A 56815-nucleotide genomic window follows, 5' to 3' on the forward strand; every position below is an offset into this window, starting at 1 on the left:
CATTGTCCTTATTCTATTAAGTCTCCAATCGAATCGATATCAATGTATTACGGAACAACTTGACCAAATTTTGACACCTTCCTACTTACGCCAAGTTCTTCAAATTTACCAACGGATTTCCAGGATATGCATTGAACGTTTATGCTATCCAAGCTTCGAGTGGTGCCTCTGGACCAAAGTCAGCACCCCCTGTTGTGAATGGAGATTTTATTTTACCACTTTCGCTTTCAATTCAATTTCAACATTTCCTTTTATCGCCCGGCTAATCATACAGGATGTTTCTGCCTTTTCCGCAAGTTTATAAGCAAGTGCTTCATCCTTTTCAGTCGCATCCAGTTTCAAAACGATTTGGGGTTTATGTATAATTTTTTTGTATGTAATGACACCGTTTGTTACATCGACAATTCCCACAGACTCCATTGTCAACGCTTCCTTTTCAAGCTTGCTGCGTTCCATCATCGCAGCGAGCGTAATAATATAGCATGTGGCGGCTGCTCCTAATAACATTTCATCAGGGTTTGTACCTACTCCTGGCCCATCCATTTCAGGAGGTATTGACACTGTTGTCTTCAAATTCCCAGCATCAATCGTTCCGATATCATTTCGTAAACCTGGCCAATCCGCTTTCAAATAAAAGTGATGTTCTGCCATCGTGTATGCCCCCCTTATATTTTGTTGCTGTAATCATCTGTACAATTCTATTTTACACTTCAGTCTCAATTCGTAGTATTAAATTGATTGGCATTTTCCAATAGCTTATCTGAAAGTAAGGATAGCTCTGCTCCCGTTTTCTCAACTTCTTGCATCGCTTCGACTTGCTCCTGAAACGCCTGTATCATTAGCACTGCATTACTCTTATTTTTCTTTGAAACATTTCCCACTTGTTGCGTAGATTGTTCCAACAAGGGTAGGCCGCTTTCCAATAAGTCTAATTGTTCTTTCATAATGAACAACTTTTGATCCAATAGTCGAATATGATTTGTAGCTTCTTTAAAATTCTTACTATTTTCATAAGTCATGCTCTCAAAAGCCGTCGCTTTCTGTTTCATTTTTTCTATGTAAGCAGTAGAATTACCAACAGATTGTTCCATTTCAGAAATCGTTCCTTTTATTTCTTCTGTTGCATTGGCAGATTGCTCCGCTAAACGTTGTACCTCGTTCGCTACTACTATGAAACCCGCTCCTGCATTTCCAGCTCTTGATGCTTCAATTTTCGCATTTAATGCAAGCATGCGTGTTTGGTTCGTAATTTTGTCAATTGTCGTAACAACTTGTGATACAGACAAGAACTTTTTTTGTAAAGCATCAATCGTTTGAATGACGCTTTTCATACTATCAAAGAAGGTATGCATACTATTAGCAGCTTCGATTGTCGAATCCTCTCCAGCTTTTACGACTTGCTCCGTAACTGTTGCCACTTGAAATACTTCGTCCATTTTATTGAACATAACACCCATTTGCATTTTCATATGCTGAAAAGCTTGTTGCTGAGATACTGAAACTGAAACTGTCTCCGATGCAATCTTCTCTAACTCAGAAACTTGAACTTTTAAATAATCGTTTTTCGTTAGAAGTGTATTTGAATTCTCATTTAAGTGACTTCCGGTCTGCGCTAATTGTGTACTGGTGTTTTTAATTTCCACTAGCATCTGAGACATATTGTTGATCATCTTCTGGAAACTTTTTATAAGGGAATGAAATTCGGGTGTAGTTGATTGAATCGATAGGTTGACACTTAAGTCTCCCTCCCTGACCATTTGCATTTTTTGTTGTAATACAGTTATTGGTTTCGTCATTCGGTGAATCGTTGGTGTAATGACTAGTAATGCAATGATTAATGCAAGTAGGATTGACACATAAATTACCTTACTCATTTCTCTCGTATCAGATAAGTAATCGCTGTCTGGAACGACAATAACATATTCTCCGCCTAATTCTTGAATACGGAAAAAGCTAATGGTATATGGATTCCCCTGAATCGTTTCATGTAAAATACCTTTTCCTTCTTTACTAATTTTTTCTGCGATTTGATTAGACAACTTCAGAGTTGAATTTCCATTAACAGCAAAAGGGATCAGTTGATCATCCTTACCGTAAAATATAGTTGGATTATAACCATCTTGCGTTAGTGAAACATGTTGCCTTTTTATGACTCCCTCAAGCTCTTTCATAAAGTTTTCTTGATTACCTACATGCACTAACATCAATGTCTTCGCCATATCGTTGACAATTGTCACTTCTCGTTCCAAGTGTGAAGATACAAGATTTATCGTGCTGGTTTTCATTTTTTCATATGCTGTCAACCCTATCGTAATGGTAGATACTAGTAAGATAGCTAAAATTACACCTAGAAGTCGCAATTTAAATGAGATGGTTGTTAGCCTTAATGAAAAGACTTTCCTTTTCACTTTTTTAAAAAGGGACGAGCCCATTTTTAAAAATTTAATCCTTTTACTCCAAACAGCCTTTTCTTGTACCATTCGCCTCATCTCAACAAGCACCTCACAGGAATTTATACTCAATTTTCTCACAAGCATGTAAAAACCCTGTAAAAGTTGTGTAAAGTTTCTGTAATTTTTGTAGGATTTATGTTAGTGATGATAAAAAGGTCACTGAAAGATTTACGTATTGAAGATTTATCTGTTGATTACTTGCATGGAACATCTGGGCTTTAAAACCACCTTTTTTACTGGACTATTTTCGGCCCGCTTACGGCGAATTATAACGACACTTTTACTGAGGGGTGAGTGTGGCATCCTGTTGTGACTAATTGCCTGCCGCGTTCCTTGGGAGAGCGACGGATGAACAAACTTCATAAGATTACCGGAAAAGTAAGTAGGGGATGCGAATTTGTCGCATCCCCTACTTACTTAGACCTCTCGATAAGCATATAAAACTTGTTCAATTCAAAGCGAACCAAAAGCACAGATACAAGTAGTACCTAGTGTGTGATCAAGTTATTTACTGGTTTTCATTAGTTCATCGTCAGATGCGTATTTTTACATATTAAAAAAACCCTTTATTCAGCGAACACTTGACGCCACTCATCTTTTTTCTTAAGCATTTCTTTCGCCAATCCTTTTGCCCCTTCCAGGCTATGGCTTGCAGCCCAACCACACTGCACTTCATTGCAAGCTGGAACCTCTGTTGCTGTGAGTACATCTTCCAATGTCTTTTCTAACACAATTAAAATGTCATCAAAATCATCATGATTGATAACGGATAAGTAAAAACCTGTTTGGCAACCCATAGGACTTAGGTCGACAACATTATCCGAATGGTTTCGAATATTTTCAGCCATTATATGTTCAATAGAATGAAGGGCATCCATTTTCATATGCTCTTTGTTCGGTTGTTTGAAACGAATATCGTATTTATACACTTCATCACCATGGGTCCCTTGCTTAACGCCTGCTAATCGCACGTACGGTGCCGCAACTTTTGTATGATCTAAGTTAAAACTTTCAACATTCATTTTCATTTTTATCTTCCTCTCATTATCTATTGAATTCCTATCTGTTTACCACATAATATAAATGTTATTACTATTTATATCATAAAAAGGATTTATTAGCTATCAGAATAGTTGAAATAACACAATACTTCTTGGGGGAAATAAATTATGCAAAGTCATTTCCCCCTTAATTAATTTGCAAATAAAAACAAGCCCCCTTAACATCGTCAGGGAGGCCTACTCTTACTTATTACATAACTTCAATTGAATGTTCTTCGTGCTCATGTAATTCATTATCGTCTTCTACATGAATTTGTATTTTATGTGAGCCTGATTCTGTGAATTTGTAAGTTATTGAATACTCGCCGGCAACTTTTTCTTCCGCATCTATCCAATCATGTTTGTCGGGATTAGCGTCATCCCAGATTTCAAAACGTACACGCGCTTTTTCAAATGGCTCTCCATCAAATTGCAAGTTCACGATGAATTCATTATCCTCGCCCGACTTTATATTTTCACGTTCCATAAAGTCCATCGAAAATCCGTCTGCGTGGTGATTTTCAACTTCTCCTTCAGCTGCCTTTTCATAATGCCCGCCGTCACCAACTGTAACTTCTTTCACGGGCATTGTGTGCAAGCCTCTCGCTGTTACATGGACTTGAATATGGAACAGTCCATCATGATTAAATGTTTTTTCAGCTGAGTATATTCCATTCTCGTCGTTTGTTGATTCAACTTTTTCACTAGCGTCTTTTTTACCTTCTTCCCAGATTTCGAATACAACTTCATCTGCATCATCTATTTTGTCTTCCCCCTGTGTAACAACAGCGGACATTTCTACAGTTCCATTCACTTCAACCTCTTCTGTAACTGTAAGGTCTACTTTAAGTGGTAGTGCTATTCCTGCTGCGTCTTTTTTCACAGCATCCTCTTTACCGCATGCTGCCATTGTTAGTAACACAAGTACAGCCAATACCACTGCAATTTTTCTCTTCATTGAAATCCCCCCGTTGTCTTTTTACTTAACGCAGTTCGCTATGTTAGTAAATGATAAGTTAGAACTTATTGTGAGATAATACGTTTCACAGGTTTTTCATATCTATTGGAAATAATGATTATATTGAAATAAGTTCCTATCTTGAATTCGCCCACCATTATGATTATAGCGATGAACAGCAAATGAGGGAACTGATTCGCATGTTTATAGAAAAGAAGATGAATGGGGTAAATTTCAAGGACTTAAATTTGGCAGAGCAACTCTATCGCAAAGCACTTCTTACCTGGTGATCTTTTCGCACGGGTCCAAACTTTTTTTGTGAAATTGAATTTCCAAAACACCTCCTGAAATTACAATCAGGAGGTGTTTCGTTGTTAGTATTTTTTTCGAGAGCGACTCTTTACAATACTAATAATAGCAGGCAAAACTGATATAAAAATAATTAATAATATAACAGTAGAAAAGTTTTCTTTAATAATGGGTATATTACCGAAGAAGTAGCCTGCCATTGTACATATCCCTACCCATAACGCTGCGCCTATAATATTGTAAATTAAGAAATAACGGTAGTTCATCCTGCTAGCACCTGCTACAAAAGGAACGAACGTACGAACAAAAGGCATAAAACGTGCGATTACAATTGTTTTTCCACCGTGCCTATTAAAGAAATTCTCAGCTTTATTCATCTTATCCTGATTAATTAATTTCCCCATAAAACTGCCCGGCTTAATTGTCATTCCAACTTTCATACCTATGTGATAATTCACCGTGTCGCCAATGACTGCCGCTATAAAGAAGCCACTGAGTAGAACGACGATATTGAATGCGTCCATCGCTGCAAGCGCACCGCTTGCAAACAATAATGAATCACCTGGCAAAAAAGGAAAAATCACAAGACCTGTTTCAACAAACACGATTAAAAATACAATTGCATAAGACCAAATACCGAAGTTCTGAATAATTTCAACCAAGTGCTGATCTATATGCAATATGAAGTTGATTAGATTTTGAATTATAGTCATTCACAAACTCGCTTTCAAATTTATTTATCAGATAAACTGATGGGCACAACCTCATTCATCATACTTCTTTCAACTGAAATTGTCACTAAGTGTAATAGAATTAGATGTTATGGTACAAGCTAATTTAAACAATAACCCAATTTACTTTTATCATCATTTGAATACAATTCTGTTACAATATGCTTAGATATTACATATTATGTTCAAACTAAAGCTTGGAGGTATCACAATGAATGACAAAGACACACAAAGCGTTTCAACTCTTACATATATTATAGTCGAACGTATTATGGGTTGGTACGACCAAAAAACAAGTCGTACTGTTCACCAAATCCATTTATATAATGATACGATTTCAACAGCACAACACACTTTTAAATTAGACCATGTACATGACATGTCATACAAACCCTTTTCCAGTGGAAACGGTTTTTTCTATTTACACACAACACAAGGTGTCTTTTCCTATGAAGTCGATACAAATCCGACTCACTTCATTCTGACGTATAAAAATTTACGGAGGTAATCATTCCCTTTTTAAAAATTTTGTTTAGTTTCCCCCTGTTGAAGGTATATAAAGATAGAGATAAAAAAATGGAGGGATTTTATAATGACTATTAAAAAAACTGTTGAAAACGCCATTCAGGCAAAGAAAGAAATCGATGAGTTGGTTACACAAGGATATACACATGATGATATTTATATTTTCGCACATGACAAAAAAAGAAGCGACCACATTACTGATGCACTCGATACAGAAACCGTCGGTATGAAAGAACAAGGTTTCTTGGATAGCATGAAGAATATGTTCTCTTCCCGTGGTGATGAACTTCGCAGCAAAATGGAAGGTGCAGGTCTAACAAAAGAACAAGCTGCTTCTGCCGAAGAAGAACTTGATCAAGGTAAACTAATCCTTATTGCAAAGAAATAATTAAAGAAATATCCAATCTCAATTCCCTTCGTTGGGGATTGAGATTTTTTCATAGCTTAGAAAATGATTAAGCCTTACAATGCTTTTATTGGCATTTGAGCCCCATTATTCGATATGATGTATAATGAAAGCGGGTGCGGTTTATGTTGAATAAGTTGTGGAAGATTGGTTTTTTTACTGGACTTACGAGTTTTGTCCTTCTTATATTAGGTGTACGTACTATCCTAGGCCAAACACTTCTCTTTACGAACTACTTAACGTTCGGTATTTTTGGGTTAATCATTGGTACATTTTCTTTTTTACTATTATTTTACCATTTGAAGATAGCTTTTAGGATATTTATGGTTGCTGTTGTAATCGGTTTTGTAGAGTTTTTCCGTAGTTTACTAATAAACCCCAATAATATGGGCGACGCACTTGGAATGCTGTCCTTATTCATCATTTCTTCCTTCGGTTTGGGACTAGCCTTTATCGTGCAGTTCATCGTGATTTTAATGCGGAAAAATAAATAATCAATTTCATAAATACGAGATTCATCGAATTTTCCATTTCGGAATCAAAAAGACACATCCAATTTAATGGATGTGTCTTTTTTTACCTATATTAGACAGTTTTTTCTTTCTTAATCTGCTTACTTCTTAACTGACCACATGCCGCATCAATGTCTGTACCCTGTTCAAGACGGACACCGCAATTTATACCTTTTCTCTTAAGCGTTTCATAAAATGCTTTTATCGCCTCTGGTGTGCTACGGCGATACTGGTCATGTTCGTCAACCGGGTTGTAGGGAATCAAGTTAACATATGACAGGTGACGTTTATCTTCAAGCAGTTTTGCTAATTGTTGTGCTTCCGCAATGTGATCATTCACGTCTGATAACATAATATATTCAAACGTAATTCTGCGGTTTGTTGTTTCCAAATAATAATCAACAGAATCCATCAATTTTTCAAGCGGGAACGCTTTGTTAATTTTCATAACACGTGTTCGAAGTTCATTGTTTGGTGCGTGCAGTGAAACTGCTAAGTTAATCTGAATATTTTCATTCGCAAATTCTCTGATTTTTTGAGGATTTCCACTTGTTGAAACGGTAATATGACGCGCACCAATTGAAAGACCTTTTTGGTCGTTGACAACACGTAGGAAATCCATCAGATTTGAGTAATTATCAAATGGTTCGCCGATTCCCATTACAACAATATGACTTACACGCTCCTCTTCAGCTTTGGCATCGAGGTGATGCTGCACTTCCATGATTTGCTCAACAATTTCCCCTGCACTTAAATCACGGCTCTTTTTCAGCAATCCGCTTGCACAGAAGCTACAACCGATATTACAGCCGACTTGTGTCGTTACACAAACCGACTGGCCGTAAGGGAATTTCATCAAAACAGTTTCAATCAAGTTGCCATCTTGCATTTTGAATAGAAATTTGATTGTCCCATCTTCTGATTCCTGCTTAACAGTCTGTTCCAATGATTGGATGTAGTAATTTGCTTCAAGCAGTTCGATACATTCTGTATTAATATTTTTCATGTCTGCAAAATTTGTTACTCGTTTTTTATATAACCAGTCCCAAATTTGTGCGGCACGGAATTTTTTCTGTCCTTGTTCCAGTAACCATTCTGTTAGTTGATCAATCGTAAGACCATATATCGAGTTTTTCATTAATTATCCTCATTTCAAAAAATGCAATCTTAACATTATACTACATGAAATTAGAAATTGGAACAACTAATTTAATTTACTGAGTTTTTTAGTAATAAAAAAACCGCCTGTTTTCCGCATTTATCTAGCGGCAAATTTAAGCGGTTTGTTTACTTTCAAGCTATGCGTTTATCGATATTCATAAGGACGTTGAAACCAAAACAGAATATACCAATCAGTGTAGCAGCTCCGCCTGCTGTCGCAATCGGGAAAAATACATTACCAACTCCTAGAATCGCCAAAGCAATCGCAATCATCATAACTGGAAGTCCGATGTTATGAAGCCAAAAATGTGCTTTAGCTAAACCTGTTTTCTCCAGATTCGGATATAGATGATAAAATATCCCAATGAGAGCTAATGACATCCACCCCAATAAATTGATGTGAACATGTACAGACGTCAATGTAAAGACGTGTGTGAGAGACATGTAGAGCCCAAATGAAATTCCAATCATGAAATAGACAACAGAAATCTTAAGGAACTTTTTACTCAAATTCCCCTTCCCTTCCTTCTTTTTTATATAGCTAACACTACTAGCCTATTCTATGAAGCTTTGAATTCAAATAGTCTATGATTCATCATTTTTCACTATACTTTCCGCCACGCTTTGGTGTGATTGCGTCCAGATTTTGAATTGAGCTTGATCCCAGAGGACGCGAGGCCAATGAAAAACTCTCGTTACATAATACTTAACCAGAAATCCTGCTAATACCACTTCTGCGCTTTGTGGATGGTCTCTGGAAGCACATTTCGTTATCAGGGACAAGACCTGTAGCCTGTAGTGCTTCTTTCTTCAATGATATTAGTATCAAATAGTAATCACATTATAATCTCAGTCCATAAATCTCAAAATCAATTTCAATAATGGGAAACTCCAGCGCAGGCGCGGCAAAGGGGTCACCGAAGCCCTGAGACTGGATGCGAAGCGTTAATCCAGGCTCAGGGCCAGAGGCATCCCCAAAGCGACAAGCGTTCTTCAATCCACTTTCTGAATTACAACTCTCCCGATAATGTACACACCAGCGCAGGCGCGGCAAAGGGGTAGCCGAAGCCCTGAGACTGGATGCGAAGCGCCAATCCAGGCTCAGGGCGAGAGGCATCCCCAAAGCGACAAACGGTCTAGAAATCTACACTCCTAAATGATGCCTATTATATAAAGTTAAAAAGACTAGCCCCTCCATATTCCTTGGAGGGAGACTAGTCTATCTTCGTTGCTTATTTCCTATTCATCGAACATCTTTATTTGTTTCTTTTTCTTTATTGATTTTCAAAACAAGTGTTAAAATGTTCAATAGCGCAAGAACCGTGAAAAAAATGCCGAAGCCGGTTTGTCCACTTGAAAATCGCGTAAATGCAAAATAACCCATAAATGCGATAAGTGCAATATCAATGTATTTAGATCCCATATAAGACACTCCTTTGTTAACACAACTATATCAGTTTCAATACACACTACACCAAATTATTTTGTTTTCGCATCAAGTAGTTCAATATGAGTTGATAATTTTGACCAATTTATCAACTAATTGTTCCATCTGCTCATCTGTACCAATTGTAATGCGTAAATAATTATCAATTCCAGGTTTATTAAAATACCTGACTAGCACATTTTCTTTTTTCAATTCGTAATAAAGAATTTCTGCAGGAACTGTTCTATGAGTTGTGAAAACAAAGTTCGCTTGTGAAGGTAAGCTCTTAAAGTTAAGCTGATTCAATAGCGCTATCGTTTTTTCACGCGTAGCAACTATTTTTTTCACTGTTTCAGTAAAATAAGGTATATCCTCAAATGCTGCCTTTGCTCCAACTAATGCTAACCGATCCAGAGTATAAGAATTGAATGAGTCTTTAATTCGTATCAATGCCTCGATCAAAGAAGGAGAACCCATCGCAAAACCGACTCGTAACCCAGCAAGTGAACGCGATTTCGAAGTTGTTTGAATGACGAGTACATTATCATATTTCCGAATCAACTCGGTTGCTGATGTTGAAGCAAAATCAATATACGCTTCATCAATGATAACTACTTGATTCGGGTTTTTTCGGATAATTTCTTCAATCACTTCAAGCTCAGCATAAATACTGGTAGGTGCATTCGGGTTCGGTAAAATGACGCCGCCCTCCGAGTCAAAATAATCTTTTGCAGACAATGTAAAATCTTTATTCAATGGAATTTCTTCATAGGGAATATCAAATAACTTTGCATACACAGGATAAAAACTATAGGTTACGTCAGGAAAGCGAATCAGCTTACCTAGTTCGAAAAATGCCATAAAAGAGAATGCTAATACTTCGTCAGAGCCATTGCCTACAAATATTTCATCAGTAGAAAGATTATAGTGCTGTCCTATCGTTTCACAGAGTTCCGTCGCTGTAGGTGATGGATACAATTGAAGGTTGCGCGCCATCTCCTCCTGGATAGCAATCGATACATTTGGACTTGGAGGATACGGATTTTCATTTGTATTCAATTTGACGATATTGGGTTGTTCAACCTGCTCACCGGGAATATAGGGTTCTGTTCTTTTCGCCATTGTGCTCCAAAACTTACTCATCCCGAAGTACTTCACTTTTAGGTCTTCTATTTGTCAATACTTTTTTGACGTCTTCAACAGTTACGCCTAACTCTTCCATGAGCACAAGTGAGTGGTACGTCAAATCAGCAAGTTCACTCGTCACTTCAGCTTTATCACGGTTTTTTGCACCAATGACAACTTCAGTTGTTTCTTCCCCGACTTTCTTCAAAATCTTATCTAATCCTTCGCGGAATAGGTACGTTGTGTATGAACCTTCTACGGGATTGGCATGGCGATCTTTTATTTCATCTATTATTTCATGAACAATGGATCGGTTCGATAATTTCTCTTCGAATACAGGTTTATGGAAACAAGTAACTTCCCCCGTATGACAAGCCGGACCCATAGGTGCAACTTGAACCAATATGGAATCACTATCACAATCCAATGCGAGACTTTTCACTAGTTGACGATTGCCGGAAGTAGCCCCTTTGTTCCAAAGCTCTTTTCTAGACCTGCTGTAAAACCAAGTCTCCTTCGTTTCAATCGTCTTTTGTAACGCTTCCTTATTCATATATGCGAGCATTAGTACATTACCGGTGCGATCATCTTGAACAATGGCAGGAATCAATCCATTTTCGTCAAACGCAACCGTGTCGATTTGTATTGTCATAGTTACTCATTCCCAACGGAGGTATTTTTGTTTGCTAAATATGTTTTTAGTTCGCCAATATTAATGTCTTCGAAATGAAATACAGATGCGGCTAGTGCAGCGTTGGCTTTTCCTTCTGTTAAGACAGTGTGGAAGTGTTCAGGCGTTCCCGCTCCACCGCTTGCAATGACAGGGATACTAACTGCTTCAGCAATTGTTCTTGTCAATTCGAGATTATATCCGTCTTTCACGCCGTCTTCACCGATACTATTAACTACCAGTTCACCTGCGCCCCACTTTTCAGCTTGCTTTGCCCATTCAATAGCATCTATACCTGTGTCTTTCATGCCACCATTTGAGAAGACAGACCATTTAGAAGGTCCCACTTCATTCACATCCATCGATAAAATAATTCGTTCAGAACCGAATCTTTTTGCTGCCTCTTCTATTAAAGTTGAATCAATTAGCGCTGCACTATTGATGGATACTTTATCCCCACCTGCATCAAATACCTTCTGGATATCTTCAATTGTCCTGATGCCGCCTCCTACAATAAATGGCACTGGTACTTCTTTTGCAATTTGTGCAATTAGGTCTAGGAACATTGGACGGTTTTTTGTTGAAGCGGCTATGTCATAAAATACAAGTTCATCGGCGCCATCAGCCACATATTTCTTCGCTAATGTTAGTGGATCCGCAACTTCTTGAACTTCTAAAAACTTTTTACCCTTAACAACTTTACCGTTATCAAAATCGAGGCATGGTATAATTCGATTGTTTGTCATCCTCTACTTCCCCCTAATACTTTTTCTAAAGAGATTTTACCTTCATATAACGCTTTACCAATAATTGCACCATATAAATCGAGGTCCTCTAACTGAGCGATGTCAGTCTCTGTAGAAACGCCGCCTGACGCGACAATATTAATGGAAGATGCTTTGTCCATTAATTCTAGTTCTTGAAAGTTAGGGCCTTGCATCATGCCATCTTTCATAATATCTGTGTAAATGACTGTTTTAATGCCAATTAGCTCCAATTCATGTAACAAGTCAACAGCCGACACATCACTCGTTTCCGTCCAACCGTCAGTTGCTACCATTCCTAATCTAGCATCGATGGAAACTGCAATTTTGTCTCCATACTTTTCTACAGCTTGCTTTAAAAATGGTTTGTCCTGAATTGCAGCAGTTCCAATTATTACTCGACTTACGCCTGCCGCAATATGTGCGTCAATGATTTCCATGTTCCGTATACCGCCACCTACTTGAACTGGTATCGCTACACTTTTAGCAATCGCCTGGATTGCTTCCAGATTTAAAGAATTTCCTGTTTTAGCTCCATCTAAATCTACAACGTGTATGTACTCGGCACCTTGTCTTTCCCATTCCTTTGCCATCTCTGTAGGTGAATCATTATAGATAATCTCCTGATCATAATCGCCTTGAATTAACCGAACACACTTACCATTACGAATATCAATTGCAGGAAATAAAATCATGCCTTCTCCTCCTATTTGTAGTAGATATGTCTATATGAAGTACGGTACTGTTTTTACAGCATTCCCTTTGTTGATGGAACTCCTTTTACATCCGGGTTGATCGTACTCGCTACACGCAAAGCACGTCCAAATCCTTTAAATATGGATTCGATAATATGGTGACTGTTTTTCCCGTACTGTAAATTAATATGCAATGTCACTTTGGCATGACTTGTAAATGCATGGAAAAACTCTTCTACAAGCTCCGTATCGAATTCTCCCACTTTGTCTTTCAATCCTTCTACGTTATACACGAAAAACGGACGACCACTAATATCAATGGATACCGTGGACAACGCTTCGTCCATCGGGGTTGACACCGTTGCATAGCGTTCGATGCCTTCCTTCGATCCGATACTCTCGTAAAATGCCTGTCCCAAAACGATACCAATATCTTCGACCGAGTGATGCTGGTCAACTTCAATGTCACCATCACAATCAACTGTCAAATCAAATCGTCCATGATTCGTAAACAGTGTCAGCATATGATCGAAAAAGCCAACCCCTGTATTAATGTTCCCTTTACCAGTTCCATCAATCGCAAAATCCAAATTAATCTTGGTTTCAGCAGTCTGTCTTGAAATCAATTTTCTACGCATTCTTATCCGCCTTCCTAACTTGAATTGAATTTGCATGGGCTGTTAAACCTTCTGCATTTGCAAGTGCTATAATGTCATCTGAAACATCTTGTAGTGCCTGCTTTGTATAATGAATGATACTTGATTTCTTCATAAAGTCATAGACACCTAATGGAGAAGAAAATGCGGATGTCCCACTTGTCGGTAATGTATGATTTGGACCAGCCATATAATCGCCCAAAGCCTCAGGGGAATAGTTTCCTAAAAAGATTGCCCCTGCATTGTGTATGAAGGGTAATTGCTCTAACGGATTTTCAACCATTAACTGCAGATGTTCCGGGGCGATCTCGTTTACAAAATCAAAAGCTTCTTCTATTGATTCAACCAAAATAATTCTTCCATTTCTCTTAATAGAAACGTCGATGATTCTCTTGCGTTCTGCGATTTCGGTTTGTCGTAAAACTTCTTTTTGAAGTGCCTCAGCAAATCCCCTGCTCGTTGTCACACATAGCGCTGTTGCATTTTCATCATGCTCCGCTTGTGATAGCAAATCGGCTGCGACAAATTCCGGTATTGCACTATCATCTGCCACGACACAAATTTCACTCGGACCTGCAATCATGTCGATGGCGACGTCTCCGAACACCCATTTTTTAGCCCGTGCTACGTATGCATTTCCTGGCCCCGTAATTTTTACGACTTTTTCTACCGTTTCCGTTCCATACGCTAGTGCTGCAATCGCCTGTGCCCCACCGACTTTATAAACTACATCAACTCCAGCTTCTTGTGCTGCTACGAGTACATGTGGATTTACTTTGCCATCTGCCTGAGGCGGTGTGACCATTGAAATCTTTCCGACCCCAGCAATTTTTGCCGGTATGGCATTCATCAGAACAGTAGATGGATAAGCTGCTTTCCCTCCAGGTACATATATTCCTACACTTTTTAAAGGCGTCACTTTCTGGCCTAACATAATCCCTTGTTCTTGATTGATAAACCATGATTGTTCTTTTTGTATTTCATGGAATGCGGTAATATTTTGTTTTGCTTTTTTGAGTGCACTCATGAACGACTCTTTAACCAATGTCTGCGCTTCTGCGAACTCTTCAGCTGTCACAATCAGGTTATCCAGTTGGACACCGTCAAACTGAGCCGTATAACTTAATAAGGCTTGATCTCCCTCTTTGCGAACCGCTTCGATAATTCCTAACACAGTTCGATCAAATTCAAGGTCAAATGCTAGTCCTGTTGTGTGTAGCGCTTTCTCTTCTATATATTGCTTCAATGATACAATCTTCATGAATTATCACTCCAATACGGCTTTTAAGTCCGAAATGAATTGCTGGATTTGACTCGTTTTTGTAGCGTAACTTGCTTTATTAACAATTAATCGTGCACTGATATCTGCAATTTCTTCTAATACGACCAATCCATTTTCTTTAAGCGTCTTACCTGATTCAACAATATCAACAATGACATCTGCCATACCAATGAGAGGGGCCAATTCAATCGAACCATTCAACTTGATTGTTTCAATGCGAATGCCTTTGCTGTCAAAATATGCTTTTGTTACGGCCGGATACTTTGAAGCAACAGTCAATAGTGAACTACTCTCCAGTTGTTTATCTGGGAATCCAGCAACCGCCAACTGACATTTTCCTATTCCCAAATCAAGCAATTCATAGACATCAACCGGATCCTCCATTATAGTATCTTTTCCGACAATTCCAATGTCTGCTGCACCTTTTTCAACATAAGTCGGTACATCCACCGCTTTCACAAAAATGAGTTTAACTGTATTTTTGTCATCGTAGATTACGAGTTTCCTACTTTTTTCATGAAAGTCTGAAAAATGAATTCCCGCTTTTTCAAAAAATAGTAATGCTTTGTCAGCAGTTCGTCCCTTTGCCAACGCAATCGTCAAATGGTTCATTTCAATTCAATCCTCCTGCAAGTAAATCCAGTAACTCATTCAAATCTGAAAATGTCGTTGTTTTATCTTTATATAAAAGTGAATTGAGACCTTGCCCCAAACGAATCAAGTATTCGCTTTGCCGTAAATCTGCCAGCTCTTTCTGTTCAGAAAATGATAGAACGCTATACTTACGTTCCCTTAAGTCATTTGCAATAACTATGGCCTGCTCCAATTCGTTATCTTCGTAGATGATTTTAATATCAATCGGATAAGGGGATACAGCTTCCCTGCTATCAGTCGCTTTAACCAATGACTCAATTTCGCAAGCAAATCCGATCGCCGGGAGGGAAGCGCCAAACTCGTTTCCTAATTCATCGTAACGTCCGCCCATTAATACAGGCTTGCCAAATTTCTCGACATAACCTTGGAATATAACGCCTGTATAATAGCCCATATGATTAATTAAGCCTAAATCCATGACGATATACTGTTCCAGTCCATACATTTCCAATATACTATAGACATCCATTAAATAATCGAGCGTTTCCTGCATTTTATCCGTCAAGGCAATTCCTTTAGTACGTTCGCTTACATCCTTAGGATTTCCATATAAAAATGGGATACGTTCGATTAATTCTCTCACATCGTCATCGATTTCCATTTTTTTGAGAAAGGGTCCAATTTCCACAACGTTTTTCGCTTGTATCAATGACTTTAATTGATTAATTTGCGGTGTAGATAGCGGAAGACTCTGAATAATTTCGTTAAAAAAACCCGCGTGACCTAGTTCAATTTTAATATCGTTGAAACCTAAATCTTTCATTAAGTGACACGCAAGTGCGATTACTTCTGCATCTGCTTCGGGAGAGCTTTCACAAAAGTATTCAATACCCGCCTGTGTCCGTTCTATGCTTTCATTATTATCTAATGGCTGGCGAAATACTTCTTGAACATAGAAATAGCGAAGCTCACTCGAAATTCCCGGGAAGTTTTGTACAAGTTCTTTTGTTATCGGAATCGTAACATCGGGTCTCAATACTAAGACTTGTCCAGTATGATCGATTACTTTTATCATTTCATTTTGATTGATTGAACTCTTCACTTTTGAATACAAGTCATATTGCTCAAATGCAGATGTCTTAAGGCGTTTATAGCCGTATGTTGTAAAACGCTTATTTATCGTTTTAATGATTCTTTCAAATCTCTCGTTCTCACTAAGCATCCTGTCCGGATACACTTCATTTCTAACCAAATTTAGCACCCCTTACTTTATTGCTTTACTAGACTAAAGTTATTTAGTACTATAAAGGTATAACTACGATTTGTCAACAGGAGGAATGATTATTAATGTTTGATTATCACATGCACAGCTCGTTCTCAGGAGACTGCTCAATTCCAATGGAAGATATGATTGATGGAGCCATTCAAAAAGGATTGAAAGAGATTTGTTTTACTGAGCATATCGACTATCAATACCCCGATGATTCAATCGTCTTTGATTTTGATAAATTGGATTACACAAATAAATTATTAGAAATGCAGAAAAAATATAAGGGACTTATTGAAATTAAGAAAGGCGTCGAAATTGGTGTACAACCCCATTTATTAAACAAATATGAAGATTTAATGGATAACGAAACGTTCGATTTTGTCATCTGTTCTATGCATACGGTCGAGAGAAAGGGAATGCATTACGGAGAGTTTTTTGAGAATAAAACGATAGAGGAAGCATATGGCATTTATTACGCTGAGTTGCTGGACTGTGTAAAAAACTTTAAACGTTTTAACATTCTTGGTCATATTGACCTCGTAAAAAGATATACACAAGAGTCCTGCGATAATCCATTCCATGATGAAATAACCGAGATTTTCAATATAATCATTCCTGAAGGTAAAGGTATTGAGCTAAATACATCTGGTGTACGCTATGGATTAGCGAATGGCATGCCAAGTGATGATATATTAAAGCTTTATAAAAAATGTGGAGGCGAAATAATTACGCTTGGTTCAGATGCACATAAGCCCGAAGATATTGCATTTCAATTCAGTGAATCACTCGAATTGCTACAGGCCACTGGATTCAAGTATATCACTACGTTTACCGATCAAAAACCAACCTTCCATTCCATTAGCAATTTGATATAAAATCACAAAACGGTCCGTCACATCCTGACTTCTAAAGATGTGACGGACTATTTTTCTGTTCTATTGCTGTACAGGCTTTAATATAGTTGTGAAATTCACAACTATTTTTGCAGCTTGTGCACGTGTAGTGGAACTGCTAGGCATGAATTTCCCCTGAAATCCTGTTGCAATGTTTAATTCATGGAGCATGGAAATGGCATTAACTGTTTCCGCATTATAATTTCCTAAATCAGTATAAGGAGCTTTTTTAGTAGCTGTATATGCCTTACCTGTCACAACTTTAGATGCACGTTCAATCATTAATGCAAGTTGAGCTCGCGTTACTTCTGCACTCGGTTTAAAGTTTCCTTTGTCACCTTTAATAATTCCATATTTATATGCAGCATTAATTTCCGCCTTGGTTTGTGCAGCATAACCGTTAATATCACCAAATGGAGCAGCTTCGTTTGTTTCTAATTTAAGTGCACGTACAAGGATTGCAGCTGCTTGTACTCTAGTCAAATTCTGATTGGGTTTAAATGTACCATCTGGATAACCGCCAATAATTCCAGTCTCTGCTGCCTGTTCAATGTACATTTTCAATCCATTGTTTTCTATATCTGTGAATATCAACTGTGCTGTATCCTTAGTCGTTACTGTTACTACCGGATTATAGATACTTTTATTTCCGGCTTGATCGACAGCTACAACAGAAAAAAAATACGCTGTATTTTTAGCTAAATTTTCTATTTTATAAGCCGTAACATCTCCATTTACTGTGACAATATGTTTTGTCCCATTATAAACTTCATAACTCGTCACTGCTAGATTATCAGTAGCAGGCTGCCAATTTAAGTTAACTGAATCAATTTCACTCGATTCAGCGACCAGACTGTTAGCTGGTATCCATGGATTCGCAATAAGCATCTGTGTCCAAAATTGATCTTGCACCTTTTGATAACCAAGTTCACTTAAGTGGATATTGTTAGGGTTTGGAACGTGAGCCAAGTGATCAGTAGCAATTACTTCGCCGGTTGGTACAAATTTTGCTGTCGATCCCGTGAGCCCCAGTTCAATGCCTTTATTCAATGAGTTAAGAAGTTGATCAAGAAATGGTTGTATTTCAGCGGACATATACGGATAAGGATTGTAATAGCCCATTACATAAACTTGTGCATCTGGGTTGAGGTTACTAATTTGCTTCAAAATCAGTTTATAGTTTAGTGCTACTTGTTGGATTGCTGTTGCCATCGCTTGCTGATCGACAGTTGCAACACCAGTGGCTGAGTCTATTTTAACAAGTGGTAATACATCATTAGCCCCAGCACTAATTGTAATCACTTCTGCGTCTGCTATTGACTGGTGAAGTTGAACCTTCTCCACATTATAGCCAATACCAAAAACATCTTTAGTCACATCCTCCTGAAGGTCTTTCACTATATCTCCTGTTGTATACCCTGGAAATGAGAAACCTTTATTAAAGGACTTTAATGCACCAATCGAATGCATTGATTGTGCAAGGTAATCCGTATAGCCTTCCCCTAATTCATTGTTTGGAGTTACTCCTGCCGCCAAAGAATCACCGAGTGCCACATAATCGACTGGTACTACCCAAGACGGTGCATTTGTATCAAGTGCGCTCGCTTCTTCAGCAGAGAAATGTAATGGACCTGCAACCATCTGGAACATAAGTGCAACTACGAAAAGTAAAGGTAGTTTAAACCTATTTTTAATCATGTACTTCCCCCCAATCTAATTTTGTTCAGCTACTTTCCTTGTTAGTACAATTATACTGTCCAACCTCTTTATTTAAATTACTAACACTTTTAATTAATTCGTCAAATAGAATCTAATCCCTTCAATTTCACTCAGACAAATGAAGAGCGTGCATTAGCTAAAGACATCGGTAAATACCCATTTACTTGTAGTACAAATCCTTTACATATAATTCTTTTAGTGGGAACTTTATACAATATTAAGTCAAAAAAACCTTCTACTATCCTTAGTAGAAGGTTCTAAATATGAAGTAATTTAATTTTTCACTGCTTGTTTGTTATTTACCATGCTATGAACTTCCGTCGGTAAGCCCCATAGTTTTATGAAACCAACAGCCGCAGACTGGTCAAATGAGTCATCAGAAGTATATGTTGCCAAGTTCATATCATAAAGCGAATTTGCTGACTTCCTACCTTCAACAATTGCATGTCCTTTGAAGAGTTTCACTCGGACTGTACCATTGACATATTGCTGTGTTTCTTTAATGAATGCATGCAACGCCTCTTTAAGCGGCGAAAACCAGAGACCATTATAAATCAATTCACTCAGTTTTTGTGAAATAATTGGTTTAAAATGAGCCAGTTCCTTGACGAGTGTTAAATCCTCTAGTTCCTTGTGTGCTTTCAATAATGTAATAGCACCCGGGCACTCGTACACTTCACGTGATTTGATACCGACCAGACGATTTTCCACATGGTCAATTCTCCCCACACCATGTTTCCCGCCGATATCATTTAACTTTAGGATTAATTCACTAAGCGGATATTGTTGACCATCAATACTTACCGGTACACCTTTTACAAACTCAATTTCAATGACGTCCGGCGTATCCGGTGCATTTTCAATTGAAACCGTTAGTCCAAAAGCGTCTTCAGGTGGTGCTGCCCATGGATCTTCCAAAACTCCACATTCATTAGCACGTCCCCATAAGTTTTGATCAACTGAATACGGACTACCAAGGTCGATTGGTATCGGTATATTTTTCTCTTTCGCATAAGCGATTTCTTCTTCTCGTGACCAGCTCCATTCACGAACAGGAGCAATTACTTCAAGTGAGGGATCAAGTGCTTTAATAGCAACTTCAAAACGAACTTGGTCGTTACCTTTTCCGGTGCAGCCATGTGCAACAGCCGTAGCGTTTTCTTTATGCGCAACTTCTACAAGTTTTTTTGAGATGAGTGGACGTGAAAGAGCTGAAACAAGTGGATATTTGTTTTCATAATATGTTTGAGCTTGAAGAGATAGTAATGCATACTCTTGAGCAAATTCCTCTTTCGCATCAATTACATAACTGTTAACTGCTCCAACTTGCAATGCTTTCGCTTGGATGAAGTCCAAATCCTTTCCCTCTCCAACATCCAAACAAACTGCAACAACTTCGTACCCCTGTTCTGTTAGCCACTGAACTGCTACAGAAGTATCCAATCCACCGGAATATGCCAATACTACTTTTTTCTTAATCATAATAAATTTCCCTCCCATTCATCCACTTGTATCTTTATGCATCATTTTGTATTTTTATAATAACACATTCTAAAATTAATACAATAGGTCTGAATAAATTTTTCATAAAAAAAAAGAGTACACAAATGCTATTTTGTGTACTCTTTTTAGGGGACTGTCATAACCTTAACTAAGACCATGGGCTACCATTGCATCTGCTACTTTTAAAAATCCTGCAATGTTGGCTCCAACTACCAGATTTCCCGGATGGCCATATGTCTCTGCAGCATCTAAACAGCTCGCATATATATTTTTCATAACGTTTTGAAGTCTTTCGTCAACTTCTTCAACCGTCCAAGATAAACGCATGCTATTTTGTGACATTTCCATTGCCGATACTGCAACACCACCTGCATTTGCCGCTTTAGCTGGAGCAAATAATACATTGTTTTCATGGAAAACGGACATTGCTTCCAACGTACAAGGCATATTCGCACCTTCCCCAATCGCTTTTACACCATTTGCAATCAGTATACGTGCAGCTATCTCATCGATTTCATTTTGAGTTGCACAAGGTAGCGCAATATCACATGGAATTGTCCAGATATTGGAACAATCATCATGATACACCGCATGTGGATGTTCTTTAATATATTCAGAAATCCGTTTGTTCTCAACTTCTTTTAAACGCTTGATGGTCTCTAGATTAATGCCATTTTCATCGTAAATATAACCGCTTGAATCACTACAAGCCAGAACCGTCGCTCCTAATTGAATCGCTTTTTCAATTGCATATGTCGACACATTTCCTGACCCAGAAACAATAACTTTTTGTCCTTCAAAACTTAAACCTGCTTCTTTCAACATCTCTTCAACAAAATAGACAGTTCCATATCCAGTCGCTTCTTTACGCCCAAGACTGCCGCCGTGTTTCGGATCTTTCCCGGTGAATACACCTGCTTCATATCCACCTTTCAAGCGATTATACTGTCCGAACATATAACCGATTTCTCTTTTCCCAACGCCAATATCGCCAGCTGGTACGTCTGTATCGGGACCGATATACTTACTTAACTCTGTAATGAAACTTTGGGTGAAACGCATAACTTCACGATCCGACTTTCCTTTTGGATCAAAATCAGATCCACCTTTTCCCGCGCCAATCGGCTGACCTGTTAAGGCATTTTTAAAAATCTGTTCGAATGCGAGGAATTTCATGATACTACTATTTACGGAAGGATGAAATCGGATTCCGCCTTTGTAAGGGCCGAGATCACTGTTGAATTGAACGCGGAAACCACGATTTACATGGACTTTCCCTTTGTCATCTTCCCATGCAACTCGAAAAATGATGATTCTTTCTGGTTCTGTAATACGCTCTAAAATACCATTTGTAATATAGTCGGGGTGCATGGAAAAGACAGGTCGAAGCGAATCGAAAATCTCTCTTGTCGCCTGTAAGAATTCCTTTTCATCTGGATTTCTCTTTTTAATCAGCTCATAGACTTCATGAACATAATCATTTGCTCTTTTTTTATTTTCTGCGTGCGATTCATTCAACTTCGTCATGGGTCACTCATCCCTTTCTTATATAATTAACTGCGGGAACTGCTGAATCCCCACTCTCAAAGACAAATAACATTTCAGAATTAAACGGTTAGTTTTAATAGTATCTCTGAAATCATGATATTATTCAACATTTTTTTGATTCTGAATAAGTAATTATACATCATTTTGTTATTTTTATGTATACGAAAAAAAGACATTTACATATTTCTGAAAATGGTGTATTATCTAATTATTCTAGTATCAATTGACTTTGCATATATTAAACCGTATTGCTGTTAAATGCTATTAGAAAATGACAATCAGGAGAAAGAGGGAGAACGATTATGAAAATCAAAAAAATGATACGTGCATTTGTAGGAGCTAATATAATGTTGATTATGACTTTCGTTTTCCTACCTGCATTAATTTTTAATCCAGATTTAGAATTATTGTCAGCTTTTAACAACTATCTTAATAGAGACTAACCTATTTATCCAAAATATTATAGTGTAGATGATGAAAAAATGAACCGCGAGTGCTTAAAGCACCGCGGTTCTATTTATTTATTCTATTTTGCGTATAGTAAAGTTATCCTCCAAAAGCAACCAATTTTGTGGGAACGCCAACCCTAACTTCCAATACATAATTCCTCGTAAATTAAACTGTTTAATTAAGTCAAATTTTGCTTGAATGCTACGAGCATCTTCAAACCATACTTCATGTTGAACACCTGTGTCGTCTGTGTAGTTGAAATGAGGCGCCTGCGCTACATAATCGTACTGAATGTCAACCTCTTCCTCTACCGCAAGTGCTATTGCCTGTTGTGGGCTAAGCGCCACAGCAGCAGACCCGCCTTGACTAGGGTAAGGAGACGACCAGTCATAGCCATAAAGATTTTGGCCCAAGAATATTTTTTCACTCGGGATTTGAGTGACAGCATACTCAACTACATTCCGTACAGGGCCGATTGGACTAACTGCTTGCGGATCGCTGTACGTATAGCCCCATTCATATGTCATTAGGGAAACGAAATCCGCAATTTCCCCGTGGGTACGATAGTCATGGGCGCCGTAAATCCCTGTCCGGACGTCGCTTGTCATAGGCGCAAGCGCAGTGGAAATTGTGAACCCGGCTTGATGGATGCGATCTCTCGCTTTTCGAAGGAAACTATTGTACAGTTCGCGATCCTCCGGATGTAATAGCTCAAAATCAAAATGGATGTCCTTATATCCGACATCATTGGCAACCTGAATGAGATTTCCGAACAGGCGGTTTTGAGCCGCTTCGTCTGTAAATAATACATGTGCAAGATCCGGATTGAATGCGAACTCTTCCAAGTTCGTTACGACTAGCGCATTTGCCGCACCCGCAGATTGGGCGATATTCGGAATATCATCCAGCGGAGGCGCTTTTAATGAACCGTCCCGCTGTGCTTCATAGCTGAACATAGCGAGATACGTCAGTGCACCGGCCCGATTTCTCACTTCATCAATCATCGTTTGAGTGACCGGGGTCCGTGGTTCAACGTAAAGTAATGATTCAGCCGACTTTTTCGGTTTTGGCGGGATGTATAGTCGCTGGCCGATTTGAAGAGTTTGTGTTGGTGAAATCCCGTTGATTGTTGCTAGCTCATTGACTGTCATACCATACAATCCGGCAATGACATACAGTGATTGACCTGGCTGAACCCAGTGGAAGCTACCAGTTGTCGGAATGACTAAGGCTTGACCAACAACGAGCCGTGATGGGTCCGGCAATTCATTAGCTTGTGCAATTTCCGTGTAATTAATTCCATAAGCCTGAGCAATCCCATACAAACTTTGCCCTTTTTGAACCACATGAATCTGCATACTCATCATCTGCCTTTCATAGACAAAATTGTCCTCTACCTTAGACTATTTTTGTGAGGAAGAAGTTATGCATCATTTTTTTAATTGAAGATCTTTGCGTATAACTATTACATGACAAACCATACTACTGTTGATGAAAAACTTTATTATTAGGAGGAATTATTTAAGTGACGCAAAATCCATTCAGTCAATCTCAAAATCAAACTCATGAGAACATGCATACGGGTACTGTTCCTCAACAAATGAACCACGGCGGTCATGAATTATTCGATGTTCATGAGGCACTATCCGGTACGGTGGCAGCCCTGAATCAAGCAATGCTGCTTCGTCCACACGTTCAGGATCCTGAGTTGCTTGATATTTTAGATCGCCAATACCGCTTCACATTAGACGAATATAATATTACTGTTGAAACCTTCAAAACGGGACAGGATCCTTCACATCCGACCGGAAGCTACAAAATGAAACAAGGAAATGATTTTGTTTATGGCATGAAACCCTCGCAACCAAAGAAGCCTATGCAATCTGTTTCAGAAATTTCGGACGAGATCATTTCAGGTTTTCTACTAGGGTCAGCCAAAGCGGCATCATCGATGAAAACGATGGTAGCTACGGAAACCTGTAACCCTGTTCTCCGCCGTGTGTTAGCCGACTCCGTTCCAAACTGTATCGAAATGGCTTATGAACTGTCAATTTATCAAAATAAGCATCATTATTACCAAATTCCACAATTGGCAGAGCAAGATATGCAGCAACTACTAAATGCATTTGCATCATCGACTGGTCAACCGGGTATGCCGAATAACAAACTTCAGTAAAATAACTTTAAACAAAAATCAGGTGCCTACTCAATTTAAAGTGGGCACCTGATTTTTGTTTAATGACTAGGTCTTCATGTGTATTCCAACCAATTATTTTGATTTGGCAACAAGAGATGATGGTACGTCTGCCGTAAAGCGGACAAGTTCTCCAGTCCGAGGATGTATAATTGCTAACGCAGTTGCATGAAGTCCAATACGTTTGATTGGATTTACAGAAGATCCATACTTTTTATCGCCGACTATCGGATGACCGATATCTTCCATGTGCACGCGAATTTGGTTTTTACGACCTGTCTCAAGTTGAACTTCAAGTAACGTGTAATTTGCATTTGACTGCAGTGTTTTATAATGGGTAATAGCATGTTGTCCACCGTTGTCAGTAGGATTAGAATACATTTTATATGTTTTACTTTCTTTTAACCATGATGAAATTGTACCCTCTTTCTTTCTAACTTTACCTTCAACAAGTGCAGTGTACGTACGTTCCTTCACGACCTCATTCCAAGCAGCTTGTAAACCGTTCTTCACTTCTTCGTTCTTTGCAAATAACATCACACCCGAAGTATCCCTGTCAAGGCGGTGAACAATATAAACACGGTTTCTGGAATTGGATTCTTTTACATAGTCCATTAACTGTCTGATAGCCGTCATATCTTCCGGGTTTTTCGATGCGACAGATAGAAGTCCAGCCTCTTTATTAATAACAATAATATCGTCATCCTCATGTAAAATCGTAACACCAACCAGCGTTTCCTCTTTCAATGCTGCTTGATTTTTAAGGATTTCAACACGCTGTCCCGGTCTGAGGGGATGATTATGTTGCGTGATTCCCTTTCCATCAACTGTAACCTGCCCGCGCGTCAGTATCGATTTCACTGAATTCCTACTGCTCTTAGACATCGACTCGAGTAAAAAAGGTAATAGTTCTGTAGGTTCTTTAACCAGATAAATTGCTGTGTCGTCTTTTCTGCTAGAAGAATTCTTATGATTTTTTTTCATAATATAATACGCCTCACTCTCATCTCTTATTATCCTCAAATTGCTACAACAATACAAACGCTGTATGATTAAACATAAGAATTAATTACAAATAGCAAGAAAAAGGGGATTTTTATGCGAGTTGCAATATTCGATTTTGATGGAACACTGTATTCGGATGAGACTTTCCAACTGCTCATGAACCATTTAAGATACCACCCCGTTTACAAATCAAATTATAAGCGTTTTTACCGTGCTATCTTACCTCCATTTATCGGTCATAAGTTAAAGTTGGTTCCAGAGGCTAAGATGAAAGAACGATCCATGCAAGTCTATTTAAACGCACTCCAAATTGCATCCATTGCGGAGATGAATACCTATTTTGGTGAACTAACTGAGAAAGTACGTGAAGGTTTTAATCCTGAAGTCATTGCACGGCTAAAGAAGCATGCGAATGACAATGTACATATAATGCTTGTTTCGGGAGCGTATACTTCTCTTTTAACATCGGTAACCAAAGAATTGCAATTTGACACAATTATCGGCACCGAGATTCCTCTGAATGGAGAAATCATCGATTATAAAACACCTATTTATCATATACAAGGACTACGTAAAAACGAAAAAATCAAGGAAGTTTTAGATGGCTATGATATCGATTGGCAAAATAGTTTTGCATACGGTGACAGCCTGTCCGATTTATCCGTCTTGGAACTCGTTGGTAACCCCGTGGCTGTTAGACCTGAACCAAGGTTACATGCAATTGCTACTGAACGGAAATGGGAAATAGTTTAAACGAAAAATATATTGAAATTAGCCAGTATGACAGATTTTAAGCGTACCCTACGTCCAAACTACAAAAACCAACATCCACTCAAAAGGATGTTGGTTTTTTGTTTATTTCTGTCATACAAATTCGGTTTCTAAATTTCGTTACTGGCGGATAGATGATATGAATAAGTGGTCCAATAGCAAAGGTAACAATGATTGTTCCAATGCCAATAGGTCCTCCAATAAAAAATGCCAAAACTAGGATAAATACTTCCATCACTGTTTTTGTTACAGCCAAACTTTTTCCTGAAAGTGATTGTAAGGCCATCATCAAGTTATCCACAGGATTTCTAGCAAAACTTGATTGAAGTTTAAAGCAAATACCTATTCCAATAATAACAATTCCTGCTGTTAATAAGAAGATTCGCATAGCCATTCCGGTTACCGAGTACGTAGAAAATACGATTAGCAACCAAAAATCGATAAAAGAACCAATGATTAATATTGTTATAATCGCTGAGAAATCCGGTACTTTTTTTAGTAGGACACTATTTATAATGATCAATAGCACGCCAACAATAAAGACCCAACTTCCTACCGTGAATCCAATAATATCTGAAAGCCCCACATACAAAGCATCCCAAGGTCCCGCACCCAAATCAGAAAGAATCATTAAACAAATCCCTAAAGACAATAATGCAAGTCCTATTAAATAAAACAAACCAATAATTACTATATTTCTCATAAAGTCAGCATCTACTTTCACATTTCTAATCTTAGTTGCCTGCCCCTTTTAATGTACCATATTTTTTTCTTGAAGATTCATTATTTCCGATAATTTTATTAAATGAGCTTTTTTTCGAATTTTTTTTGATTTTAAGCAAACACTGATATAAAAGCAATGTAAGCGCTCCATTCGCTAAATTTTCTAATTGTGCAGAATTTTCACTCTTGCATTATTATCTGCTTCATGTTAATAATTTATAACAACAGATAAAAACACTACAATGGAATGGGGTATGTTAAATGACGAGTTCTTACCGGTCATCTTTAGAAATGCATCAAATTCACAAGGGCAAAATGGAAGTTATTTCAAAGGTTCCACTTGAAAATAGTAGGGATCTTAGCCTAGCTTATTCACCAGGAGTTGCAGAACCGTGTATAGAGATTGCCAAAAACCCCAACGCAGTATATGACTACACAATCAAAGGGAATTTAGTAGCAGTGATTACAGATGGATCTGCTGTGTTAGGTTTGGGTGATATTGGACCAGAAGCGGCACTTCCTGTAATGGAAGGTAAAGCTCTATTGTTAAAGAGATACGCCAATATTGATTCGTTCCCAATCTGTTTAGGTACAAAAGATGTGGACACCATCGTCCAAACAATCAAAGCTATAAGCCCGACATTTGGCGGAATTAATTTGGAGGACATTTCAGCCCCGCGCTGTTTTGAAATTGAAAAGAGATTACGCGAGGAATGCAATATCCCAGTATTCCACGATGATCAGCATGGTACTGCTATCGTCGTTGCCGCTGGATTAATTAATGCTATGAAAGTCGTCAAAAAAAATATGGCAACCCTTAGAATAGCTGTAAATGGAGCTGGTGCCGCCGGGATTGCAATTGTAAAACACCTGCTGAACATTGGTTTTGAACAAATTGTCATCTGTGATTCAAAAGGCATTATTTACACCGGCCGTCCTGAAGGCATGAATCCGACTAAAGACGAAATTGCACAAATTACAAACCCAGACGGTCTACAGGGGTCTTTACAAACCGCTATGACAGGTGCTGATGTCTTTATTGGCGTTTCTGCTGCTAATATTTTATCAAAAGATGATATCGACTGCATGAATACAGATCCAATTATCTTTGCTTTAGCTAATCCCGACCCTGAAATTGCACCTGCTTTAGCGAAGGAATTAGGGGTACGTATTATGGCAACAGGTAGATCCGATTTTGCAAATCAAGTGAATAATGTGCTTGCATTTCCAGGTATTTTCCGAGGCGCTCTAGATGTGCGTGCAACCGAAATCAACGAAAGCATGAAGCTTGCAGCTACTTTTGCCATTGCTTCTGTCATTGACGATTCCGATTTGCATGAAGACTATATTGTTCCTGATCCTTTTGATGAACGCGTTGTAAAAGCGGTCACAGAAGCTGTGAGTAAAGCGGCAATAGAATCAGGGGCTTCTGCCCTTTCGCTCGCTGTCCATTAAATAGAACCAGTATAAAAACGTCGTAAAAAAGGGATACCTCCCTTTTTTCGACGTTTTTTTCAACTTTCCGCATTTTTCTTCATTTCAATTTGGAGACTGCCGTTTGTACTTCAGCAAAGAATACGTGTTCAACTTTACCAACACCCTGCTTTTTTAATTGTTCGTACAACCACTCTTCCGTCAGATTCAGCTCTCTTAAATTCCTTTTGGCAATTTTCCCTTCTGCAATTAGTTCAGTCGGAATATATTTGGGAGCAGGAGCGCTAGCATTTACGTCTTTTTTTGTAGCCCCTTGTAATTCCACTTTCTTTAAGACACTTAACTGTCCATTTGTTTCAAGAAGCGCATAATGGACGTCTGTATATGAAAAAATACTTTGTTCACGCAACATCATCGTTAAATCATTTAAATGCAGACGTAATTTCTTCATTGACTCTTCAACGAGTTTTCCTTCATATATGACAATAGTCGGCTGATCATCTAGTATTATTCGTGCTTTCTTAGATTTAAATGCAATATAACTCATTAGCATTGTCAAAGATGCCCACCAGATCATTGAAATCACCCCATTTAAAAATGGCGTTCTAGATTCTCCTGCTATATCTGCTGCAATTGACCCAATTGTAATACCGGTAACATAATTGAAAAGTTAGCTGAGAAATTTGCTTTTTCCCTAAAAACCGGGCAAGTATAAGAAGGACTAGAAATGCAGACGTTGTCCTAATGATCATTTCCCAAAAATCCACTTCTAAAAATTTATCCAAAACCACACCTCCACTATAGAGGAAGTGTTCCATTATTACCTATCGCCTATACATGTTAGTATCTTGAAGTTTAATTATTAAAAAGAGAGCACATCCAATAGCCATGTGAAATGACTGTTGGAAAGCTCTCTCTGTATCAATTACCATGTTTGGATTCAAATCAAGTGAGCGTGACCTGTTCATTCAGTATTTTCCTCTTTTTCTTCCTGCTTGTGATTCAACATGAAACGTGTCGAATTTTGTTCCTGTCCGCTCAGTACTTTAGGAACGCGCGAAGTTGTCGTATTATAGCTGCCTTCTATTTTTCTTGTTAAAAAGGATGTTCGCTCGTAAAGGGCAGAGCGGAGATTATCCAGTTGTCTTACTACCTTCTCCAACAATCCCTCTTGGTTGTCCAACCTTATGATTACATCCTTTTGAACGTTCTTATGCTGCGAAAATTGGTCAGATAATCGCTGTTGCTGATTCATCTGCTCATTTATTTTAAAGAGTACTTCCTCGTTTGCAGATGTAATTATTTCAATGCGCTTTATAATTTCTTGATTTGATTGACTTATACCCTTTACTTGCACATTACAATCCTGATTCGAATTTCTCAGGTTCCAAAACCTCTCAAGAAGCACTTGATTCTTATCTTCTAATTTCGAAAACGAATTTTGTGCTTCCTTCTCAAAACTTTCACGACGGATATCATTTTCTTTTAATCCCGATAGTTGTTCATGGATTGATATCATTCGATTTGATTGTGCTTTACTTTGTCGTTTCAGTAAGTTCTCCATCATATTAAACCGGCGGTTGGTTGTTTCGGTCGCTTCCTTCTGTTCTTTCATCCATTCCGCTAAAGGGTCTATTTTGAAGTGTTCTTGATTTTGATTTTTAATGTCCTCATTATTTTTAAAGACATTCGGATGCCCTTTTTCATTGATAAACAACCCCACACTTTTTCCCCCTTTGTCGTATTATCTTATGCACTATACGATAAAAAGGTCATTAAACAGTTATTCCCACACATAAGGCGTTTCTTGATAGACATAATAATTAAGCCAATTTGAGAAAAGCAAATGAGTATGTGAGCGCCATGTGTTCAAAGGTTCTTTAGTGGGATCATCATTCGGAAAATAGTTTTGTGGTATCTCAATGTCTACCCCTCTTTTAAGGTCACGTGCATATTCCTCCGCAAGTGTATCCGCGTCATATTCCAAATGACCTGTAACCATAATATGTTTGTTGTCTTTGGAAAGGACTATGAAAGCTCCTGCATCTTCAGACTTGGCGAGTAGAAGTAAACGAGGATCATTTTCAATTTCTTCTATTGAGACAGACGTATAACGTGAATGCGGCGCTCTGAATTCATCATTAAAGCCTCGTGAAAGATTGATGGTAGGATCGGATAAACGATGTGTAAAAACGCCTGAGCATTTTTTCGGCAATTCAAATTTTCCAATTCCATAATGATGATAAAGAGCTGCTTGAGCACCCCAACAAATATGTAAAACTGATGTTACATTTAATTTTGACCATTCCATAATTGCCATTAATTCTTTCCAGTAGTTAACATCTTCAAATTCCAAATGCTCAATAGGTGCACCGGTAATGATCAAGCCATCGAAACGGCGATGTTTCACTTGTTCAAATGTCGCATAGTATGCATCTAGATGTGTTTTACTAACATTTTTCGAATCATGTGTTGCTGTATTCAAAAATGTAACATTTACTTGCAACGGTGTATTTCCCAGCAATCGTAGTAGCTGTAACTCAGTTCTTTCTTTCTCAGGCATTAAATTTAGAATTGCAATAGTCATAGGACGTATATCTTGAGATGTTGCACGATCTTCATCCATCACGAATATTTTTTCCTTCTTCAATAGTTCTACTGCCGGTAATTGTTTCGGTATATTGATTGGCATTTGTCGTATCCCCTTTTCGATTTTATATGTATGATTTTTTAAATAGCGGTAGGCTCCTGCAACTCGATGCAATTCATCTTGAAAACCTTATAACTTCCTACCTTTTTAAAATATAAAAAACCCTTTTTTCTGTATGATAAGAAAAGAGGGTTCTTTTTAGGCTCTAAGCTCTTATCTCTCAAGAATTGATCTTGTTGGAGGTAGCACCTTCCTGACTAGGTCAGAGGTTGCTGAAGCTTCACAGGGCCAATTCCCTCTACTTCTCTTGATAAGAATATTTAATTAACTTCCATTATACTACTTAACTTACTATTGTAAAAGGTCTTTTTCTATTGCAAAAATTTTCATCGGATAAATCCCTCTTATAAAGCCACCTTAACAAAGTACTTATTGAAATGAAAGGAGCTGTTACAATGGGGAGAGATGACAACAAAACTGGCGGGAACAATGCGCGTTCGTTACCGCAGACACCGAAAAACCAAAAAATTAAACCTGGTGACATGAGTGAAGAAATTGCTCGCGAGTTTGCTGAACTGAGTTCCCTGAAACCAAAGCGAGAACGTATGAATCCAAATGCAAGAAAAAGAAAATGAGTAAGTAAAACGATGAACCCTCGCGCCAGCGTCATGCTGACGCGGGAGTTTATTTATACTCAGTCTGCGTTCTGCGCTTGCTTTAAATCTTCCTTTATCCCCTATAATCGCTCGGGATGCTGCCTTCCTTTTCTACTTCCACATTCCATGCAACAATTGTTGTACTGTCTCGTACATTTTGTCTCTCAATTTCCGTTAACAACTGTGAAATACCTTCATCGAGTTTTTTTCATTCAGCTCAGCAACAAGATTTGATGGATTCGAAAAAGGTTCACCTGGGCATTCCACCAAACCGTCAGTCGTCAAAAAAATAAGGTTGTTACCTTTTCTCAATTCTCTTGTTCCTGAAGTGTAGCATGGTACTGCTTGCTCAAACGTATTCACCTGACCAATCCACTCGAAGAATTGCCTTTGGTTGAGTTGAAATTGGTTCAGCGCAATCAGATCCGGATGTAATACGTATACTAGGCAATCTCCAACGGAAAACCACCATACATAATTAGCTTTCCTCACTACGATAAGACAAGCCGTTTCTCCTGTGACACACCTGCATTTGTCCAAAAACTTCTTGGATTGAAAAATCTCAAGGAGCTTTACTTCCAAATATTTAAAATCAAGAAAACCCTTTATGTTTATAATCTCTACAAAATCACTTTTAAACTGTTCAAGTGTATCAATGACAAGTTTCGCACTTTCGGCACTTTTATGTGCATCCAAAATAGCCGCGAATTCCCAATCCTCATTTTGCCAAATAACAAAGCCATCCTCGTTCTTGGTTTGTCCCGCTGAAGAATTGCCTCCAAAACGACCAACTGCCATCCGATTAACCCACCGAACATCCCGTTCATCGATAAAGTCCTTTTCACTTCCAACCCAAGAGTGATTATTCATGAACGCTCGACCAATCGATATGGCCTCACTTCATAACCCTCATAGGCAATCGTCTCTTTATTCAAGGCATCCTTCACTCTAGAAACGAATTGCGGGCGTTTTATCCAGTCTTCTACTTGTTCTTTATCAAAGTCAACAAATTGTACGTCAATCGTTTCAGGAGGCTGTGCAGCCGGCACACCAGTAATGACTCTCCCACGGAAAACTATAGAGATGATACCCGCCGTGATATTTTGATAAACGCCGACCATGTCACCGATTTCAGCGTAGATGCCTGTTTCTTCTAGCACTTCCCGTTTAACCGCTTCTTTTAACGTTTCACCTGGCTCAACTCGTCCACCCGGCATTTCATATGTATCATTTCGGTGATTGTTCCGTACAAGCAATACCTGTCCTTCCTCATTTACAATGTAACCACTAACAGCAACAATCTGTTTAGATTGCCCATAATCCCCTGTCGAAGTGAAAAACTCTTCATTTGATGAGGTATATAACGAACCGAATGTTTTTCGATGTCTTTGCGCTTGTGTATGCATTTCAGAAGCTCGGATGGCGGCATCCACCGTTTCATAATGTGCTCTGCTATCGTATGACCATAATGCCATAATCTCCGTCAGTTCTTCATCAACCCACCGTCCAACCAGCTGCGCCCCATGCGTCAGCTGATTCGGAAGCAAATAGGTGTGGAAAAACTGTGTAAACGTTTCGTACATCGGCGGTTCTATCTTGTACGTTTTTCTGCGATACAGCATATAATGATTCTCCCTTAAACAAATACATATTTAACGAGCATTTTTCAATAACCGAATTAGACCCAATGTGAAAACAGAAAAGAGTATTAAAGTGAATTTAGGGTCAATGATAGGTCTAAACTTAACTTTTTCCGAATCTATTTCATAGACACCTAGAGGTCGGATGGCAATACGCCCCCCCACCTCCTTCTCCTTGGCCTACCGAAGAGTTTCCAGTTTCTTCTGAATAACCCCCTCCTCCGCCAACGATATAATTGATTTTTGCTACAGGAAGAACTTTTTTGTTTTTAAATTCAACCGGTTCACCGAAAACCAACGATACGTCCCGCTGCCGTCTAAATTTTTCAAATATCCTTCCAACTGGTGATTGGTATACAGCAGTTTTTTCAGCGTCCATTTCTCTTACTCTCTTAATTTTTCATCATTACTGGGATTCCGTTTTAATATTGAAATTCAACTCTTACAGTAGCGTTAATCGTGATTTGTCCTTGTTCAATCGGAGTTGCCACTGCCATTTCCTTCGCTGAAAAAGAACGATATAAGATGGGTTCTGCTTTTAATTCTTCTACAATTTTAATTGGCTGAGGGTCAAGTTGCAGCTGCATTGTCGCAGCAATGGTTTGCGCTTTAACGAGAGCATTTTTCAATGCTAGGCTCAATGCTTCTTGATAATGAAGTTGTTCATCTTCAACAGTGAACTGAATGTTTGAAACCCTGTTAGCTCCGTTTTGAACAGCCACGTCTATCACATTTCCAACTTGATCAATGTCTGAAATTTTTACAGTGATTGCATTTGTCACTTCGTATCCTCTAAATATTTGTTCACCTTCAATATAGTCATATTCAGGAAGTATATTATACGAAACGGTTTGTATATTTCTCCTTGCAATTCCTAATTTAAATAATGATTCAATGACTTGATTCATCAAATAAGCATTTTCTTGCTGTGCATGGCTAAGTTGTTTAGCTTCTGTAATTACTTCCAATTGAATTTGAGCTGTATCCGGGGCAACTGAAAGACTCCCAATCCCAGTAACAGTCATAACGCGATGTTGCGGTCGATACATTTGTTGTGCGTAAGGATAATACATTTGCCTCCACCTTTCCTGAGCATCATTATGCCTCTTTAGATAGTATGCTGATTGCTCGGAAAAGATAATTGCAGTTGTACTAAACAGAGAACTGAAACCTAACTATTAACGGAGATAAATTCACTTTTCAAGAACTTCAAAAACGTCTATATTGGATTTATCGCCAATTATTGTAATGTTTACAACCATCTTAATAACCTAAAAAATGGATGTTAAATTCATGACAGGTTCTTAACTTCTATTCCCGTATATACCTTATTTACACAAAATTTTTTAATTATTTCTTGGGCAATAATCTAGATAATCTTCTTAACTTTTTTATTTTCACATTTCACCCCATCCATATGCGACTTCACTCAAATTCTTACCAGCAATTTCGATATCTTCAATTTCAATTTTCTTACCACCTAACGCTTCATAGAATAGGCAAGCCGGGTTCTCTTCTATCGCCCATATGAGCATTGAGTTAAAATTATTATCTTTCAAATCTTCCACAACCGCCTGAAAAAGCAATCGCCCGATCCCTTGTCCTTGGTATTCTTTCAAGAGATAAATCGCATATAATTCCCCTGTATAGGCTTCATATTTCCCAGTACGTTCTTTTCCACCTGTAGAAAATCCGATGACTTGACCATTTTCATCTTCCGCTATGTATACGTGATTCTCTGTTATCCCCTTTTTCCATATTAGCTCACGCTTCTCGTAGGAAAGGCTTTCTAAAAAAGTGTCCGGTACAATTCCTTTGTATGTCGTTCTCCAACTATCCACATGTACTTTTGCAATTCCTTTTGCATCTTCTACCTTTGCTTTTCGAATTAATATCTCACTCACTCCTCATCGTTATAAGAAGACCTGGAAAACAGGTCGACCAACTATAAAAAGTTATTTTGGACGTGCCTCATAGGGATGGATTTGACCTATTATGCCTACCTTTTCATCTGTTTCAATTTGCTTAATCACTCCATTTGCAATCTCATTATGCGTAAGCCAACGTGAACCACTGTCTTCCAATACAAACCCCAAATAGATTTTCCGGTATTTGCACGAGCTAGGAATACGGATATGTTCATCTTCGAAATACCGCCGGCTTCCCTTTACATGAAATACACGAAACGGTACTTCTCCAGGGTTCATTTCACAAATACGCTCAAGCACACTGTAATTTGGTGTCCAACTGATAATAAGATCAAACTGACCACGTTCTCTAAGCGCTATATTAATTTCGTCATATATATCATCTGTATCGTAATCAGTCATAAGGGGAAATATAGAATTTGGCGCACTTTCTTCTTGCAATCGTTTAAATTTCGACACTGTACGCCCAATGACAGAAACAGAATAATCTTCACCTGCAAGGTAAATACAAACTCCGGCAAGCATACCCGTACCACCAATGATTAGAGCATGATTGTTCCTTTTCATCCATTTACCCTCTATTCTAAAAGTTGTTTGTGGGATCTACTAAATTAATACCCACCATGTAATAAGTACTAATTGAAGAAATCTTGAATACCAGTTGTCAACGAATGACCCTATAAAAGTTGTAGGATTAAATACTGTGTATAAAATAAGGCTGGGGTGAATTTCCAGTTTTATGTAAAGCACCTCCTAGCGCCGTAGCGAATTCAATATGATTCTCTATTTCAACATATTTGGTTAGTATTAATAATCGGATATATCACTCCATCCATATGCAACTTCACTCAACTTCTTGCCCCCAATTTCAATTTCTCGTGTGTCAATTTCTTTTCCGCCTAATGCCTCATAAAATTGGCATGCTGGATTTTCTTTTATGACCCAAATGAGCATTGAATTCAAATTATTTCTCTTTAAATCATCTACTACCAATTTGACCAGTGATCGCCCAAGCCCTTTTCCTTGGTGCTCTTTCAAAATGAAAATCGTATATAATTCACCTAAATACGTTTTGTAGGTACCCGTACGTTCTTTTCCACCTGCAGAAAATCCAATCACATGACCATTTTCATCCTCTGCTATGTATAAATTATTCTCGATAATCGCTCGCTTCCATATCGGCTCCCGTTTATCATATGAGAGGTTATTCAAAAAATCGTCCGGCACAATCCCTTTGAATGTCGTCCTCCAACTATCCACCTGGACTTTTGTTACACCAGTTGCATCCTCTCTATTTGCTATGCGGAAAGCCATTCCAATCCCCCTCAATTTGACCATATAAATTAAGAATCGCTTCCATGCAAGGCACAGAAACGATTCCGTTGACAGCTACTATAACTTCAATAAATGTGTCGTCTCGGAAGCGGAGTCGTCCAATTCGAATCCATTTGCTCTATAAAAAGCATCTGCTTTGAATGAATCTGTTCGTACTGTCACTTCATTGAACGTACTTCGTGAATGGTCGACGATTTCTTTGAGTAAAAGGGATCCTACACCTTGCCGCCTAGCTTCATCCAGCACGTAAAATCTTTGCAAACGAGCAACTTGTGTATCTTCGGAAAAAGGTGATTGATTCACCCCGCCGATTGCTACTACATTACCTACTTCATTTCGAACAGATAATAAAGCTTCACCCGGTTTATTGAACGTATTTGTTCCATCCTGATAGTCATTGACCAACCGTGTTAAAAATCGATACCCTTCTGTTTCACTTTCCTTCACTAAATGGGCAATATCTATTTCCCCTAAATTATCAACCTGTTTTACTGTATAAGCCATCTCTATTCCTCCCATCATTCAAATAATTTAAACATACAGTCTATTTCGACATCCGCTACAATAAAACCTTTTAACAAGCAAAAATGACTTGATACGGATAAATACTCTCCGCGTCAAGTCATTTTGTTGAAACTCATTTCATATCGTCTACGTCATATTGCGCTTTAGAAAAGCCCCTGCCGAGAATTTCAGATGCATTCAAGAAGATGACAAACGAAGTCGGCTCCTTTTTTTGAAGAAGCTTTTTGAAATAGACGGCTTCTGCTTGTTCGACGACACATAAAACCATTGTTTTCTCTTGATTGGAATAGCCGCCGATTGTTTTGATTTTCGTTAATCCTCGATTGATTTCATTTTTGATGATGTCTTGTATTTCCTCTTCTTTATCCGTAATGATGAGAACCAATTTAGTCGGTGATGTTTGCAACTGAACAAAGTCAATTACCTTACTCGTAACATAAATTGCGATCATCGCATAAAGTGCAAGTTCGAAGTTGAAGACAAATGCTGAAGCGACGACAACTAGTCCATCTACAAGCAACTGGGAAAAGCCACTCGAAAGGCCGGTGTATTTCTTGACCAATTGAGCGATTAAAGCAGTACCGCCTGTCGAACCGTTTCCCCTATACACAATGCCGAGACCGACACCAAGCATAATGCCTCCATAAATCGCACTCAACAATGGATTGTCGACAGCGAGCTTTATGTCCATTGTTAACCAAATAACAAACGGTACAAAAAATGTACCGACTAGTGTTTTTAAACTGAATTCCTTGCCGACAAGTATGACTCCAAGAAATAATAATGGAATATTAATAAACCATTGCACGTACGCCGGATTAAATAGGAAAAGTTCATACAAAATTGTACTAATCCCGGATACTCCGCCTGCAGCTAATCTAGATGGTAATAAGAAAATATTGAAGGCCAAGCCAACAAGTGCAGCCCCGAAAATAATCTGTATGTATTCAAATAAGACCGTTTTCCTGAATTTTTGTATTGCCATTAATTTATGATCCCTTTCTTTCGCCTTGCTCATTTGAAAAAAAGCGAGCGATGACATCATTTTTTTAGATTTAACAAGATTATATATAGAAACCGAATGCTTCGTATCCAAAATAAAATGATAAAAGCGATAAAATACTAAATACGACGTTTTCTACGGCGCCACCTGTCCTTGTCGTCAACGGAAAGCGTACAGTCATCTGAAGCGGAAATAGCAGTTTAATGCCATTTTTTGTCGCCATATCTAGGATGTAATGGCTCACCATTCCTGCCATGAATCCCGCCTTGGCAGCTTCATTAGGAATGAATGTATTCAATAAAGCTGCGATTAGTACTAAAAACAACAAACTGTGCGTAAATGTGCGATGACCGAATAGCATATTGATAAGTTTCGATAACAAAGGCAATTTCCTTCCGATTTTACTGCCGCCGTGGCAGATGTCAGGAAGCAATGCGCCAATCACTCCTGCCCCTAGCATGATAATCGGATCATGATTTGTTAATTGTGCATAAGCAAGACTTGCTGCAATGCCGCCTACGATGTGTGTTTTCCCTGTCATGCTGTTTTCTCCTTTTCCCCATAAATCTTTCCTTACTAGTATAAACGTTGTTACGTCACCTGACACGGAAATCATACAAATGTTTTGCAATGAATTTCCAATACTTTCATTTGAAATTACAAATCGGTTGATGTAAACTATATTTACAAGCTGCGTTGTGCGTATACCCATTAAGTTTTAACCTTTAAGCTGTAAACGGGAGTTTTACCTAGATACAGAAATGGCACGCCCAGTTCTTTCGACAACTGGGACATACAGGAATGTTTCTGCGAACACCCACTTTGAGGAGTGGTGGTTTAAAACTTTCTAAGACCATACGGCAAAGGCGGCTATGCTTTATAAAGCTATTAGCATCAGTTCTTTTCGAAAAAGCATCATCCTTCAATGGGTGATGCTTTTTCGTTGTTGTTATTAATCTGATACAAATGCGGCGCATCCTTTGGTTTAGTAATTTTATTCCACCATTAGAAATTCACTTCGAAATCTTTAACGTAAACAGCATTTCCAGTAATATCTATATCATAACTATCTTTATTTTTAGATACCCGCACCATAACCCGACCATTTTTTTCAATTTCCTGCCCTTGCTCTACTATTAGATTTAGAGTTTTTTCAAAGCTGCTGTTTATGTATTTAGCATAATATGCGCCCATTACCCCCGAAGCAGTTCCAGTCACTGCATCCTCTGTAGTACCAGAATAAGGTGAAGAGAAGTGCCGAGCGTGCATATGTGCATTGGAATCATAGGTTTCCAAACAAAAAGGATGGATAGATGTTTTTGGCATTTCTTTTAATATAGTGGGGAATAGCTTATTAATAGGTTTCATTTTTTTAAATGCATCAAGTTTATTTACAGGTACCAATAGTGTCCAAGTACCTGTACTACCGTATAGAATCGGTAAATCATCATCAATGTCCTCTTTGATTAAACCAATTGAGTTGGCTAAATCTTCCTTTGAACCTCTAAATTCTTCAAACTGTGGCGGGATCTGTTTCATCGTTATGTTTATTTCATTATCAGCTGTTTCATTAATCTTTATTGGTAAAATGCCTGCTTTTGTTTCAATCGTAATATCTATTTTATCTCCTAACAAACCTTTTGTTCTTAAAGCAAAAATTGTAGCTATTGTTGCGTGTCCACAAAGATCCATTTCATGACCTGGTGTAAAATAACGTATTCTAAGGTCAGCTACTTCAGATTTAACTGGAAAAGCAGTCTCATTAAATCCTACTTTTAAAGCAATTTCTTGCATCATCTCAACTGTTAGATCATCCCCATTAAAAACAACTCCTGCTGGATTCCCTTTATTAGCTTCTTTACTAAATGCATCATAATGATAAACCTTTACCGATTTCATTTTTCATTTCCCCTCCACTTATTTTGTATTTTCATCAGCCCAGTAAAATAATTTCATAAGTTCCTTTAATAAATAAAATTAAATCTCCGAAAAAACCTAAGCAAAAAAATGCGAAATAGTAGCTTGCATTTGTAATTTCCAATTTAAATAGTTCTTTGATTGCCTGAATAAATAACTTATTAAAGTTAAACCAACTCAATATCCATCCAATGAGTAGAAAAGTTACAATCGCCATTTTGAAATCTCCTTCCTTAATTAGGTCAACTCACTATACATTTATTGGAATTCCCTACTAAAAAATCTTGCTTCGTTACCGTCATCACTGCGCGCAATCAGATTGGCTCTAGTAAAAATGCTTTATATTTCAACTCTAATTCTCTACGAAATTAATTTTCCTCATAACTTTTTGTATTACTTTCGGAAAAAAGTAAGCTCCGAAGAAAGCAAATACAAAAGCCTGTAACCAAGTTTTTAACCATGAAATTAAAAACGTGTTATTATAACCTCTATTTATGGAGACTAAAATAAATGAAATAAAAAAGGACAGACTAAAGGCCATTAAAAATGCAAAAATAATAGGTTTGTATTTAACATTAATACTCATTTTTCTCCACCTTTCAATTAAATAATTTCAGGATTTAAACATAACATAAACCCGACTACTATTAACCAAACTGCCTCAATTCGAACCATTGTAGCCGGCATTCACTACTGTCGCTTTGACATTATGCTTATCCATCATATCACTTCAACTCCGGTATCATGCTCTTGGAATGCACACAAAAGTTCTTCCAGAGCAATCAGGCCATTCGAATATCAATATCGTCATGGAAACGTAATGTTTTTTGTATTTTAAAAAACAAAAAAACAGCAGTAGAAGTCCACTGCTGCAAGATGTTTCCTGTCAATAACCTGAGTCTTCGGATGTAAAGTTCTCAATCATTTTGTAATCATATTTTTTTAGCGGTTTTTCTGCAGGACCTTCAATTACTTCTCCAGTAAATGAAAACCTAGACCCATGGCACGGGCAATCCCAGGTGCGGTCACCGTTGTTCCATTCGACTTCACATCCGATATGAGTGCAGGTTGTATCTACGATATGCAGTTTGCCCTCATCATCTTTATAGGCACCTTTTCGATGTCCTTCAAGGGTGATAACGGCACCTTCCCCCTTAGATAAGTCTTCCGGCCTTGTTTTTGGTGAATCCAGTTTCCCTTTAATTAATTGACCGACGACGTTGGCGTTCTCCTTAAAGAAGTTTTTCAAACTCGGATGCGCATAGAACCGTGAAGGCGTAAATAACTTTTCAAAGGGGTTCTCTTTGTCTAGAATCATATCCCGGAATAACAGTGCTGCAGCTGTTCCATTAGACATTCCCCATTTCCTAAAACCTGTAGCAATCAGGATATTAGGTTGTCCTGATGTTAATTCACCAATGTAAGGCAATTTGTCCAGCGTAATTAGATCTTGTGCAGACCACCGATAGACGATCTCCTCAAGTCCAAAAACTTCCTCACCAAAAGTCTCTAACGCTTTGTAATGTTCCATCGTCTCTATTCCTTGACCGGTCTTATGACTTTCCCCAACAATAAGGACCATTTCTTCTCCGTTTACCATTACAGATCGGAGTGAACGTGTCGGCTCATCGGCACTTAAATACATTCCACCTGGAAATTTCTTTTTTGCTTTGATAGCAAGAGCATATGATCGATCTGCATGCATTCTTGTAGAATAAAGCCCAAGTCCCTCATAAAACGGAAAATGAGAACAAGCAAGAACATGTTTGGCGGTTATGCTATGTCCTTCACGAGTAAGTACGACTGGCTGATCTCCCGTCTCAATATTCACTGCTGTCGTGTTTTCAAAGATAAGACCGCCTTTTTCAGTGATGAGTTGTAGTAAATGGACAAGATATTTGGTTGGGTGAAACTGAGCTTGGTTATTCATGACGAGGACCTTTTGAAAATCTATTTCAAAAGGTATACTATCAACCAATCCCCCTTCTATGCCAATCTTTTCATAGGCTTCTGCTTCTTTTTCAATCTTGCGTGCGTATTTCTCTGTAGTGGCGTATATGTACGCATCTTGCATGCTAAAATCACAATCGATGTTATGTTGGTCCACTGTTTCTTTGATAAAGTTAAGTGCTTCCCTGTTCGCCTCATAATACAAACGTGCGTTACTTCTTCCAATGTTATGAATGAATTCATCGTATATTAAATCATGTTGAGCAGTAATTTTGGCAGTTGTATGACCAGTTGTCCCGTTCAACACTTTTCCCGCTTCGATAACAGCGACTTTCAAGCCTTCATTAACTAACAGATAGGCGGATGTAATTCCGGTAATACCTGCACCTACAATAACGACATCAACTTGAAGATCTTCCTCTAAACTTGGAAACTGTGGAAACTCAATATCGGTCCTCCAATAAGATTCAACTTGCTCCGGCAACTTTCCATTTTTATTATCATTTTGGGTCACAATTAATCCTCCATTCAATACTCATATAAAGTAAGGCTATACAAACAACATAGCCTTACTTCTTTACATTTAATCCAATAATCGATTATTTTCGTCGACAGCTAATAGTCTTGTTTCCTGAATATCATGCCCGATATAAGCCGTTATGACTGAACTACATAAAGTACAATAATATTTCCATTCTTCATCATCGGAAAGTAGTCCTTTCCTTCCCAAACGCATGCTTTACATATATTTCCGTCTCCACTTTAATACTCATGAAAATTAGGAGAACTATATTCAACAATTGATTCCGATTACTCCGACGGTATACATTCATCTTGAGCATATTCCTTATGTATTAGACTATTTTTGTAGAATTTAATGAGCAATATTATTTTAGATGGATTGCGAAATGAAGTCTTTTGGTCTTATACCTCAAAGCAGTGTGGACCCGAAAACGCCTATGTGGGAATAATAAATTGATATATATTGTACCAAATCGACATAATTCTCCCGTAAATCATGTACGGATACCCACTTTTTCGAAAAGTGAATTTATCATACACAATATTGTTATTCCTAGAGAAACCTAAAACAAACAAAAATCGAGCGAACTCCAACTACATCATGGAGTTCGCTTAGATAATGAAACAAGGTTATATTTCAATTATGATTGGAAGAATCATCGGCCTTCTTTTTGTACGATCATATAAATAGGTCTCAGTCGATTTTTTTATGTTTTGTTTTAATATATTTCTTTGGTTTCGATCGCTTCCCTTTAAATTGCTAACGGTCTTTATTACCAGCTGATTTACATCATTCATAAGTTCTTCTGAATCACGACTAAACACAAAACCTCGGGAGATTATATCTGGATTGGAAACAAGCTGACCATCCGCTTTATTTACAGTCACTACAATAACAAGCATTCCCTCTTCAGATAATAGTTTTCTGTCACGTAATACGATATTTCCTACATCACCAATTCCCAACCCATCTACAAAAATATTTCCTGATTGAACTTTTCTTGTTTGGCGGGCAACCTGATTTTTTATATCAACAACATCTCCATTGTTAATAATAAAAATATTTTCTTTTTCCACTCCAATTGATTCGGCCAACAAGCTGTGATGATGTAACATTCTATATTCACCATGTATAGGAATGAAATATTTCGGTTTCATTAACGTAAGCATTAATTTCAGTTCTTCTTGAAAGGCGTGCCCTGAAACATGCATTCCCGTTTCTTTTCCCGATCCATAAATCACTTTTGCCCCTAACAGAAATAAATTATCGATAATTCGTGAAACGCTCTTTTCATTTCCTGGGATAGGACTTGAAGCAAAGATTACGGTATCGTCTGAATCGACTTGTACCTGACGAAAATTCGAACTGGACAAACGCGATAGTGCCGCCATAGGTTCTCCCTGACTACCAGTACAGAGAATGGCTACCTTTGCTGAATCCATTTGTCTAATTTGATTTTTTTCAATTAGCATTCCATCTGGAATAGTTAAGTAACCTAGTTCAGAGGCAACCGAAACAACATTTACCATACTTCGACCAAGCAGAGCTAGTTTTCTGTTCGTTTTCTGTGCAGCGTCAACTACTTGCTGTACCCTGTGAACATTAGATGCAAAAGTCGAGATAAATACTTTCCGACGAGCATTGCGGAATGCCTCTTCTATATGTCCACCTATAAGCCGTTCAGATGTATTAAAGCCAGGGCGTTCCGCGTTGGTACTTTCCGACAAGAGAAGTAATACACCTTTGTTGCCGATATCAGCCATTTTATGGATATCTGGATATTCGTTATTTACAGGTGTTAAATCAAACTTAAAGTCGCCCGTATGTACAACTGCGCCTTCAGGTGTATGAAATGCAATTCCTAAACAATCGGGAATGCTGTGATTTGTTTTAAAAAACGTTAAACTCATCGTTCCGAACTCTAAGTTTGAATCAGAGTTTATCATGAACAACTCAGTACCTCTAAGAAGCCCATGCTCTTTTAACCTTAGTTCAATTAACCCTAACGTTAATCTTGTCGCATAAATCGGTACATTTATTTGATTTAAAAAATATGGTATGCCTCCAATATGATCCTCGTGCCCATGTGTAATGACTAATGCTCGTATTTTATCCTTATTTTCTTTTAAGAAAGATACATCCTGGATTATCAAGTCAATTCCCATTAAACTCTCATCCGGAAATTTAGAACCACAATCAATTACCACGATATCGTCTGCGTACTGTAAAACATACATATTTTTCCCTATTTCGTTAATACCACCTAAAGCGAAAATTGATAAATTACTCTCTGTTGTCATCAAAATAGATTTCCTCCTAATTTAGATTTCTATACGAAGTATTCCCATTTGGTTTTTATTTATGATTGTTACTATTCAAATGGAATAAAGTTTTTTAAAGAATAAATGTGTTGGGGTATAGACGAATGTTCATTACTGACTCGTATTATTCCTAAAACATCAAAAAACCTCTACTCGATTGAGAAGAGGTTTTTACTAAAAAATGACTCCGGAGGTAGGAATCGAACCTACGACCGATCGGTTAACAGCCGATTGCTCTACCGCTGAGCTACTTCGGAATGGATATTAACTTTGTAAACGTATTATATCCAAAACTCATTATGTTATACATTACATTCATCGACAGAAGATAAGATTTCCAAACAGATGATTATATCCAAAAATAAAATCCCAACCTTTTGGAAACAGTTTGGATTTTGTTCCTGATTTCAATCCATGTTGCATGACATGGATATTCCCCCTGTCCAAAATAACCTTTACAATATTAGGGAAAGCGTAATATGAACATCAGAGACTTACCTATATTACAACCACTATTCATGCTAAAATGATAGGTAATCATTTTTTCACTGGTAAAGGAGGCGGAACGTATTCTAAAACGATTGGTCGTTACGGGGTATAAACCGCATGAACTTGGTATATTTGATGATAAACACCCAGGAGTACATTTCATTAAAAAGGCTTTGGAAAATCGACTCGTAACATTGCTAGACGATGGATTGGAATGGGTTATTATTAGCGGTCAACTAGGTATTGAAACATGGGCAGCGGAAATCGTAATTGAATTAAGAAAAGAACATACCGGATTAAAATATGCGATTATCACCCCTTTTAAAGAGCAAGAGAAAAATTGGAACGACATGAAAAAGGAAAAGTACCATACGATTGTTGCTTTGGCCGATTATCATGTTAGTTTAACGAGCAAACCTTACGAAGCTCCATGGCAGTTTATCGAAAAAGACAAATTTTTCATGCGTAATTCTGATGGAATTCTCATTGTCTATGATGAGGAAAATGAAGGATCTCCAAAATTTGTGAAGAAGGCAGCAGAAAAACACGCTGAACGTACGGACTACCAAGTACTCACAATTACCGCGGACGACTTACAAGTAATCGCGGAGGAAGAACAGATGGATGAATGGCAATGAATCTTATGTTACCTTGACAGATGATATTATCCATGATAAGATGATTCAGTTAACAATTAGGTAATCGTTATGATTGAATATCTGGCATTCTATGTACTGTTTTTGAGAATACTTATTCACACTGGCGCGACTAAAGGGTCGCAAGGACGTAAAAGTAGGCAGGGTTTATGTTGCTTAAGTTAGAAGACACCCAGTGGAACAATGACCGCGGCTCTGAAAGCTTATCCTTTCTATGGAAATTATTCCCCGAATTTTCGGGATGAAAAATTAAATTCAAAATAGTAGTGGTACCTAACAAAAAACAAAGGGATGTCCTCAATTGAGGACATCCCTTTTCCAATTTACATTGTTTTCAGCAAGTAAATCAATTGCTACTCCATGATGAAAGCCTTACAATTATAGGTAAATAAAGGAGGTTTTAAATTGAATATTTATGCTCATCGCGGCTCATCAGGAACACATCCCGAAAATACAATTTCTGCCTTTCGGAAAGCTGCTAAACTGCAAATATACGGCGTAGAATTTGATGTTCATCTTACAAAAGATGGTGAACTGGTCGTCATCCATGACGAAACAATTGATAGAACGTCTAATGGCCACGGTTTCATAAAGGATATGACGCTATCAGAACTAAGGATGTTTGATTTTGGCAGCTGGTTTTCTTCCGTATTTCAAGGGGAAGTCATACCTACATTACGTGAAGTACTCGATATTTTCTCTGAAACGTCTCATCATCTAAATATTGAACTCAAATCAGATATTTTTCCATATGAAGGAATGGTCAAAAAAGTTACCGAGCTAGTATCGGTTATGAAACTTGATAGTCGTGTCGTAATTTCTTCATTCGACCACGGAGCGGTTCAAATGGCAAAAAAAATAGCCCCCAATATAGAAACCGCCGCCTTGTTTATGGAAGTACTTGTGGAACCGCTTGATTATTTGCGATCAATTCCTGCAGATGCCTTGCATATAACATTACCATCCGCTCTCCGACCGTTTGCTAAAATGGTTATCGATAAAGGTGTTTCCATTCGTGTATTCACGGTAAATGAGTATCAATATGTAGATGCTTTGACTCAAGTCGGTGTCACCGCTATTTTTACAGATTACCCAGAAAAAATGATGACTTATTTGAACAATAAAAAACTGAGCAAATGAACTGCACCCCAGCTAGTAAGTGTGACTACCAATTGGGGTACCGTTCAAACTAGCTCAGTTTTTTTTACTAGCAGACGCACCAATAAACTTATCAAATAGCCGTAGGGAGACAGAATCTCCTTTTGCTGATAATAATTCGGGATGCCACTGAACACCCAGTACAAATTCCTTACCAATGCATTCGATTGCTTCTATAATTCCATCACTCGCCATACCAGTAACTTTGAAAACAGCAGCTACATCTTTCAAAGATTGATGGTGGTATGAATTAACTTGAATGCGCTCACTTCCCGCTATCGTTTTTAGCAAACTTCCGTCTTCAACCATCACATAATGAGATGGATGTGAATTGGGTGCTATTTGAAAATGCTGAAGTGTTGGACTCTCGTTTTGTTTATGTAAATCTTGAAAAATCGTGCCCCCAGCTGCAACATTCAGTACTTGGAGCCCCCTGCATATACCGAGAATAGGTTTGCCTGTTTTGAGCATATGTCGAGTAATTTCCAGCTCGATTGAATCCCTGATTGGCGAAACTTCACCCAGATAAGCATATGGCTCTTCATTGAAAAGCATAGGATTAATATCCTGCCCCCCGGATAATATGAGTCCATCCAACATTCCAAGCAGCTGACTGACATCTTCCTCAATCCCAACCGGAATGATAATCGGTAAACCGCCCGCTCTGATGACCGATCGGACATATTCATTATCTAAAACGTGCTTGCCACTTTGTTCGACATCTGTCGTTATGCCGATAACCGGTTTCATCAACAGTCCCCCTACTTAACGGTATTTTATTTATCAGGGTTACAAATTGCAAGTTCACGTCAATCAAATCACGATGCATTAGGCAGACAAGCTGTTGATAAACTCTTCAATCTCTGCTTGCGATTTTCGATCCTTACTGACAAAGCGCCCTACTTCTACCCCGTCATGGAATGCTATGAAACTAGGGATTCCAAAAATATCAAGTTCCCCACATAAATCGATAAACTCGTCACGGTCAACCAGGATGAATTGATATTCAGGATAATCCGCTTCAATTCGAGGTAAAATTGGTTCAATGACGCGACAATCCCCACACCAATCTGCTGAGAACATAAAGATTATACGCTCCTCACTTTTCAATTGTTCAAATTGCTCGATCGATTGCAACTTCTCCATTCGAATCACTCCTTATTTTAAATTATCTATAATTTTAATTCTATCATCAAAAAAAGTGGCAGTCACCAACTCAGCCTTTAAACGACTCATTTTTTTAACAACCAACTATTTTTTGAAGCTCCACATGGACCATTTTCCGATGTCTACAAAGCCAATCCGTTTGTAAATAGAACCTGCATCGGGATTATCGTAAAACAGACATATCATCTTACCTTCTTTGAGAAGTTCTTCGCAGATCACCGACATACAAAATGAAGCCAACCCTCTTTTTTCGTGACCTGGTAACGTTCCTACACCTACAATCATTGCAGACTGGCTATTCTCAGCCGTACTCGATGCAGAACTAATTATTCGACCGCCCTCTTCGATGTAATAAGACCGTGCTGACCCATTGCTAAGTGAATCACGTTTATGTTCAACACTCATCGTACTCATTGCAAATTCAGGTATCCCTTGCATTTGATCAATGATTATTTCAGCGTCTTCAGGTACAGCTTTCTTCACAACTATTCGTGCGGGAACTACTGGCAAGTCATTTCCCTTCTCACATTTCGCATAATAAAGTACTCGAGGATTGGTTGGTTTCAAATTCAAATGCGGTTCCAATTTAAGAACAATATGTTCAATCCCAGATATGAACTCGTATTTTTTATCAAAATTGATTATTTCTGCGATTCCTTGCGCATCGAATTCTCCAGGTGCATAGACTATGAAGTTTCCAGCATATTTTAACAGAACACCACGCAATTGATCATCCTCTGTGACATCTCCCCATAATTTCTGAATGGGATTATCAAACCCATAGGCTTCGATATCTCCAATAATAAAAAGGTTTTCTGCTGGTTTTTGAGAGACAAAATCTAAAGTTAGTTGCCTGTCTTCCTCAGTAAGTAGTCGAATCATTCAGAACACCTCTTTTACTTTTATGCCTAAGTTTACCAAGAGGTGCTCGATTTCACAATATGAAAAGGACCTTGTCAATAAAGCTGACAAGGTCCTTCTAATCCAGCCGTTAGCTTGGAACACTTTTATGAAGCGGTGGGGGAATAATCCACCCTTTTTCTTTATTCAAAGTTAACAATTTAAAACCGAACAGCATTTTATCCGCGTGGAATTTACTGAACATCATTGCGACATCTTCCCGCAAGCATTGTCCCATTACTTGACTGCATGACACAAGACCCTGCCCGACATTAATGGACATTGCAGCACTGATTTCCGGATCCATAAATCTCGCACCGACCGGTATATCTTCTGCTGTCGCTTTAGGTCGTTCAGGCAATGAAGGGGGTAATGCGATTCCATTCTCTTTCAAAACATTTTCAAGTTGCTTATTTTCTGATTTCATCGTTTTAATTGCCTCTTCTAGGAGTTCAATGAGATCTCCGTCACCTGCATGATTAACAAATGCTTCGTAGCCACTAATTAGCCCATTATTCGCCAAAACATATGCCCATGATCCTATTACTTCTCCGTAGTGCAACGGTTCGTCTTTCGGATTTCCATCTAAAATTCCCAATTTTATTATCTCTCCTTTTTTCTCCACTTGTTTAAATGGATCTCAACCTTATTATGTGAAGATATAAAAGTTATATACATCATTTTGTCTAGCTCGAAAATTTTCACATAGCTACACAGTTATGAATTAATCAATTTAGGGAATTCTAATTAAATGGCTAAAAAGGGAGGGTATTTTTGTGCGACATTGGATTTTTTTTCCGATGTATATCATCACATTGTCGTTTCTATTCTTTACTGTTGTTGTAGCAAAGGAAGAACCATCAAGAGAAACAATTCTGGAAGAACGAATGCAATATTATTTACGTTTCGAGAATGTAACTGTTCCGTGGTATTATTTAGCCGCCGTCGATCAGTATGAACGTAATATCCAACAGGTTCGAACTGATATACCCAAGAAAGATGGAACCATCGCAATCCACTTTTTAGATGAGTATTGGATTGGCTCACTTAATCCAGATAAAGACGATACATCTTCTGAATCGATTGCCTACTTTGGCGGAAATGGCCTTGATGGTAATGGAGACGGTGTTGCAGATAATAATAATGCAGAAGATGTGCTTTTTACAATGGCCACTTACTTAAGTAAGTATGGACAAGAAGAAGAGGATTTCAAATTAGCTTTAGAAAATTATTACAAGCGTGAAGAAACTGTTAGGCAAATCATGACGATCGCGAAACTGTATAAGCACTATGAAACGCTGGATCTGGATGAACATGCTTTCCCTATTCCCACCAATTATAATTATAGTTACAATGGAACCTGGGGGGCAAAAAGAGGCTGGGGCGGCCGAAGAATTCATGAAGGAACCGATTTATTTGCAGGTTATGGTGTCCCCGTGCGAGCCACGTCTTACGGAGTGGTTGAAATAATGGGCTGGAATGAATTTGGAGGTTGGCGGGTCGGCATTCGTGATACGCATAATACGTACCACTATTTTGCCCATTTAGCTTATTTCAATAAAGACATCAAAGAAGGTGACATCGTTGAACCAAGAACAATCATCGGTTCAGTCGGTAGCTCAGGTTATGGCAAAGAAGGGACATCTGGTCGCTTTCCTCCCCATCTCCACTACGGGATGTACAAATATAACGGACGGACAGAATGGGCTTTTGATCCGTATCCTTCACTCAAAGTTTGGGAAAGACAAGATAAGCAGAGATGAATAAAAGTGTAAAGCATCGGTTATCATACCGGTGCTTTTATTTTCGAATTTGTTTCCCCCTCTTATCTTCCCAACGTCTATCATCAATAATTACCATAAAAAGATTTTAATTGAGTAATTTTTCATGGTAAAAAGCCGCACCCCTTCATAAAGGTCGCGGCTTTTATTTATTCAATTCATCAATTCTGCAACAATTTCATAAGAACGCAATCGATCTTCATGATTGAATATTTGCGTGTTAATAATTAATTCGTCTGCTCTCGTTTCTTGAATGAAACTTTCGAGCTTTTGTTTTACAGTTTCCGGACTGCCGACGATTGTTGTACGAGAATCAAGCGTTTGCGCAATAGATGCCTTTTGTTGTGGTGACCAAAAGTCTTCGATATTGTCGACGGGTGGTTTTAGTTGTGACGGCATTCCCGTAGTGATACCAAGGAATTGTAGTTGCTGTGAAGTTGCCAACCATTGCGCCTTCTCATCCGTCTCCGCTGCGATGACGTTGACGCCGAGCATGGCATATGGTTCCTTAAGAAATTTAGATGGTTTGAAATTTTGATGGTAAAGCTGCATAGCAGCCATTGTATAGGCTGGCGCAAAATGACTTGCAAAAGAGAATGGCAAACCTTTCTGCGCTGCGAGCTGTGCACTGAAACCGGATGAACCAAGAAGCCAAATCGGAATATCAAGCCCTTCACCTGGAAATGCGCGAACACGGGCTGATCTGTCCGGTTCAAAATAAGCTTGAAGTTCCGCCAACTGTTCCGGAAAATCATCGCCAGTGCTTTGCATAGTACGGCGCAGCGCATAGGCTGTTGCCTGATCCGAACCAGGTGCACGGCCTAACCCCAGATCGATTCTTCCCGGATAAATCGATTCGAGTGTACCGAACTGCTCGGCAATAACAAGCGGCGCATGGTTAGGTAGCATAATCCCTCCCGAACCGACGCGAATCCGATTTGTTGCTCCAGCAATATGCCCGATAAGGACTGATGTCGCAGAACTTCCAATACCTGGCATATTGTGATGCTCAGCAAGCCAGTAGCGGTTGAATCCCAATCGCTCGACGTGTTGTGCCAATTCTGCACTATTTTTGAAGGACTGCGTTGCGTTGCTGCCTTCATTTATCGGAGAAAGATCTAGAACTGAAAGTGGAATCGAATTGAATTTTTTTATATTATCTACAACCAAATCTAATCACTCCTTATTTTGTTCTCACTAGAAAGGATACCGTTCCTGCAAGCATTGTTCTATCAATTGGTCTCAGAAAAAATTGATATCTTTAAAAATGCTGCTTGACATTCGTTTTTCATTTGTTATGATTAATTCTAATTCCATAACTAATCTAACTATTTTGATGGAGACACACTTTATCTACTGAAATCTCAAGAGAGCTGATGGATGGTGCAAATCAGTGATTTCTTTGTAGAGTAGCACTCCGGAATAGATAAGCCGAAACATTTAGTAGGTTTATCCGTCACATGCGCGTTAAGCATGCTAACTAAGACTGTCGCTTTTATTGGACAGTAAAAAGGGTGGTACCGCGTGAGTATTAGAGCTTTTCGCCCCTTACATTCATTTGTAAGGGGAGGAAGGCTTTTTTTATATTTATTTTTATTTCCATAATCGAGAGGAGAATGAAGATGTTACAAGACCAAATGCTACTACGAATTCCGGGACCGAGCCCCATCCCACCAAGTGTACAACGGGCGATGAGTCAACCAATGATCGGCCACCGGGGACAAGAGACATCGACTATGCTTAGAAATATCAAGCCTGGACTGCAAAAGGTTTTTGGCACGAGTCAAGACGTTCTAATATTGACCGGCAGCGGGACGGCTGGTTTGGAAGCTGCCGTTGTAAATATTGTCAATCCCGGCGATGAAGTATTAGTCGTTGTAACAGGAGCTTTCGGTGAACGTTTCACAAAAATTTGTGAAGCTTACAATATCAAGGTTCATAGTGTGGATGTCGAATGGGGACAAGCACTGGATCCTTTGCAGATTAAAGGTCTATTGCAAAATAACCCCGATATTAAAGCCGTATTTTCTACATATTGTGAGACGTCAACGGGTGTATTGAATCCTATTAAGGAGCTGGCACAAGCAGTTCATGAAGTGTCGGATGCTTTAATCATTGTAGATGGCGTTTCTTGTGTCGGTGGTGTAGAGACGAAAATGGATGACTGGGGAATCGACGTATTAGTGACAGGTTCTCAAAAAGCGTTCATGCTTCCAGCAGGGCTCGCTTTTATCGCAGCGAGCGACCGCGCATGGAACATCATTGAAAACAATCCCCAACCTCGCTATTATTTGGATTTAATTAGATATCGTGACAATTTGTTAAAAGATACAACTCCATTTACACCTGCATTATCTTTGTTATTCGGTCTGGAACAAGTGCTTCAACTAATGGAGAATGAAGGATTCGAACAAGTGAACGCACGTCACACTTTGATGATGAATATGACGCGCGCCGCTTTCCGAGCGTTAGGAATCCCTTTACTAACAAGTGACAAGGATGCCTCCCCCACTGTCACTGCCGTAAAACCGGATGATTTCGATGCAGAAGCGTTTAGAAAAGTCATTAAACAAGAATTTGGTTTAATTGTTGCAGGCGGACAACAACATTTAAGCGGAAAAATATTCCGCATTGGCCATATGGGTTACTGTTCACCAGCAGATGTTCTGCAAACGATAAGTGCAATGGAAATCGGCCTACTCAAAATCGGCAAAAAGATAGATTTAGGTAAAGGGACTGCAGCAGCACAGCAAGTCTACGTAAACGAAGGAGTGTTGGTCTAAATGACTTTTAATATACTAATCAGCGATCCATTAAGTGAAGATGGTATTTATCCATTAAGACAAGCTGAAGGTTTGAACATCGTTATTGAAACAGGTTTCTCACCAGAACAATTGGCTGATAACATTAAAGATTATGACGCACTGCTTGTCCGTAGCCAAACACAAGTGACACGTGAAATCATTGAAAAAGCGACAAATTTGAAGATCATAGGACGTGCTGGTGTCGGCGTCGATAACATCGATTTGGATGCGGCAACTGAACACGGAATTATCGTCGTCAACGCTCCAGATGGCAATACGAACTCTGCTGCTGAACATACAATGGCAATGTTGATGGCTCTAGCACGTAAAATACCACAGGCATTCAATTCGTTGAAAAATCAACAATGGGACCGTAAATCATTTATTGGCGTTGAATTAAAAAACAAGACGCTAGGTGTTGTAGGACTAGGACGAATTGGAGCGGAAGTTGCAGCAAGAGCGAAAGGACAACGCATGAATGTCATTGCCTATGATCCTTTTTTAACTGAAGAAAAAGCGAAAAAAATGGGAATTACAGCAGGTTCTGTTGAAGACGTGCTAAAAGCCGCTGACTTCATAACTGTTCATACCCCACTTCTAAAAGATACTCGTCACATGATCAATAAAGAAGCATTCGACTTGATGAAAGATGGCGTCCAGATCATTAACTGTGCACGAGGCGGTATTATCGACGAAGATGCACTCTATGATGCCATTGTTGATAAAAAAGTAGCAGGTGCTGCACTCGACGTTTTTGAAACAGAGCCATTTGTTGGTCATAAACTGCTGACACTTCCCGAAGTAATTGCAACTCCTCACCTAGGTGCAAGTACGATTGAAGCGCAAGAAAGTGTGGCAATCGACGTAAGCCAAGATGTTGTAACATTTTTAAACGGCGGAGCTGTCCAGAATCCTGTTAATCTGCCTTCCGTTTCTAAAGAAGCACTTGCCAAAGTTGAGCCATTCTTTAACTTAGTTGAAAAACTTGGTGTATTCCTGTCCCATTTAGCAGAAGGCGTCATTCAAGAGGTAAATATATATTACTCAGGAAATCTCGCAGAATCTGATGTCCGCCCTTTAACTCGAAACACGCTAAAAGGACTTTTAAAACGTAACCTCGGTACACATGTGAATGATGTAAACGCGAAATTTTTGGCAGACCGTTTTGACATCAAGGTAAATGAACATAAAACTTCAACATCTAAAGGCTTTTCAAATTTAGTTACTGTAGAAGTATCGACAACGAAAGGTTTACGACGTGTTGCCGGAACTTTGCTTAACGGTTTAGGCGCACGTATTGTGAAAGTCGATGACAACCTCGTAGATGTTACACCTGAAGGTCACTTGTTGTTCATTAACCATAAAGATCAGCCCGGTGCCATCGGGCGAGTTGGAACGTTGCTAGCAATTGAAAACATCAATATTGCGACGATGCAGGTTGGTCGATCGAATGTCGGCGGAGATGCCATAATGATGCTAACCGTTGATAATCATGTTGAACAGAATAATGTTGATCGATTGAAAAAGCTTGAAGATATTTTCGATGTTATTGCAATAGACTTGTGAGTTTTATTTAGAAAACGGACTTACTTGATCACAAACTCCACTATTTCCATAAAAAGAACGAGCATCATTTTACATTGATGCTCGTTCTTTTTTCAGTATATAACTGATACATGTCTATTGGGTTAAAACGTTTTACGCATAGACTTCATGAGAAAGCTAACAATAATCACAAAAATTAGTGCCCCAATAATAGCAGGAACAATATAAAAGTCCGCAAGTTTAGGTCCCCAATTCCCCAGCAATCTTCCACCAATCCATGCACCAATTACACCAGCTATGACGTTACCTATGACTCCGCCCGGCATATCTTTACCTAAAATGATTCCTGCAAACCATCCAATAATTCCGCCTAGAATTAAAAATAATATCAAACCCATACTGTACATCTCCTTTTAAGTATTTTGGATTTTCATGAATCATTATTCCAATGACTATAGTAATTGAAACTTCGGGAAGGAGAACTATACCTAAACCTCACACTAAATTAATACGCTTCAGAAACTATGATTATACCTTTTCGATAATACTCTAAAAAAAAGATCTATTCACAATAGTGAATAGATCCGGGAAATCCTTAAGTATGGAATTGTTTAGTCTCCAAGTTTCAAAGTCCTACGCGCCATAGGATTTCCCACTAGTTGACAGTTTACTTTTTCCTCAACTCTTCTAGTATGGGAAATAGTTCTTCTAAATGACATATCTCATAAGTGGGTATTACTTCTTCACTTGGTTGTTTATCCTCACGATTAATCCATACAGAACGCATTTCCACTCGAGAGGCACCTAAAATATCTGTCATCAAATTATCTCCAACCATGATTGCTTCATCTGCTTTTACATCAGTCTCAGTGAGTATGTGGTGGAAAATCGATGGATCTGGCTTTCCAATTCCAAATGCGCCCGAAATGATAATCTTTTCAAAGTAAGGTGCTATTTCCGATGTGATTTCCAGTTTTGTATATTGCAAACTTGGAGAACCATTTGTCAGTAAAATGAGTTTGTATGTATCTTTCAAAAGGTCTAGCACTT

General features: G+C 38.4%; 61 protein-coding genes, 1 tRNA gene, 1 other RNA gene, 1 pseudogene, 1 riboswitch and 1 other annotated feature (1 of these 66 running past the window's edge). Of the genes and pseudogenes, 15 read left to right on the plus strand and 49 right to left on the minus strand.

Annotation, left to right across the window (positions count from 1 at the left end):
* Positions 1 to 207: 207 nt before the first annotated feature.
* The 5 genes from AC25Y6_RS05210 to AC25Y6_RS05230 all read right to left on the minus strand — a co-directional run bounded on the left by AC25Y6_RS05210 (position 208) and on the right by AC25Y6_RS05230 (position 5473).
* Positions 208 to 651, minus strand: coding sequence for an OsmC family protein (locus AC25Y6_RS05210; RefSeq protein WP_482099907.1), 444 nt, complete (start codon positions 649 to 651; stop codon positions 208 to 210).
* 65 nt (positions 652 to 716) lie between these two features.
* Positions 717 to 2408 (minus strand): methyl-accepting chemotaxis protein, encoded by a 1692-nt coding sequence (locus AC25Y6_RS05215; RefSeq protein ID WP_488142253.1) that lies wholly within the window; start codon positions 2406 to 2408, stop codon positions 717 to 719.
* Between the two features lie 611 nt (positions 2409 to 3019).
* On the minus strand, positions 3020 to 3481 hold the full coding sequence (locus AC25Y6_RS05220; protein ID WP_488142254.1) for an S-ribosylhomocysteine lyase: 462 nt from the start codon (positions 3479 to 3481) through the stop codon (positions 3020 to 3022).
* 223 nt (positions 3482 to 3704) lie between these two features.
* Positions 3705 to 4451 (minus strand): FixH family protein, encoded by a 747-nt coding sequence (locus AC25Y6_RS05225; protein WP_488142255.1) that lies wholly within the window; start codon positions 4449 to 4451, stop codon positions 3705 to 3707.
* 374 nt (positions 4452 to 4825) lie between these two features.
* Positions 4826 to 5473: a DedA family protein gene (locus tag AC25Y6_RS05230; protein ID WP_482105125.1), complete on the minus strand. Its 648-nt coding sequence runs from the start codon at positions 5471 to 5473 to the stop codon at positions 4826 to 4828.
* Positions 5474 to 5702: 229 nt separating this feature from the next.
* Between AC25Y6_RS05230 and AC25Y6_RS05235 the strand changes: the two genes are divergently transcribed.
* The 3 genes from AC25Y6_RS05235 to AC25Y6_RS05245 all read left to right on the plus strand — a co-directional run bounded on the left by AC25Y6_RS05235 (position 5703) and on the right by AC25Y6_RS05245 (position 6916).
* The gene (locus AC25Y6_RS05235; RefSeq protein ID WP_482099912.1) at positions 5703 to 5999 is read left to right on the plus strand and encodes a hypothetical protein; all 297 of its coding nucleotides are present in this window, start codon (positions 5703 to 5705) and stop codon (positions 5997 to 5999) included.
* Positions 6000 to 6083: 84 nt separating this feature from the next.
* Complete coding sequence (locus AC25Y6_RS05240) at positions 6084 to 6404, plus strand: YflT domain-containing protein (protein WP_482105126.1); 321 nt, start codon at positions 6084 to 6086, stop codon at positions 6402 to 6404.
* A gap of 143 nt (positions 6405 to 6547) precedes the next feature.
* Positions 6548 to 6916 carry a hypothetical protein gene (locus AC25Y6_RS05245; RefSeq protein WP_482099914.1) on the plus strand — a complete coding sequence of 123 codons (369 nt, stop codon included), beginning with the start codon at positions 6548 to 6550 and terminating at the stop codon, positions 6914 to 6916.
* 91 nt (positions 6917 to 7007) lie between these two features.
* On the opposite strand, the gene rlmN is transcribed toward AC25Y6_RS05245, so the two are convergent.
* The 11 genes from rlmN to hisZ all read right to left on the minus strand — a co-directional run bounded on the left by rlmN (position 7008) and on the right by hisZ (position 16559).
* A complete protein-coding gene (gene rlmN / locus AC25Y6_RS05250) occupies positions 7008 to 8072 on the minus strand; it encodes a dual-specificity RNA methyltransferase RlmN (RefSeq protein WP_482105127.1) in 1065 nt (354 codons plus the stop codon).
* Between the two features lie 155 nt (positions 8073 to 8227).
* Positions 8228 to 8605, minus strand: a complete 378-nt coding sequence (locus AC25Y6_RS05255) for a cytochrome-c oxidase (RefSeq protein ID WP_482105128.1) — start codon at positions 8603 to 8605, stop codon at positions 8228 to 8230.
* Positions 8606 to 9338: 733 nt separating this feature from the next.
* Positions 9339 to 9518, minus strand: coding sequence for a hypothetical protein (locus AC25Y6_RS05260; protein ID WP_488142256.1), 180 nt, complete (start codon positions 9516 to 9518; stop codon positions 9339 to 9341).
* Between the two features lie 81 nt (positions 9519 to 9599).
* Positions 9600 to 10664 (minus strand): histidinol-phosphate transaminase, encoded by a 1065-nt coding sequence (hisC, locus tag AC25Y6_RS05265; protein ID WP_488142257.1) that lies wholly within the window; start codon positions 10662 to 10664, stop codon positions 9600 to 9602.
* A complete protein-coding gene (gene hisIE / locus AC25Y6_RS05270) occupies positions 10657 to 11298 on the minus strand; it encodes a bifunctional phosphoribosyl-AMP cyclohydrolase/phosphoribosyl-ATP diphosphatase HisIE (RefSeq protein WP_482099919.1) in 642 nt (213 codons plus the stop codon). The genes hisC and hisIE overlap by 8 nt, the downstream gene beginning before the upstream one ends.
* Positions 11299 to 11300: 2 nt before the next feature.
* On the minus strand, positions 11301 to 12062 hold the full coding sequence (gene hisF, locus AC25Y6_RS05275; protein WP_488142258.1) for an imidazole glycerol phosphate synthase subunit HisF: 762 nt from the start codon (positions 12060 to 12062) through the stop codon (positions 11301 to 11303).
* On the minus strand, positions 12059 to 12775 hold the full coding sequence (gene hisA, locus AC25Y6_RS05280; RefSeq protein ID WP_488142259.1) for a 1-(5-phosphoribosyl)-5-[(5-phosphoribosylamino)methylideneamino]imidazole-4-carboxamide isomerase: 717 nt from the start codon (positions 12773 to 12775) through the stop codon (positions 12059 to 12061). The genes hisF and hisA overlap by 4 nt, the downstream gene beginning before the upstream one ends.
* Before the next feature lie 53 nt (positions 12776 to 12828).
* Positions 12829 to 13413 carry an imidazoleglycerol-phosphate dehydratase HisB gene (gene hisB, locus AC25Y6_RS05285; protein ID WP_482099922.1) on the minus strand — a complete coding sequence of 195 codons (585 nt, stop codon included), beginning with the start codon at positions 13411 to 13413 and terminating at the stop codon, positions 12829 to 12831.
* Positions 13406 to 14692, minus strand: coding sequence for a histidinol dehydrogenase (gene hisD, locus AC25Y6_RS05290; RefSeq protein WP_488142260.1), 1287 nt, complete (start codon positions 14690 to 14692; stop codon positions 13406 to 13408). The genes hisB and hisD overlap by 8 nt, the downstream gene beginning before the upstream one ends.
* Before the next feature lie 6 nt (positions 14693 to 14698).
* Positions 14699 to 15325, minus strand: a complete 627-nt coding sequence (gene hisG / locus AC25Y6_RS05295; RefSeq protein WP_482099924.1) for an ATP phosphoribosyltransferase — start codon at positions 15323 to 15325, stop codon at positions 14699 to 14701.
* Position 15326: 1 nt separating this feature from the next.
* Positions 15327 to 16559 (minus strand): ATP phosphoribosyltransferase regulatory subunit, encoded by a 1233-nt coding sequence (hisZ, locus tag AC25Y6_RS05300; RefSeq protein WP_482099925.1) that lies wholly within the window; start codon positions 16557 to 16559, stop codon positions 15327 to 15329.
* A 95-nt stretch (positions 16560 to 16654) separates the two neighbouring features.
* On the opposite strand from hisZ, the gene AC25Y6_RS05305 reads away from it, so the two are divergent.
* Positions 16655 to 17452, plus strand: a complete 798-nt coding sequence (locus AC25Y6_RS05305) for a histidinol-phosphatase HisJ family protein (protein WP_488142261.1) — start codon at positions 16655 to 16657, stop codon at positions 17450 to 17452.
* A 60-nt stretch (positions 17453 to 17512) separates the two neighbouring features.
* Here the strand turns inward: AC25Y6_RS05305 and AC25Y6_RS05310 are convergent, their stop codons facing one another.
* From AC25Y6_RS05310 to gdhA, 3 genes are all read right to left on the minus strand, one after another.
* Positions 17513 to 19168 carry an S-layer homology domain-containing protein gene (locus AC25Y6_RS05310; RefSeq protein WP_488142262.1) on the minus strand — a complete coding sequence of 552 codons (1656 nt, stop codon included), beginning with the start codon at positions 19166 to 19168 and terminating at the stop codon, positions 17513 to 17515.
* 294 nt (positions 19169 to 19462) lie between these two features.
* A complete protein-coding gene (locus AC25Y6_RS05315) occupies positions 19463 to 20671 on the minus strand; it encodes an argininosuccinate synthase (protein ID WP_482099928.1) in 1209 nt (402 codons plus the stop codon).
* Positions 20672 to 20836: 165 nt separating this feature from the next.
* The gene (gene gdhA, locus AC25Y6_RS05320) at positions 20837 to 22219 is read right to left on the minus strand and encodes an NADP-specific glutamate dehydrogenase (protein WP_488142263.1); all 1383 of its coding nucleotides are present in this window, start codon (positions 22217 to 22219) and stop codon (positions 20837 to 20839) included.
* Between the two features lie 323 nt (positions 22220 to 22542).
* Between gdhA and AC25Y6_RS05325 the strand changes: the two genes are divergently transcribed.
* Positions 22543 to 22683 carry a hypothetical protein gene (locus AC25Y6_RS05325; protein ID WP_482099930.1) on the plus strand — a complete coding sequence of 47 codons (141 nt, stop codon included), beginning with the start codon at positions 22543 to 22545 and terminating at the stop codon, positions 22681 to 22683.
* Between the two features lie 78 nt (positions 22684 to 22761).
* On the opposite strand, the gene AC25Y6_RS05330 is transcribed toward AC25Y6_RS05325, so the two are convergent.
* Entirely contained in the window at positions 22762 to 24048 is a 1287-nt protein-coding gene (locus AC25Y6_RS05330) for a LysM peptidoglycan-binding domain-containing protein (protein WP_488142327.1), read from the minus strand.
* A gap of 167 nt (positions 24049 to 24215) precedes the next feature.
* Between AC25Y6_RS05330 and AC25Y6_RS05335 the strand changes: the two genes are divergently transcribed.
* The gene (locus tag AC25Y6_RS05335; protein WP_488142264.1) at positions 24216 to 24866 is read left to right on the plus strand and encodes a spore coat protein; all 651 of its coding nucleotides are present in this window, start codon (positions 24216 to 24218) and stop codon (positions 24864 to 24866) included.
* Between the two features lie 93 nt (positions 24867 to 24959).
* Here the strand turns inward: AC25Y6_RS05335 and AC25Y6_RS05340 are convergent, their stop codons facing one another.
* On the minus strand, positions 24960 to 25868 hold the full coding sequence (locus AC25Y6_RS05340; protein ID WP_482099932.1) for an RluA family pseudouridine synthase: 909 nt from the start codon (positions 25866 to 25868) through the stop codon (positions 24960 to 24962).
* A gap of 114 nt (positions 25869 to 25982) precedes the next feature.
* Between AC25Y6_RS05340 and AC25Y6_RS05345 the strand changes: the two genes are divergently transcribed.
* Positions 25983 to 26642 (plus strand): HAD family hydrolase, encoded by a 660-nt coding sequence (locus tag AC25Y6_RS05345; protein ID WP_488142265.1) that lies wholly within the window; start codon positions 25983 to 25985, stop codon positions 26640 to 26642.
* Between the two features lie 79 nt (positions 26643 to 26721).
* On the opposite strand, the gene AC25Y6_RS05350 is transcribed toward AC25Y6_RS05345, so the two are convergent.
* Positions 26722 to 27384, minus strand: coding sequence for a YczE/YyaS/YitT family protein (locus AC25Y6_RS05350; protein WP_488142266.1), 663 nt, complete (start codon positions 27382 to 27384; stop codon positions 26722 to 26724).
* Positions 27385 to 27644: 260 nt separating this feature from the next.
* On the opposite strand from AC25Y6_RS05350, the gene AC25Y6_RS05355 reads away from it, so the two are divergent.
* On the plus strand, positions 27645 to 28838 hold the full coding sequence (locus tag AC25Y6_RS05355) for an NAD(P)-dependent malic enzyme (protein WP_482105143.1): 1194 nt from the start codon (positions 27645 to 27647) through the stop codon (positions 28836 to 28838).
* 79 nt (positions 28839 to 28917) lie between these two features.
* Here the strand turns inward: AC25Y6_RS05355 and AC25Y6_RS05360 are convergent.
* The 3 genes and pseudogenes from AC25Y6_RS05360 to metA form a co-directional block, all read right to left on the minus strand.
* Positions 28918 to 29569: pseudogene (locus AC25Y6_RS05360) on the minus strand (DUF421 domain-containing protein).
* A gap of 212 nt (positions 29570 to 29781) precedes the next feature.
* The gene (locus AC25Y6_RS05365; RefSeq protein WP_488142267.1) at positions 29782 to 30540 is read right to left on the minus strand and encodes a hypothetical protein; all 759 of its coding nucleotides are present in this window, start codon (positions 30538 to 30540) and stop codon (positions 29782 to 29784) included.
* Between the two features lie 60 nt (positions 30541 to 30600).
* Entirely contained in the window at positions 30601 to 31509 is a 909-nt protein-coding gene (gene metA / locus AC25Y6_RS05370; protein WP_488142268.1) for a homoserine O-acetyltransferase MetA, read from the minus strand.
* Positions 31510 to 31677: 168 nt separating this feature from the next.
* Positions 31678 to 31784: riboswitch (SAM riboswitch) on the minus strand.
* A 138-nt stretch (positions 31785 to 31922) separates the two neighbouring features.
* On the opposite strand from metA, the gene AC25Y6_RS05375 reads away from it, so the two are divergent.
* Positions 31923 to 32102 (plus strand): hypothetical protein, encoded by a 180-nt coding sequence (locus AC25Y6_RS05375; RefSeq protein ID WP_482099939.1) that lies wholly within the window; start codon positions 31923 to 31925, stop codon positions 32100 to 32102.
* Between the two features lie 195 nt (positions 32103 to 32297).
* On the opposite strand, the gene AC25Y6_RS05380 is transcribed toward AC25Y6_RS05375, so the two are convergent.
* The 10 genes from AC25Y6_RS05380 to AC25Y6_RS05425 all read right to left on the minus strand — a co-directional run bounded on the left by AC25Y6_RS05380 (position 32298) and on the right by AC25Y6_RS05425 (position 39095).
* Positions 32298 to 32993 carry a PP2C family serine/threonine-protein phosphatase gene (locus AC25Y6_RS05380; protein WP_488142269.1) on the minus strand — a complete coding sequence of 232 codons (696 nt, stop codon included), beginning with the start codon at positions 32991 to 32993 and terminating at the stop codon, positions 32298 to 32300.
* The gene (locus AC25Y6_RS05385; RefSeq protein ID WP_488142270.1) at positions 32990 to 33745 is read right to left on the minus strand and encodes an NUDIX domain-containing protein; all 756 of its coding nucleotides are present in this window, start codon (positions 33743 to 33745) and stop codon (positions 32990 to 32992) included. Before AC25Y6_RS05385 ends, AC25Y6_RS05380 begins: the two co-directional genes overlap by 4 nt.
* A 142-nt stretch (positions 33746 to 33887) precedes the next feature.
* Entirely contained in the window at positions 33888 to 34142 is a 255-nt protein-coding gene (locus AC25Y6_RS05390) for a hypothetical protein (protein WP_488142271.1), read from the minus strand.
* 43 nt (positions 34143 to 34185) lie between these two features.
* Complete coding sequence (locus AC25Y6_RS05395; RefSeq protein WP_488142272.1) at positions 34186 to 34836, minus strand: SIMPL domain-containing protein; 651 nt, start codon at positions 34834 to 34836, stop codon at positions 34186 to 34188.
* 324 nt (positions 34837 to 35160) lie between these two features.
* On the minus strand, positions 35161 to 35667 hold the full coding sequence (locus AC25Y6_RS05400) for an N-acetyltransferase family protein (RefSeq protein ID WP_482105149.1): 507 nt from the start codon (positions 35665 to 35667) through the stop codon (positions 35161 to 35163).
* A 51-nt stretch (positions 35668 to 35718) separates the two neighbouring features.
* A complete protein-coding gene (locus tag AC25Y6_RS05405; RefSeq protein ID WP_488142273.1) occupies positions 35719 to 36258 on the minus strand; it encodes a Rossmann-fold NAD(P)-binding domain-containing protein in 540 nt (179 codons plus the stop codon).
* Positions 36259 to 36498: 240 nt separating this feature from the next.
* Complete coding sequence (locus AC25Y6_RS05410; RefSeq protein WP_488142274.1) at positions 36499 to 37005, minus strand: N-acetyltransferase family protein; 507 nt, start codon at positions 37003 to 37005, stop codon at positions 36499 to 36501.
* Positions 37006 to 37083: 78 nt separating this feature from the next.
* Complete coding sequence (locus AC25Y6_RS05415) at positions 37084 to 37530, minus strand: GNAT family N-acetyltransferase (protein ID WP_482099947.1); 447 nt, start codon at positions 37528 to 37530, stop codon at positions 37084 to 37086.
* A gap of 133 nt (positions 37531 to 37663) precedes the next feature.
* A complete protein-coding gene (locus tag AC25Y6_RS05420; RefSeq protein ID WP_488142275.1) occupies positions 37664 to 38569 on the minus strand; it encodes a YitT family protein in 906 nt (301 codons plus the stop codon).
* Between the two features lie 46 nt (positions 38570 to 38615).
* Complete coding sequence (locus tag AC25Y6_RS05425) at positions 38616 to 39095, minus strand: metal-dependent hydrolase (RefSeq protein ID WP_482105153.1); 480 nt, start codon at positions 39093 to 39095, stop codon at positions 38616 to 38618.
* 144 nt (positions 39096 to 39239) lie between these two features.
* Between AC25Y6_RS05425 and ssrS the strand changes: the two genes are divergently transcribed.
* A non-coding RNA gene (gene ssrS / locus AC25Y6_RS05430) (6S RNA) lies at positions 39240 to 39431 on the plus strand.
* 128 nt (positions 39432 to 39559) lie between these two features.
* On the opposite strand, the gene AC25Y6_RS05435 is transcribed toward ssrS, so the two are convergent.
* The 7 genes from AC25Y6_RS05435 to AC25Y6_RS05465 form a co-directional block, all read right to left on the minus strand.
* Positions 39560 to 40453: a PhzF family phenazine biosynthesis isomerase gene (locus AC25Y6_RS05435; RefSeq protein WP_488142276.1), complete on the minus strand. Its 894-nt coding sequence runs from the start codon at positions 40451 to 40453 to the stop codon at positions 39560 to 39562.
* A gap of 34 nt (positions 40454 to 40487) precedes the next feature.
* Positions 40488 to 40688: a hypothetical protein gene (locus tag AC25Y6_RS05440; RefSeq protein ID WP_482105155.1), complete on the minus strand. Its 201-nt coding sequence runs from the start codon at positions 40686 to 40688 to the stop codon at positions 40488 to 40490.
* A gap of 135 nt (positions 40689 to 40823) precedes the next feature.
* Entirely contained in the window at positions 40824 to 41057 is a 234-nt protein-coding gene (locus tag AC25Y6_RS05445; RefSeq protein ID WP_482105156.1) for a DUF2798 domain-containing protein, read from the minus strand.
* A 300-nt stretch (positions 41058 to 41357) separates the two neighbouring features.
* Positions 41358 to 42935 (minus strand): FAD-dependent oxidoreductase, encoded by a 1578-nt coding sequence (locus tag AC25Y6_RS05450; protein WP_488142277.1) that lies wholly within the window; start codon positions 42933 to 42935, stop codon positions 41358 to 41360.
* 69 nt (positions 42936 to 43004) lie between these two features.
* Positions 43005 to 43157 (minus strand): hypothetical protein, encoded by a 153-nt coding sequence (locus AC25Y6_RS05455; RefSeq protein WP_488142278.1) that lies wholly within the window; start codon positions 43155 to 43157, stop codon positions 43005 to 43007.
* 416 nt (positions 43158 to 43573) lie between these two features.
* Positions 43574 to 45247: a ribonuclease J gene (locus tag AC25Y6_RS05460; protein WP_488142279.1), complete on the minus strand. Its 1674-nt coding sequence runs from the start codon at positions 45245 to 45247 to the stop codon at positions 43574 to 43576.
* A 203-nt stretch (positions 45248 to 45450) separates the two neighbouring features.
* A tRNA-Asn gene (locus AC25Y6_RS05465) sits at positions 45451 to 45522 on the minus strand.
* A 312-nt stretch (positions 45523 to 45834) separates the two neighbouring features.
* On the opposite strand from AC25Y6_RS05465, the gene AC25Y6_RS05470 reads away from it, so the two are divergent.
* Positions 45835 to 46392, plus strand: coding sequence for an SLOG family protein (locus tag AC25Y6_RS05470; protein WP_482105629.1), 558 nt, complete (start codon positions 45835 to 45837; stop codon positions 46390 to 46392).
* A 423-nt stretch (positions 46393 to 46815) separates the two neighbouring features.
* Positions 46816 to 47550 (plus strand): glycerophosphodiester phosphodiesterase, encoded by a 735-nt coding sequence (locus AC25Y6_RS05475; protein WP_488142280.1) that lies wholly within the window; start codon positions 46816 to 46818, stop codon positions 47548 to 47550.
* A 54-nt stretch (positions 47551 to 47604) separates the two neighbouring features.
* Here AC25Y6_RS05475 and AC25Y6_RS05480 read toward each other — a convergent pair whose 3' ends face one another.
* From AC25Y6_RS05480 to AC25Y6_RS05495, 4 genes are all read right to left on the minus strand, one after another.
* On the minus strand, positions 47605 to 48318 hold the full coding sequence (locus tag AC25Y6_RS05480; protein WP_488142281.1) for a gamma-glutamyl-gamma-aminobutyrate hydrolase family protein: 714 nt from the start codon (positions 48316 to 48318) through the stop codon (positions 47605 to 47607).
* A 78-nt stretch (positions 48319 to 48396) separates the two neighbouring features.
* Positions 48397 to 48714, minus strand: coding sequence for a thioredoxin family protein (locus tag AC25Y6_RS05485; protein ID WP_482099958.1), 318 nt, complete (start codon positions 48712 to 48714; stop codon positions 48397 to 48399).
* 105 nt (positions 48715 to 48819) lie between these two features.
* Positions 48820 to 49617 (minus strand): GNAT family N-acetyltransferase, encoded by a 798-nt coding sequence (locus AC25Y6_RS05490; RefSeq protein ID WP_488142282.1) that lies wholly within the window; start codon positions 49615 to 49617, stop codon positions 48820 to 48822.
* A 109-nt stretch (positions 49618 to 49726) separates the two neighbouring features.
* A complete protein-coding gene (locus tag AC25Y6_RS05495) occupies positions 49727 to 50233 on the minus strand; it encodes a DUF3231 family protein (RefSeq protein ID WP_482099960.1) in 507 nt (168 codons plus the stop codon).
* Between the two features lie 202 nt (positions 50234 to 50435).
* Between AC25Y6_RS05495 and AC25Y6_RS05500 the strand changes: the two genes are divergently transcribed.
* Positions 50436 to 51398: a M23 family metallopeptidase gene (locus AC25Y6_RS05500; RefSeq protein WP_488142328.1), complete on the plus strand. Its 963-nt coding sequence runs from the start codon at positions 50436 to 50438 to the stop codon at positions 51396 to 51398.
* 171 nt (positions 51399 to 51569) lie between these two features.
* Here the strand turns inward: AC25Y6_RS05500 and AC25Y6_RS05505 are convergent, their stop codons facing one another.
* Positions 51570 to 52586 (minus strand): LLM class flavin-dependent oxidoreductase, encoded by a 1017-nt coding sequence (locus AC25Y6_RS05505; protein WP_488142283.1) that lies wholly within the window; start codon positions 52584 to 52586, stop codon positions 51570 to 51572.
* Positions 52587 to 52740: 154 nt separating this feature from the next.
* Positions 52741 to 52968, plus strand: a binding site (T-box leader).
* Positions 52969 to 53038: 70 nt separating this feature from the next.
* On the opposite strand from AC25Y6_RS05505, the gene AC25Y6_RS05510 reads away from it, so the two are divergent.
* Positions 53039 to 54199, plus strand: a complete 1161-nt coding sequence (locus AC25Y6_RS05510) for a pyridoxal-phosphate-dependent aminotransferase family protein (protein ID WP_482105622.1) — start codon at positions 53039 to 53041, stop codon at positions 54197 to 54199.
* Complete coding sequence (serA, locus tag AC25Y6_RS05515; RefSeq protein WP_488142284.1) at positions 54200 to 55786, plus strand: phosphoglycerate dehydrogenase; 1587 nt, start codon at positions 54200 to 54202, stop codon at positions 55784 to 55786.
* 122 nt (positions 55787 to 55908) lie between these two features.
* On the opposite strand, the gene AC25Y6_RS05520 is transcribed toward serA, so the two are convergent.
* Both AC25Y6_RS05520 and AC25Y6_RS05525 read right to left on the minus strand, forming a co-directional pair.
* Positions 55909 to 56163 (minus strand): GlsB/YeaQ/YmgE family stress response membrane protein, encoded by a 255-nt coding sequence (locus tag AC25Y6_RS05520; protein WP_482105621.1) that lies wholly within the window; start codon positions 56161 to 56163, stop codon positions 55909 to 55911.
* Positions 56164 to 56432: 269 nt separating this feature from the next.
* On the minus strand, positions 56433 to 56815 hold the end of the coding sequence (locus tag AC25Y6_RS05525) for an HAD family hydrolase (RefSeq protein WP_482105620.1). The gene runs 412 nt beyond the window's last position; 383 of the gene's 795 nt are visible here — the last part of the coding sequence; its start codon lies off the right edge, out of view; the stop codon is at positions 56433 to 56435.

The sequence above is a fragment of the Sporosarcina sp. Y1004 genome, from assembly GCF_057669665.1.

What these genes read in the sequence shown, in the direction of transcription:
- hisB (WP_482099922.1), bottom strand. Translation starts at nt 13,413, where the DNA reads ATGCGTAGAAAATTGATTTCAAGACAGACTGCTGAAACCAAGATTAAT.
- hisG (WP_482099924.1), bottom strand. Translation starts at nt 15,325, where the DNA reads ATGAACCATTTGACGATTGCGTTGGCAAAGGGACGAACTGCTGACAAA.
- AC25Y6_RS05230 (WP_482105125.1), bottom strand. Translation starts at nt 5,473, where the DNA reads ATGACTATAATTCAAAATCTAATCAACTTCATATTGCATATAGATCAG.
- AC25Y6_RS05520 (WP_482105621.1), bottom strand. Translation starts at nt 56,163, where the DNA reads ATGGGTTTGATATTATTTTTAATTCTAGGCGGAATTATTGGATGGTTT.
- AC25Y6_RS05440 (WP_482105155.1), bottom strand. Translation starts at nt 40,688, where the DNA reads ATGGCGATTGTAACTTTTCTACTCATTGGATGGATATTGAGTTGGTTT.
- AC25Y6_RS05305 (WP_488142261.1), top strand. Translation starts at nt 16,655, where the DNA reads ATGTTTGATTATCACATGCACAGCTCGTTCTCAGGAGACTGCTCAATT.
- AC25Y6_RS05380 (WP_488142269.1), bottom strand. Translation starts at nt 32,993, where the DNA reads ATGAATAATCACTCTTGGGTTGGAAGTGAAAAGGACTTTATCGATGAA.
- AC25Y6_RS05220 (WP_488142254.1), bottom strand. Translation starts at nt 3,481, where the DNA reads ATGAAAATGAATGTTGAAAGTTTTAACTTAGATCATACAAAAGTTGCG.
- AC25Y6_RS05445 (WP_482105156.1), bottom strand. Translation starts at nt 41,057, where the DNA reads ATGAGTATTAATGTTAAATACAAACCTATTATTTTTGCATTTTTAATG.
- AC25Y6_RS05340 (WP_482099932.1), bottom strand. Translation starts at nt 25,868, where the DNA reads ATGAAAAAAAATCATAAGAATTCTTCTAGCAGAAAAGACGACACAGCA.
- AC25Y6_RS05260 (WP_488142256.1), bottom strand. Translation starts at nt 9,518, where the DNA reads ATGGGATCTAAATACATTGATATTGCACTTATCGCATTTATGGGTTAT.
- AC25Y6_RS05355 (WP_482105143.1), top strand. Translation starts at nt 27,645, where the DNA reads ATGACGAGTTCTTACCGGTCATCTTTAGAAATGCATCAAATTCACAAG.
- AC25Y6_RS05405 (WP_488142273.1), bottom strand. Translation starts at nt 36,258, where the DNA reads ATGAAAAGGAACAATCATGCTCTAATCATTGGTGGTACGGGTATGCTT.
- metA (WP_488142268.1), bottom strand. Translation starts at nt 31,509, where the DNA reads ATGCCAATCAATATACCGAAACAATTACCGGCAGTAGAACTATTGAAG.
- AC25Y6_RS05325 (WP_482099930.1), top strand. Translation starts at nt 22,543, where the DNA reads ATGAAAATCAAAAAAATGATACGTGCATTTGTAGGAGCTAATATAATG.
- hisF (WP_488142258.1), bottom strand. Translation starts at nt 12,062, where the DNA reads ATGACAAACAATCGAATTATACCATGCCTCGATTTTGATAACGGTAAA.
- AC25Y6_RS05500 (WP_488142328.1), top strand. Translation starts at nt 50,436, where the DNA reads ATGTATATCATCACATTGTCGTTTCTATTCTTTACTGTTGTTGTAGCA.
- hisD (WP_488142260.1), bottom strand. Translation starts at nt 14,692, where the DNA reads ATGAAGATTGTATCATTGAAGCAATATATAGAAGAGAAAGCGCTACAC.
- AC25Y6_RS05410 (WP_488142274.1), bottom strand. Translation starts at nt 37,005, where the DNA reads ATGGCTTTCCGCATAGCAAATAGAGAGGATGCAACTGGTGTAACAAAA.
- AC25Y6_RS05415 (WP_482099947.1), bottom strand. Translation starts at nt 37,530, where the DNA reads ATGGCTTATACAGTAAAACAGGTTGATAATTTAGGGGAAATAGATATT.
- hisA (WP_488142259.1), bottom strand. Translation starts at nt 12,775, where the DNA reads ATGATTTTATTTCCTGCAATTGATATTCGTAATGGTAAGTGTGTTCGG.
- AC25Y6_RS05420 (WP_488142275.1), bottom strand. Translation starts at nt 38,569, where the DNA reads ATGAGCAAGGCGAAAGAAAGGGATCATAAATTAATGGCAATACAAAAA.
- AC25Y6_RS05510 (WP_482105622.1), top strand. Translation starts at nt 53,039, where the DNA reads ATGTTACAAGACCAAATGCTACTACGAATTCCGGGACCGAGCCCCATC.
- AC25Y6_RS05490 (WP_488142282.1), bottom strand. Translation starts at nt 49,617, where the DNA reads ATGATTCGACTACTTACTGAGGAAGACAGGCAACTAACTTTAGATTTT.
- AC25Y6_RS05225 (WP_488142255.1), bottom strand. Translation starts at nt 4,451, where the DNA reads ATGAAGAGAAAAATTGCAGTGGTATTGGCTGTACTTGTGTTACTAACA.
- AC25Y6_RS05485 (WP_482099958.1), bottom strand. Translation starts at nt 48,714, where the DNA reads ATGGAGAAGTTGCAATCGATCGAGCAATTTGAACAATTGAAAAGTGAG.
- hisC (WP_488142257.1), bottom strand. Translation starts at nt 10,664, where the DNA reads ATGAGTAAGTTTTGGAGCACAATGGCGAAAAGAACAGAACCCTATATT.
- serA (WP_488142284.1), top strand. Translation starts at nt 54,200, where the DNA reads ATGACTTTTAATATACTAATCAGCGATCCATTAAGTGAAGATGGTATT.
- AC25Y6_RS05390 (WP_488142271.1), bottom strand. Translation starts at nt 34,142, where the DNA reads ATGGACGCTGAAAAAACTGCTGTATACCAATCACCAGTTGGAAGGATA.
- AC25Y6_RS05210 (WP_482099907.1), bottom strand. Translation starts at nt 651, where the DNA reads ATGGCAGAACATCACTTTTATTTGAAAGCGGATTGGCCAGGTTTACGA.
- AC25Y6_RS05375 (WP_482099939.1), top strand. Translation starts at nt 31,923, where the DNA reads ATGGGGAGAGATGACAACAAAACTGGCGGGAACAATGCGCGTTCGTTA.
- AC25Y6_RS05480 (WP_488142281.1), bottom strand. Translation starts at nt 48,318, where the DNA reads ATGAAACCGGTTATCGGCATAACGACAGATGTCGAACAAAGTGGCAAG.
- AC25Y6_RS05240 (WP_482105126.1), top strand. Translation starts at nt 6,084, where the DNA reads ATGACTATTAAAAAAACTGTTGAAAACGCCATTCAGGCAAAGAAAGAA.
- AC25Y6_RS05330 (WP_488142327.1), bottom strand. Translation starts at nt 24,048, where the DNA reads ATGCAGATTCATGTGGTTCAAAAAGGGCAAAGTTTGTATGGGATTGCT.
- AC25Y6_RS05455 (WP_488142278.1), bottom strand. Translation starts at nt 43,157, where the DNA reads ATGCGTTTGGGAAGGAAAGGACTACTTTCCGATGATGAAGAATGGAAA.
- AC25Y6_RS05345 (WP_488142265.1), top strand. Translation starts at nt 25,983, where the DNA reads ATGCGAGTTGCAATATTCGATTTTGATGGAACACTGTATTCGGATGAG.
- AC25Y6_RS05435 (WP_488142276.1), bottom strand. Translation starts at nt 40,453, where the DNA reads ATGAAATCGGTAAAGGTTTATCATTATGATGCATTTAGTAAAGAAGCT.
- gdhA (WP_488142263.1), bottom strand. Translation starts at nt 22,219, where the DNA reads ATGACGAAGTTGAATGAATCGCACGCAGAAAATAAAAAAAGAGCAAAT.
- AC25Y6_RS05235 (WP_482099912.1), top strand. Translation starts at nt 5,703, where the DNA reads ATGAATGACAAAGACACACAAAGCGTTTCAACTCTTACATATATTATA.
- AC25Y6_RS05310 (WP_488142262.1), bottom strand. Translation starts at nt 19,168, where the DNA reads ATGATTAAAAATAGGTTTAAACTACCTTTACTTTTCGTAGTTGCACTT.
- AC25Y6_RS05395 (WP_488142272.1), bottom strand. Translation starts at nt 34,836, where the DNA reads ATGTATTATCCTTACGCACAACAAATGTATCGACCGCAACATCGCGTT.
- rlmN (WP_482105127.1), bottom strand. Translation starts at nt 8,072, where the DNA reads ATGAAAAACTCGATATATGGTCTTACGATTGATCAACTAACAGAATGG.
- AC25Y6_RS05385 (WP_488142270.1), bottom strand. Translation starts at nt 33,745, where the DNA reads ATGCTGTATCGCAGAAAAACGTACAAGATAGAACCGCCGATGTACGAA.
- AC25Y6_RS05245 (WP_482099914.1), top strand. Translation starts at nt 6,548, where the DNA reads ATGTTGAATAAGTTGTGGAAGATTGGTTTTTTTACTGGACTTACGAGT.
- hisIE (WP_482099919.1), bottom strand. Translation starts at nt 11,298, where the DNA reads ATGACAATACAAATCGACACGGTTGCGTTTGACGAAAATGGATTGATT.
- AC25Y6_RS05315 (WP_482099928.1), bottom strand. Translation starts at nt 20,671, where the DNA reads ATGATTAAGAAAAAAGTAGTATTGGCATATTCCGGTGGATTGGATACT.
- AC25Y6_RS05425 (WP_482105153.1), bottom strand. Translation starts at nt 39,095, where the DNA reads ATGACAGGGAAAACACACATCGTAGGCGGCATTGCAGCAAGTCTTGCT.